69 protein-coding genes (1 of these 69 only partly in view) are annotated in these 53,925 nt (G+C 65.3%); 5 read left to right on the top strand and 64 right to left on the bottom strand.

All coding sequences use genetic code 11. The features are described 5' to 3' along the window. The 18 genes from CFB18_RS15090 to CFB18_RS11840 all read right to left on the bottom strand — a co-directional run. Positions 1–1,315, bottom strand: the 5' portion of a protein-coding gene (locus tag CFB18_RS15090; protein WP_143597601.1) for a hypothetical protein. Its footprint begins 860 nt before the window's first position; only the first 1,315 of its 2,175 coding nucleotides appear in the window; its start codon is at positions 1,313–1,315; its stop codon lies beyond the left edge, outside the window. Next, a complete protein-coding gene (locus CFB18_RS15085; protein ID WP_143597600.1) occupies positions 1,312–1,656 on the bottom strand; it encodes a class I SAM-dependent methyltransferase in 345 nt (114 codons plus the stop codon). The genes CFB18_RS15090 and CFB18_RS15085 overlap by 4 nt, the downstream gene beginning before the upstream one ends. Beyond that, the gene (locus tag CFB18_RS11905; RefSeq protein WP_088572026.1) at positions 1,653–2,039 is read right to left on the bottom strand and encodes a DUF4214 domain-containing protein; all 387 of its coding nucleotides are present in this window, start codon (positions 2,037–2,039) and stop codon (positions 1,653–1,655) included. Before CFB18_RS11905 ends, CFB18_RS15085 begins: the two co-directional genes overlap by 4 nt. 2 nt (positions 2,040–2,041) lie before the next feature. Continuing rightward, complete coding sequence (locus tag CFB18_RS11900) at positions 2,042–3,115, bottom strand: glycosyltransferase (RefSeq protein ID WP_088572025.1); 1,074 nt, start codon at positions 3,113–3,115, stop codon at positions 2,042–2,044. Next, positions 3,112–4,272: a glycosyltransferase family 4 protein gene (locus CFB18_RS11895; RefSeq protein WP_088572024.1), complete on the bottom strand. Its 1,161-nt coding sequence runs from the start codon at positions 4,270–4,272 to the stop codon at positions 3,112–3,114. Before CFB18_RS11895 ends, CFB18_RS11900 begins: the two co-directional genes overlap by 4 nt. Further along, positions 4,272–4,751, bottom strand: a complete 480-nt coding sequence (locus CFB18_RS11890) for a hypothetical protein (RefSeq protein WP_088572023.1) — start codon at positions 4,749–4,751, stop codon at positions 4,272–4,274. Before CFB18_RS11890 ends, CFB18_RS11895 begins: the two co-directional genes overlap by 1 nt. Positions 4,752–4,912: 161 nt before the next feature. Further along, on the bottom strand, positions 4,913–6,178 hold the full coding sequence (locus tag CFB18_RS11885) for a glycosyltransferase family 2 protein (RefSeq protein WP_088572022.1): 1,266 nt from the start codon (positions 6,176–6,178) through the stop codon (positions 4,913–4,915). 10 nt (positions 6,179–6,188) lie between these two features. Beyond that, entirely contained in the window at positions 6,189–7,283 is a 1,095-nt protein-coding gene (locus tag CFB18_RS11880; RefSeq protein WP_159461731.1) for a glycosyltransferase, read from the bottom strand. A gap of 242 nt (positions 7,284–7,525) precedes the next feature. Then, entirely contained in the window at positions 7,526–9,934 is a 2,409-nt protein-coding gene (gene lon / locus CFB18_RS11875; RefSeq protein WP_088572020.1) for an endopeptidase La, read from the bottom strand. 416 nt (positions 9,935–10,350) lie between these two features. Next, on the bottom strand, positions 10,351–11,706 hold the full coding sequence (locus CFB18_RS11870; protein ID WP_159461730.1) for a bifunctional folylpolyglutamate synthase/dihydrofolate synthase: 1,356 nt from the start codon (positions 11,704–11,706) through the stop codon (positions 10,351–10,353). A 133-nt stretch (positions 11,707–11,839) separates the two neighbouring features. Further along, the gene (locus CFB18_RS11865; protein WP_088572018.1) at positions 11,840–12,133 is read right to left on the bottom strand and encodes a nucleotidyltransferase domain-containing protein; all 294 of its coding nucleotides are present in this window, start codon (positions 12,131–12,133) and stop codon (positions 11,840–11,842) included. A gap of 125 nt (positions 12,134–12,258) precedes the next feature. Next, on the bottom strand, positions 12,259–12,492 hold the full coding sequence (locus tag CFB18_RS15665) for a Uma2 family endonuclease (protein ID WP_200808200.1): 234 nt from the start codon (positions 12,490–12,492) through the stop codon (positions 12,259–12,261). 7 nt (positions 12,493–12,499) lie between these two features. Continuing rightward, positions 12,500–12,670, bottom strand: a complete 171-nt coding sequence (locus CFB18_RS15660; protein WP_200808199.1) for a hypothetical protein — start codon at positions 12,668–12,670, stop codon at positions 12,500–12,502. 159 nt (positions 12,671–12,829) lie between these two features. Then, positions 12,830–13,351: an NUDIX hydrolase gene (locus CFB18_RS11855; RefSeq protein ID WP_088572017.1), complete on the bottom strand. Its 522-nt coding sequence runs from the start codon at positions 13,349–13,351 to the stop codon at positions 12,830–12,832. A 33-nt stretch (positions 13,352–13,384) separates the two neighbouring features. Continuing rightward, positions 13,385–14,212: a dihydroorotate dehydrogenase electron transfer subunit gene (locus tag CFB18_RS11850; RefSeq protein ID WP_088572016.1), complete on the bottom strand. Its 828-nt coding sequence runs from the start codon at positions 14,210–14,212 to the stop codon at positions 13,385–13,387. A gap of 267 nt (positions 14,213–14,479) precedes the next feature. Beyond that, complete coding sequence (locus CFB18_RS11845) at positions 14,480–15,850, bottom strand: CpXC domain-containing protein (protein ID WP_088572015.1); 1,371 nt, start codon at positions 15,848–15,850, stop codon at positions 14,480–14,482. Positions 15,851–16,090: 240 nt separating this feature from the next. Next, positions 16,091–16,240 (bottom strand): Flp family type IVb pilin, encoded by a 150-nt coding sequence (locus CFB18_RS15655; protein WP_143597599.1) that lies wholly within the window; start codon positions 16,238–16,240, stop codon positions 16,091–16,093. 127 nt (positions 16,241–16,367) lie between these two features. Beyond that, positions 16,368–17,210 (bottom strand): eIF2B alpha/beta/delta subunit family protein, encoded by an 843-nt coding sequence (locus CFB18_RS11840; protein WP_234977051.1) that lies wholly within the window; start codon positions 17,208–17,210, stop codon positions 16,368–16,370. 259 nt (positions 17,211–17,469) lie between these two features. Between CFB18_RS11840 and CFB18_RS11835 the strand changes: the two genes are divergently transcribed. After that, positions 17,470–18,051 (top strand): class I SAM-dependent methyltransferase, encoded by a 582-nt coding sequence (locus tag CFB18_RS11835; protein ID WP_088572013.1) that lies wholly within the window; start codon positions 17,470–17,472, stop codon positions 18,049–18,051. A gap of 9 nt (positions 18,052–18,060) precedes the next feature. Here the strand turns inward: CFB18_RS11835 and folD are convergent, their stop codons facing one another. Then, a complete protein-coding gene (folD, locus tag CFB18_RS11830; protein ID WP_088572012.1) occupies positions 18,061–18,999 on the bottom strand; it encodes a bifunctional methylenetetrahydrofolate dehydrogenase/methenyltetrahydrofolate cyclohydrolase FolD in 939 nt (312 codons plus the stop codon). A gap of 14 nt (positions 19,000–19,013) precedes the next feature. Beyond that, positions 19,014–19,961 (bottom strand): SPFH domain-containing protein, encoded by a 948-nt coding sequence (locus CFB18_RS11825; RefSeq protein ID WP_088572011.1) that lies wholly within the window; start codon positions 19,959–19,961, stop codon positions 19,014–19,016. A gap of 104 nt (positions 19,962–20,065) precedes the next feature. On the opposite strand from CFB18_RS11825, the gene CFB18_RS11820 reads away from it, so the two are divergent. Together CFB18_RS11820 and CFB18_RS11815 are read left to right on the top strand one after the other, a co-directional pair. Beyond that, positions 20,066–20,758: a uracil-DNA glycosylase gene (locus CFB18_RS11820; RefSeq protein WP_088572010.1), complete on the top strand. Its 693-nt coding sequence runs from the start codon at positions 20,066–20,068 to the stop codon at positions 20,756–20,758. A 58-nt stretch (positions 20,759–20,816) separates the two neighbouring features. Continuing rightward, complete coding sequence (locus tag CFB18_RS11815) at positions 20,817–23,597, top strand: transglycosylase domain-containing protein (protein WP_088572009.1); 2,781 nt, start codon at positions 20,817–20,819, stop codon at positions 23,595–23,597. 93 nt (positions 23,598–23,690) lie between these two features. Here the strand turns inward: CFB18_RS11815 and CFB18_RS11810 are convergent, their stop codons facing one another. Next, entirely contained in the window at positions 23,691–24,548 is an 858-nt protein-coding gene (locus tag CFB18_RS11810; RefSeq protein WP_088572008.1) for a DMT family transporter, read from the bottom strand. A gap of 375 nt (positions 24,549–24,923) precedes the next feature. Between CFB18_RS11810 and CFB18_RS11805 the strand changes: the two genes are divergently transcribed. Continuing rightward, a complete protein-coding gene (locus CFB18_RS11805) occupies positions 24,924–26,207 on the top strand; it encodes a DNRLRE domain-containing protein (RefSeq protein WP_200808198.1) in 1,284 nt (427 codons plus the stop codon). Positions 26,208–26,261: 54 nt separating this feature from the next. Here CFB18_RS11805 and paaD read toward each other — a convergent pair whose 3' ends face one another. From paaD to CFB18_RS11760, 9 genes are all read right to left on the bottom strand, one after another. Then, a complete protein-coding gene (paaD, locus tag CFB18_RS11800; RefSeq protein WP_088572006.1) occupies positions 26,262–26,771 on the bottom strand; it encodes a 1,2-phenylacetyl-CoA epoxidase subunit PaaD in 510 nt (169 codons plus the stop codon). Beyond that, positions 26,765–27,559, bottom strand: a complete 795-nt coding sequence (gene paaC / locus CFB18_RS11795; protein ID WP_088572005.1) for a 1,2-phenylacetyl-CoA epoxidase subunit PaaC — start codon at positions 27,557–27,559, stop codon at positions 26,765–26,767. Before paaC ends, paaD begins: the two co-directional genes overlap by 7 nt. Next, entirely contained in the window at positions 27,531–27,854 is a 324-nt protein-coding gene (gene paaB / locus CFB18_RS11790) for a 1,2-phenylacetyl-CoA epoxidase subunit PaaB (RefSeq protein WP_088572040.1), read from the bottom strand. Before paaB ends, paaC begins: the two co-directional genes overlap by 29 nt. After that, entirely contained in the window at positions 27,826–28,857 is a 1,032-nt protein-coding gene (gene paaA / locus CFB18_RS11785; RefSeq protein WP_088572004.1) for a 1,2-phenylacetyl-CoA epoxidase subunit PaaA, read from the bottom strand. Before paaA ends, paaB begins: the two co-directional genes overlap by 29 nt. Positions 28,858–28,872: 15 nt before the next feature. Further along, a complete protein-coding gene (locus tag CFB18_RS11780; RefSeq protein WP_200808197.1) occupies positions 28,873–29,436 on the bottom strand; it encodes a TetR/AcrR family transcriptional regulator in 564 nt (187 codons plus the stop codon). Positions 29,437–29,915: 479 nt separating this feature from the next. Next, a complete protein-coding gene (locus tag CFB18_RS11775; RefSeq protein ID WP_088572002.1) occupies positions 29,916–31,898 on the bottom strand; it encodes a molybdopterin biosynthesis protein in 1,983 nt (660 codons plus the stop codon). A 333-nt stretch (positions 31,899–32,231) separates the two neighbouring features. Continuing rightward, the gene (locus CFB18_RS11770; RefSeq protein ID WP_088572039.1) at positions 32,232–32,438 is read right to left on the bottom strand and encodes a cold-shock protein; all 207 of its coding nucleotides are present in this window, start codon (positions 32,436–32,438) and stop codon (positions 32,232–32,234) included. 291 nt (positions 32,439–32,729) lie between these two features. Next, positions 32,730–33,545 carry an inositol monophosphatase family protein gene (locus tag CFB18_RS11765; RefSeq protein WP_088572001.1) on the bottom strand — a complete coding sequence of 272 codons (816 nt, stop codon included), beginning with the start codon at positions 33,543–33,545 and terminating at the stop codon, positions 32,730–32,732. 13 nt (positions 33,546–33,558) lie between these two features. Beyond that, a complete protein-coding gene (locus tag CFB18_RS11760) occupies positions 33,559–34,734 on the bottom strand; it encodes an extracellular solute-binding protein (protein ID WP_088572000.1) in 1,176 nt (391 codons plus the stop codon). Between the two features lie 85 nt (positions 34,735–34,819). On the opposite strand from CFB18_RS11760, the gene CFB18_RS11755 reads away from it, so the two are divergent. Beyond that, on the top strand, positions 34,820–35,695 hold the full coding sequence (locus tag CFB18_RS11755) for a nitrilase-related carbon-nitrogen hydrolase (protein WP_088571999.1): 876 nt from the start codon (positions 34,820–34,822) through the stop codon (positions 35,693–35,695). A gap of 86 nt (positions 35,696–35,781) precedes the next feature. Here the strand turns inward: CFB18_RS11755 and rpsI are convergent, their stop codons facing one another. From rpsI to rpsJ, 34 genes are all read right to left on the bottom strand, one after another. Next, positions 35,782–36,216 carry a 30S ribosomal protein S9 gene (gene rpsI, locus CFB18_RS11750; RefSeq protein WP_366972091.1) on the bottom strand — a complete coding sequence of 145 codons (435 nt, stop codon included), beginning with the start codon at positions 36,214–36,216 and terminating at the stop codon, positions 35,782–35,784. Between the two features lie 65 nt (positions 36,217–36,281). Next, positions 36,282–36,710, bottom strand: a complete 429-nt coding sequence (rplM, locus tag CFB18_RS11745; protein ID WP_088571998.1) for a 50S ribosomal protein L13 — start codon at positions 36,708–36,710, stop codon at positions 36,282–36,284. A gap of 23 nt (positions 36,711–36,733) precedes the next feature. Next, on the bottom strand, positions 36,734–37,561 hold the full coding sequence (truA, locus tag CFB18_RS11740) for a tRNA pseudouridine(38-40) synthase TruA (protein ID WP_088571997.1): 828 nt from the start codon (positions 37,559–37,561) through the stop codon (positions 36,734–36,736). A 36-nt stretch (positions 37,562–37,597) separates the two neighbouring features. Beyond that, complete coding sequence (gene rplQ, locus CFB18_RS11735; RefSeq protein ID WP_088571996.1) at positions 37,598–37,972, bottom strand: 50S ribosomal protein L17; 375 nt, start codon at positions 37,970–37,972, stop codon at positions 37,598–37,600. A 2-nt stretch (positions 37,973–37,974) separates the two neighbouring features. Further along, positions 37,975–38,955 carry a DNA-directed RNA polymerase subunit alpha gene (locus CFB18_RS11730; RefSeq protein ID WP_088571995.1) on the bottom strand — a complete coding sequence of 327 codons (981 nt, stop codon included), beginning with the start codon at positions 38,953–38,955 and terminating at the stop codon, positions 37,975–37,977. A gap of 104 nt (positions 38,956–39,059) precedes the next feature. Continuing rightward, positions 39,060–39,698, bottom strand: coding sequence for a 30S ribosomal protein S4 (gene rpsD / locus CFB18_RS11725; RefSeq protein WP_088571994.1), 639 nt, complete (start codon positions 39,696–39,698; stop codon positions 39,060–39,062). Positions 39,699–39,772: 74 nt separating this feature from the next. Then, entirely contained in the window at positions 39,773–40,159 is a 387-nt protein-coding gene (rpsK, locus tag CFB18_RS11720) for a 30S ribosomal protein S11 (protein ID WP_200808196.1), read from the bottom strand. A 128-nt stretch (positions 40,160–40,287) separates the two neighbouring features. Further along, the gene (rpsM, locus tag CFB18_RS11715; protein WP_088571992.1) at positions 40,288–40,677 is read right to left on the bottom strand and encodes a 30S ribosomal protein S13; all 390 of its coding nucleotides are present in this window, start codon (positions 40,675–40,677) and stop codon (positions 40,288–40,290) included. A 75-nt stretch (positions 40,678–40,752) separates the two neighbouring features. Further along, positions 40,753–40,866, bottom strand: coding sequence for a 50S ribosomal protein L36 (gene rpmJ / locus CFB18_RS11710; RefSeq protein WP_088571991.1), 114 nt, complete (start codon positions 40,864–40,866; stop codon positions 40,753–40,755). Positions 40,867–40,987: 121 nt separating this feature from the next. Then, a complete protein-coding gene (gene map, locus CFB18_RS11705; RefSeq protein WP_088571990.1) occupies positions 40,988–41,824 on the bottom strand; it encodes a type I methionyl aminopeptidase in 837 nt (278 codons plus the stop codon). After that, on the bottom strand, positions 41,821–42,489 hold the full coding sequence (locus CFB18_RS11700; RefSeq protein WP_088571989.1) for an adenylate kinase: 669 nt from the start codon (positions 42,487–42,489) through the stop codon (positions 41,821–41,823). Before CFB18_RS11700 ends, map begins: the two co-directional genes overlap by 4 nt. A 15-nt stretch (positions 42,490–42,504) precedes the next feature. Further along, positions 42,505–43,809 carry a preprotein translocase subunit SecY gene (secY, locus tag CFB18_RS11695; RefSeq protein WP_088571988.1) on the bottom strand — a complete coding sequence of 435 codons (1,305 nt, stop codon included), beginning with the start codon at positions 43,807–43,809 and terminating at the stop codon, positions 42,505–42,507. A gap of 19 nt (positions 43,810–43,828) precedes the next feature. After that, positions 43,829–44,287: a 50S ribosomal protein L15 gene (gene rplO / locus CFB18_RS11690; RefSeq protein ID WP_088571987.1), complete on the bottom strand. Its 459-nt coding sequence runs from the start codon at positions 44,285–44,287 to the stop codon at positions 43,829–43,831. Further along, complete coding sequence (gene rpmD / locus CFB18_RS11685; protein ID WP_088571986.1) at positions 44,274–44,483, bottom strand: 50S ribosomal protein L30; 210 nt, start codon at positions 44,481–44,483, stop codon at positions 44,274–44,276. The genes rplO and rpmD overlap by 14 nt, the downstream gene beginning before the upstream one ends. Further along, positions 44,473–45,003, bottom strand: a complete 531-nt coding sequence (gene rpsE, locus CFB18_RS11680; RefSeq protein ID WP_088571985.1) for a 30S ribosomal protein S5 — start codon at positions 45,001–45,003, stop codon at positions 44,473–44,475. Before rpsE ends, rpmD begins: the two co-directional genes overlap by 11 nt. 40 nt (positions 45,004–45,043) lie before the next feature. Beyond that, positions 45,044–45,412, bottom strand: a complete 369-nt coding sequence (rplR, locus tag CFB18_RS11675; RefSeq protein WP_088572037.1) for a 50S ribosomal protein L18 — start codon at positions 45,410–45,412, stop codon at positions 45,044–45,046. 48 nt (positions 45,413–45,460) lie between these two features. Continuing rightward, positions 45,461–46,030 carry a 50S ribosomal protein L6 gene (rplF, locus tag CFB18_RS11670; RefSeq protein ID WP_088571984.1) on the bottom strand — a complete coding sequence of 190 codons (570 nt, stop codon included), beginning with the start codon at positions 46,028–46,030 and terminating at the stop codon, positions 45,461–45,463. A gap of 11 nt (positions 46,031–46,041) precedes the next feature. Next, complete coding sequence (gene rpsH / locus CFB18_RS11665; protein WP_088571983.1) at positions 46,042–46,452, bottom strand: 30S ribosomal protein S8; 411 nt, start codon at positions 46,450–46,452, stop codon at positions 46,042–46,044. A gap of 77 nt (positions 46,453–46,529) precedes the next feature. Next, on the bottom strand, positions 46,530–46,697 hold the full coding sequence (locus CFB18_RS11660; RefSeq protein WP_407084015.1) for a type Z 30S ribosomal protein S14: 168 nt from the start codon (positions 46,695–46,697) through the stop codon (positions 46,530–46,532). Between the two features lie 59 nt (positions 46,698–46,756). Beyond that, entirely contained in the window at positions 46,757–47,323 is a 567-nt protein-coding gene (gene rplE / locus CFB18_RS11655) for a 50S ribosomal protein L5 (protein ID WP_088571981.1), read from the bottom strand. A 19-nt stretch (positions 47,324–47,342) separates the two neighbouring features. Next, the gene (gene rplX, locus CFB18_RS11650; protein ID WP_088571980.1) at positions 47,343–47,663 is read right to left on the bottom strand and encodes a 50S ribosomal protein L24; all 321 of its coding nucleotides are present in this window, start codon (positions 47,661–47,663) and stop codon (positions 47,343–47,345) included. Positions 47,664–47,701: 38 nt separating this feature from the next. Further along, positions 47,702–48,019 carry a nucleotidyltransferase domain-containing protein gene (locus CFB18_RS11645; protein ID WP_143597598.1) on the bottom strand — a complete coding sequence of 106 codons (318 nt, stop codon included), beginning with the start codon at positions 48,017–48,019 and terminating at the stop codon, positions 47,702–47,704. After that, positions 48,016–48,384 carry a 50S ribosomal protein L14 gene (rplN, locus tag CFB18_RS11640; RefSeq protein ID WP_088571978.1) on the bottom strand — a complete coding sequence of 123 codons (369 nt, stop codon included), beginning with the start codon at positions 48,382–48,384 and terminating at the stop codon, positions 48,016–48,018. Before rplN ends, CFB18_RS11645 begins: the two co-directional genes overlap by 4 nt. 13 nt (positions 48,385–48,397) lie before the next feature. Further along, positions 48,398–48,703, bottom strand: coding sequence for a 30S ribosomal protein S17 (rpsQ, locus tag CFB18_RS11635; RefSeq protein ID WP_088571977.1), 306 nt, complete (start codon positions 48,701–48,703; stop codon positions 48,398–48,400). Continuing rightward, positions 48,700–48,912, bottom strand: a complete 213-nt coding sequence (rpmC, locus tag CFB18_RS11630) for a 50S ribosomal protein L29 (protein ID WP_234977048.1) — start codon at positions 48,910–48,912, stop codon at positions 48,700–48,702. The genes rpsQ and rpmC overlap by 4 nt, the downstream gene beginning before the upstream one ends. A 38-nt stretch (positions 48,913–48,950) precedes the next feature. Beyond that, complete coding sequence (gene rplP, locus CFB18_RS11625) at positions 48,951–49,367, bottom strand: 50S ribosomal protein L16 (RefSeq protein ID WP_088571975.1); 417 nt, start codon at positions 49,365–49,367, stop codon at positions 48,951–48,953. 3 nt (positions 49,368–49,370) lie between these two features. Then, the gene (gene rpsC / locus CFB18_RS11620) at positions 49,371–50,063 is read right to left on the bottom strand and encodes a 30S ribosomal protein S3 (RefSeq protein WP_088571974.1); all 693 of its coding nucleotides are present in this window, start codon (positions 50,061–50,063) and stop codon (positions 49,371–49,373) included. Between the two features lie 44 nt (positions 50,064–50,107). Continuing rightward, a complete protein-coding gene (gene rplV, locus CFB18_RS11615) occupies positions 50,108–50,455 on the bottom strand; it encodes a 50S ribosomal protein L22 (protein ID WP_088571973.1) in 348 nt (115 codons plus the stop codon). Positions 50,456–50,488: 33 nt separating this feature from the next. Beyond that, a complete protein-coding gene (gene rpsS / locus CFB18_RS11610) occupies positions 50,489–50,770 on the bottom strand; it encodes a 30S ribosomal protein S19 (RefSeq protein WP_088571972.1) in 282 nt (93 codons plus the stop codon). A 16-nt stretch (positions 50,771–50,786) separates the two neighbouring features. Continuing rightward, positions 50,787–51,623, bottom strand: a complete 837-nt coding sequence (gene rplB, locus CFB18_RS11605; protein ID WP_088571971.1) for a 50S ribosomal protein L2 — start codon at positions 51,621–51,623, stop codon at positions 50,787–50,789. Positions 51,624–51,664: 41 nt separating this feature from the next. Beyond that, complete coding sequence (rplW, locus tag CFB18_RS11600; RefSeq protein WP_088571970.1) at positions 51,665–51,973, bottom strand: 50S ribosomal protein L23; 309 nt, start codon at positions 51,971–51,973, stop codon at positions 51,665–51,667. 28 nt (positions 51,974–52,001) lie between these two features. After that, a complete protein-coding gene (gene rplD / locus CFB18_RS11595) occupies positions 52,002–52,679 on the bottom strand; it encodes a 50S ribosomal protein L4 (RefSeq protein WP_088571969.1) in 678 nt (225 codons plus the stop codon). 152 nt (positions 52,680–52,831) lie between these two features. Further along, positions 52,832–53,473, bottom strand: coding sequence for a 50S ribosomal protein L3 (gene rplC / locus CFB18_RS11590; protein ID WP_088571968.1), 642 nt, complete (start codon positions 53,471–53,473; stop codon positions 52,832–52,834). 55 nt (positions 53,474–53,528) lie between these two features. Continuing rightward, the gene (gene rpsJ / locus CFB18_RS11585) at positions 53,529–53,837 is read right to left on the bottom strand and encodes a 30S ribosomal protein S10 (protein WP_088571967.1); all 309 of its coding nucleotides are present in this window, start codon (positions 53,835–53,837) and stop codon (positions 53,529–53,531) included. Between the last annotated feature and the right edge of the window lie 88 nt (positions 53,838–53,925).

Below are 53,925 nucleotides of genomic sequence, written 5' to 3'. Positions count from 1 at the left end.
ATGCTGCCAGATACCGCAGTAATTTTGGGAACTTTTCTAAAGCCATCGCCGCTAACCCAACAGCCCCCACCATACCCACGAGAGCAAAACGTGACACTGTCCTTGCTGACTCCCAGAAAGGAAGCAAGGTCGTTAACACGAGACCAGGCAGAGGGATTCCACACTCAAAAACCGGATTGGGTTGTGTTGTGGCAAATAAGCCCGGTTTGAGGATATGCCCTAATGTCCATATCAGGGCTGTCAATGGACAGAAAGCCGGATGGCGGACAACCTCGCCGTTCCACCTCAGCAACAACCCCAGTCCCAGAATGATACCAGTCAGGGTTAACCATACCAAACCCATTTGGCGCGACTTGGTCTTGATCGCCACAATGAATCCGATAAAAGCCAGGAAGCCAGTCAGCAGGCCTAAATTGATTGCCCCGGACTCGTTATATGGACCAGAGTATAGGTTCCGAGCAAACCGCTGAATAACGGTCAAAGGATGATAAACGGAGGGAATAAACAGACTATTCAGACTTGCCCCCCACCAGAGATTGTGTTCAACTCCATGAACATGAAGAGCATCTTGACGAATACTTATAACATATGGCACAATTGAAATGAGGCTCAAAGTCATAGCGATAACAGCGGCGGATATTACCTGTAAAAGCCGCTTCAACGATAAAAGACGGCTTCCCCACAGGACAAAAAAGATGGCCCCCATAAAGATGCCATATAGCGAGAAGTTGATCGCCAATCCCCATATCAAGCCTGCAGCGATGACCAGCCGTTTTTCGCATTGCGGGGCACTGGACTGCCCAAGCCTTTCAACAGCCAGCGCCATCCAGGGAAACAACCCCAAAAGCCAGGCTGTGTGCAGATGACCTCCCAGCCGAAACCAGTGGGGGTCCACAAATGTATAAACCAGAGCGGCCACAGTCGCTGTGGACGAGGAAGCAAACGATCGCACCAATCGGAAGCAACCAGCAAATGAAATAACCATTGACAATACAGACAAAAAATTATATGCAAAAGCAAGACCGCCAACCAGGAAAAGAGGGAGCGTAAGCAGAAAGAGGAAAGGCGTATGCGCTAATGTTGCAGTATGCCATCCGAGAGGATGGAATACTAATGCGGTGAAAAATGGTGACGCGTGTCTGATAAATATGGAATCATAGTACCAAAGAATACCCCACAAAACCTCCAAGGCATCACCATAGCCGGGAATATGGGTGAAGATGTTTTGTACTCGCCACCCCCAGGCAAAGAGAGCCCAGAAGAGAACCCAGGGAATGAGTCGGGACAGAACGGGATGACCATGGATTTTCTTCATCCTACTTCCTCTGAAAAAATGTGGGGCTTGATTGCCTTGATAAAGAACAGATAACCTTCTTCAGGATTTTCGCTTAAGCCGATGTTGCGAACCAATTCTTTCGGATCAAACATCTTTCGCCTTAGACTTTCCGGCATCGGGCAAATTCCGAGGGCTTGCACAATCACAAAACCATGTTGTTCCAACATCTCACGTATTTCTTTGACCATATATTCTTTCTTATGTTCGGGACGAATCAGAAGATTGGGAGATTGCAAACGCGTCAGGGTGGCATTAGGCGTATCCAGGCAAAAATAACCGCCTGGCCTCAGAATCCGAAATACTTCTGCACAGACAATCAAGGATAACCCATCGCGAGGAGAGCCCCCTCTGGATGGTCTTCTGCTGTTCCGCCCAGGTCTACAATCACCCTGGCCATGGGTAAATGCGTCCGGATCAGCATCATTCTTGCCTGATGTAGCGCGTTCAGCGGATGAACAGGTAGGCCATAGATTTGCTTAAATTCGTTGGATTCCAGCACCGAGCGCAGGACATCCAACTTGCTCATGCTTCCCCGGTGAAGCGCCGTCAGATAGAAGGCTTCACCATCCCTATCCGGCTCGCGCCTCAGGCATGCCCTGTAAACTGTCCTCACAAAAAGACGGTCATCCGGCCACTGATGTGCTTGCAAAACCAATTTGCCCCATTCAAACAAGAGGCGCATAATTACCCGGACGTGGGCCATTTTTATCTCTCCATAGCGAAATTAAGATATTGCTCCCACTTCCGACGCACCGCAGGCTCAAGGAACTCTTTGACCCGCTCCCGCTCCCGCGCGACAATCCGGTTTCTGAGCGTCTCATCTTTCACGATTATGTCCACCAGTTCAGCCAGCGCCTCGTAATCTTTTTTCCGAAACAGCACACCCGCTCCTCCCATCGTTTCCGGAACCCCCGCCGCCGCATAAGCGAGCACGGGGATGCCAAAATACATGCTCTCTATCAATGGCTTGCCAAATCCCTCGTGCTCGCTCATGGAAACATAGATGTCCGCCAGATGGTAAAAGGTGACCAGGTCCCGCTGAGAGACGTGCCCAGCAAAGGTTACAGACTCCGCAAGGTCAAGCATCTCCACCAATTCCCGCAACCATTCCGTGTAGGAGGGTATCCAGGGCGAGCCCACCAGGAACAGACGGGCTTCTGGATCAATGCGCCGGTAATACCAGAGCAGCTTGATCAGATCCTCCTGCCGCTTATTGGGCGCAAGACGCCCTACGAATAAAAGTTTTACCCCGTTTCCTTGATATCGGGTCAGCAGATTTGGATTCGGCTCTAGGTCGTATTGAGCGGGATCCAGAACAATGGGCAATACACCAGTATGGACATAACCAGCCTGACGCAACTCCGACTCGTTGAAAGAAGAATCTCCTAAGGCCAATACAGTGCGCAGGCGCAGGTGATGGAGTTGCTCTCTTCCCCTTTGGACCTGGCTGGCCAGCCAAGGATCAAAAGGTTGAAAAAAGTCTGGAGGAGTTAGGTTGTGATAAATGATCAGAAACCGCACCTCCTGGCTGAGCAGGTATTCAACCAGGTCTGAGCCAATGCTGTGATGCAGGATTACCAGTTCGCCGGGCTGAGACGGGAGATAATCCCGATAGGGCTTTACTTTCCCGAAGAGGGAAGGATGAATACTTTCAGCGTAGATTTGTGATAGAAAACCGGCCTCCTGAAGCCAGCGCCGGATCACAAAAGCTTGATCTGTGATCGCATCTCCAGGTGTCGCTCCGACGATAAACTGATGGAGCCCCCGTTTACCCTTCATGATACCTTCCAATCCCCAATGATGGTTTCAAAGCGATCCAGGATTACCGACCAGGTATAATTGCTTAACACATAGCGCCTCCCGTTCTCACCCATCCGTGCCGCCAGTTCTGGATGAGCCCGAAGCCAATCCAGCGCGCCAGCAAATTCCTCATAAGTCCGAAACCACAACCCTCCTTTGCTGCGCTGGACATGTCCTTTCGTCACCGGACAGTCTTCATGCACCAGCACCGGTCGACCCGCCAGCCAGGATTCCATAATCGTTATGGAGAAACTCTCTTGCAACGAGGGGTGGCAAAGGGCAAGGGCACCTCTATAAAGGGAAACTTTTCTTTCTTCAGACACAAACCCCAAGTATATAAAAGCTGGGTGCCTCGGCGGCTTTATTGGCCCCTCGCCAATCACTACCAGACGAATCCCTCCTCTCTCTTCAGAATAGCCCCGCACATATTCGTAGAGCAAGGGGACGTTTTTCCCTTCCTCTAACCTGCCGGCATAGAGGATGTAATCGGCAAATTGTTCGCCCTGTGAATCCGTTTTCCCTCCAACAATCAGGCTGATCCCTCCGCCAAGAATCGCATATTTTGGAGGGCGAACCCGGAGACGATGAAGAGCCAACTCGGCTTCTTCGGGGGAGAGGAACATCACTCCCCACACGCTCTCCAGGAGCAACCGAACGGGCTCCAAATACGCATAGGGCTCATCATGAAGACACGGCCAAAGGATAACATGATTGTCAGCAGACCAAGCTGCATAGTGAACCAAAGGCGCCGGATAAGGCAGCGCTATGATCGCATCATAATTTGTGCTATTGCGCTTAATATAAGCGTATAATGCAGGACTATGAGGACCACTATCCAACCAATCATAGGCTTCTGCAGGAGATAAATTTCCTTTCTGTGCCAGCCGGATTTCCAGTTCCACCCAACGCTCTCGGTTCCATGCCTCCACGGGAAACCGGCGGATGATGACCCCGTTTTCCCGTTCCACTCCGGCCGGGTAAACGTTCTCCCAGGTATAATGGCTGCGCGCGCAGGTCGTCCAGACCTCCACTTCCCATCCCCGCTGGAATGCCGCCTCGGCGAAACCCCGGGCCATGGATTCGGCGCCGCCCAGGATCTGATCGCCATACCGGGGAACGACGAGTGCGATCCGCATCAACCGCCCTCCCGAAGCCTGCTCAATTCTTCCTCAAGCGCTTTGATGCGACGCTGCTGCTCCTGAATCTGGACGGCCATCCGATTCAGCGTACTGACCAGGTGCCGGTTGACTGTGACCTGTCGCTGGGCCAGTTTGTTCACGTAGAAAAGAACAAGGTTGTGAGCCTCGCGTCGGATACGGTCCCAGATAGGGCCCAGAATCGGGATAGAGGAACGGGGAGAAGGCACAATCAGCGGCGCCACGTCAATTTGGTGATAATTCTCGTTGGCGCGACGCAGGTGAAAATAGAGATCAATGTCGTAATCTTCCCCCTCTGGTTCTCCTGGATAAGCCGCAGCCCCGAACGCAGGGAAAACCCGCCGGGGGTATCCCAATTCTTCCCGACGGCGCCGAATTCGCTGCCGGATTTCTTCCATAATACGGACAGGATCAATCTCGGGGTCGTTGATCTCTATTAATCCGCCCAAATCTTCCATCTCACCAGCTCCTTGTTTAGAATAAAGCTGATCATAGAGATTTGAGGTGCTGATAGTCCCTGCCGATGGCGATTGCCGGCCTCCGCCGCCAACACCGCCATCCATTCGGTAAAGCGAAAGGCTTTCAGGCCATTGGTTAAACCTCCTTTTCTATGACTTGCTCAATGATCATGCAGATCACTATCGGAGGGAGAGATTACTGAAATTTGCTGATATAAAAGCTTAATAGATTCTATCAAAAACCTGTTGATGGCTTCTTGTTGTCTGTTGATGGCTTCTTGCTGCTGTATGAGATATCGGATTGCCCATTCTGAAGAAATACTAAAAAACAAACGGCGTAAGTATGAAATAAATGGACCTATAATCGGAAATGAGGATCGGAATTGAAATTCTTGCAAAGGCGGAAAGCCCGGAAAGCTGGAGCCCAAACTCCGAATTTCATCGCGTGACAACTCAGTCTGACCTATCATTTCTAATAGTTTTCTTTGACTCTCCATCATGGAATGCTCAAACAGATCTTGTAAACTGAATAGAACGGCTTTTATGATCTGGACATGCGCGCGCCACCTTGTCACAGCAATAATTGGAGCGTTGCGCATTGCCTCCAAGTAGGCGATCTGTAAAGGGCCATTCTCTCGGCCACGAAGGGCACTCATTTGATAAGATTTCTCGGCATCTACAAACTCACCCAAGAACTGATAGGGGGACATATGTTTTAGAACAAAACGCAGGCGACCCTTTTGATAGGCACATGATAGTTTAAATGGATCGCTGATAGAGGTGGTTTCTTTGTGCAAAACAACCGCTTCATGAATATACAATATCTTATATCCTATTTCTCTGGCCCGGAAGCAAAAATCAGCATCCTCAAAATACCCTGGCCAGAAGCCTTCGTCCATCCCTCCGATTTGATCGATCAGGTGACGCCGAAAGGCCATTGCCGCACCCGTGACATACTCTACCTCCCTATGTTGATCCCATTGCCCCTGGTCCAGCTCACCTTTCCCATAATGATGGGCCAGCCCTAATGGCCACTCAATCCATCCCCCTGCGTGCTGGATTGTTTTACCATCCGGATATAGGATTTTGCATCCCACAATGCCCACTTCAGGCTTTTGGAGCGCTTCCACAAGGGCCAGGAGCCAACCTGGCAGCACAACTGTATCCTGGTTCAGCAGGACCAAAACGTCGCCCTGAGCGGCTTTGAGGCCGACATTGCATCCGCCCGCAAAGCCCAAATTGCAGATATTACGGATCAATCGCACCTGGGGATATTTCTCAGCTATGAGTTCTGCTGATCCATCTACTGACGCATTGTCCACCGCAATGATCTCAAAGTTTGGATAATCCTGGGCCAGCAGCGCATCCAGGCATCCTGGCAGATGCTCCCGACCATTCCAGACAGGAATAATTACAGAAACCTTCATGCGGTTCACCTCAAAGATGTTTACTGAGGCGATGTAACAGCCGCATCATGCGGATAAACAGCCCCTGTTCATATCCAGCTATCAGTGCATGTAAGCGGGTGAGTTCATGAATATAGTATGGATTGCCCAGGCGGTCCCCCAGCGCTACCTTATCTGGTGCCCTGCGGGGGTGGCAACAGAATTCTACCAAGGGTTGGGCCACGCGCTCCCAGGTTAGATCTCTACGTGCCTTTTCAAACTGCACATGCCACGCTTCTTTCGGGGTTTCCAGGAGCTGAAGAATAGCATTGGCTACTCCGGCATCATCCGCATAATCCACTACGATCCCCAGCCGATACTGATCTACTAGGTCACTGGTTGCGTCTCCCCGCGTGGCAATAATCGGAAGCCCTGCCCAAATGTAATCCAGCACCCGACTACGAAAGGCCAAACGGGCTTCCAGCGTGTCTAGGTGGAGCGTCAGGGCCAGATCGCTCTCCAGTAGCACGTTCGGCCAGTCCTTATAAGGGACCCATTCTCCAAAGAAAACGGCCTTACCCAGCAATCCTAACTCTCCAGCCAATACCTGGGCTGCCTCATTATGCGTTGGGATACCGGACATCCAGGGATTGGGATGACGAGTTCCCGGAAAGATCAGCCGCACATCTTGTCTCTGCTGCCAGACTCGGGCCATGGCGCGAATAGCGGTTAACGGATCCAGCCAGGGCCAGAGCCCTCCTCCCCAGAGAATCACCTTATCTTCAGGACCAATGCCAGGCCATACGCCCTTTATTATCGGCCTTGTTGCCTGCGGTGGCTCCTCCAGCAATCCAAAGGGAACAACGTCCACCAATTTCCGCAGCGATGGATCTTCACCAAAAGTATACGGATTGATCCGCCCGTGGGCCTCTAATAATCCCAACCACCAATCTCGCTGGCGCTCACTGGCGCAAATAAAGAAATCGCCTAAGAGATAAGTTTTGGTTAGATTAATCTGCAAAGACAAAATATCTACGCCCAAGAACAAACTTTCGGCAATAAACGGATCATAGCCATCCACCACGATGAAAGCCTCAGACTGCCAGAGCGCTGGAATCTGCGCAGCATACACAGCTGGGACGATCACAACCCGCGCCCTCCCTATTAGCCTGCCCAGTAGCTCATCGGTCCCAGAATGGTAAACGAGTGTGAAGAAGTCGCCGGAAATCGTGGACCCTTCAGGGACAGCTAAGGTTACTTGAAACCTATGAGCCAGAACCCGTGCTAGATGAAAATAACGAATGCCCGGGCCTGCCATCCGATCACTAACGATATCATGGCTAATTATCACAACAGGTTCTCTGTGTCCCACAACCATAATCCGCTACCCTATTTCATCCCATTATCATTACAGCGGGCGCGGAGCCCGGGGAGCGGACGAGCCAGGGCGGCCCGCAGGACCTCCTCCATGGTCTCCACGAAGATCAAGGTCATCCCCCGGATCTCCCGTCGGGGCAGCTCCACCAGGTCCCGTTGGTTCTTCTTCGGCAGGATCACGCGCTGGATCCCCGCCCGATGGGCGGCCAGGATCTTCTCCTTTAACCCCCCGATGGGCAGCACCCGCCCCCGCAGGGTGATCTCCCCCGTCATCGCCGTGTCCCGCCGCACCGGGATCCCGGTGAAGGCTGAGACCAGGGCGGTGGCGATGGTGATCCCCGCCGAAGGCCCGTCCTTCGGGATCGCCCCCTCGGGCACGTGAACGTGCACATCGGTCTTCTCAAAGCGCTTCGGCCGGATCCCGAAATCGCGCGCCCGGGAGCGCACGTAGCTCAACGCCGCCTGGGCCGACTCCTGCATCACCTCCCCCAGCTGGCCCGTGAGCAACAAAACCCCCTTCCCCTCCATCAACGTCACCTCCACCGGCATCACCTCGCCCCCCGCCTCCGTCCAGGCCAGCGCCATAGCCACCCCCACCTGATCCACTTCCTCCGCACGGCCGTAGTCGTAACGAGGAGGCCCCAGATAGCGCTCCAGGGACGCCGGGGTGATCACCCGCCGATACGGCTTCCCCTCCGCCACCAGCCGCGCCGTCTTGCGACAGATGGCCGCGATCTCCCGCTCCAGGTTCCGCACCCCCGCCTCCGAGGTGTATTCCCGGATGATCCGCCGCAGGGCCCCATCGGTGATCTTCAAGGGAACCCCCTGGAGCCCGTTCTCCTCGATCTGGCGGGGGATCAGGAACCGCCGGGCGATCTGCACCTTCTCCCCTTCGGTGTAACCGGGGAACTCGATGACCTCCAGCCGGTCCCGCAGGGCCGGCGGCACCGTGTCCAGGATGTTGGCCGTGGTGATGAAGAGGACCTTGGAAAGATTATACGGGATCTCCAGGTAATGGTCCGAGAAGGCGTGGTTCTGCTCCGGGTCCAGCACCTCCAGGAGGGCCGCTGCCGGATCCCCCCGGAAGTCGGCCCCGATCTTGTCGATCTCATCCAGCATGAAGACCGGGTTGATGGTCCCCGCCCGAGCCATGCCCTGCAGGATCCGCCCCGGCAGGGCGCCGATGTAGGTCCGGCGATGGCCCCGGATCTCCGCCTCGTCGTGGATCCCCCCCAGGGAAACCCGCACGAACCGCCGGCCCAGGGCCTCGGCGATGGCTTTCCCCAGGGAGGTCTTGCCGGTGCCCGGGGGGCCCACGAAGCACAGGATGGGGCTGCGGCTGCGGTCTCCCGCCAGCTTGCGCACCGCCAGGAACTCCAGGATGCGCTCCTTGGCCTTCTTCAGGCCGTAGTGATGCCGCTCCAGCACCTCCGCCGCGTGGGCAATGTCCAAGTTGTCCTCGGTCTCCTCGGCCCAGGGCAGCTCCAGGATCCAGTCGATGTAGGTGCGTATGATGCTGACCTCCGGGGAGAGAGGCGGCATCTGGGCGAGGCGGTTGAGCTCCTTCTCCGCCCGGGCCCGCACCTCCTCGGGGAGGTTCTTGGCCTCGATCCGCTCCCGCAGCTCCTGGATCTCCTGGGTGTAGACGTCGACCTCCCCCAGCTCGTGCTGGATGGCCTTCATCTGCTCCCGCAGGTAGAACTCCCGCTGGGTCCGGTCCACCTCCTGCTGCACCTGGGCCTGGATCTTGTTCTCCAGCTCCAAAACGTCCAGGAGCCGCGCCAGCAGGATCGAGAGGCGCAGCAGCCGCGCCGAGGGCTCGAAGATCTCCAGTAGCTCCTGCCGCTCCGCCGTCTTCAGGTTCAGGGTGCTGGCGATGAGATCCGCCAGCCAGCCCGGCTCCTCGATGTTCATGGCGAAGACATACGCATCCTCCGGCACCGACCGGTCCAGCTGCACCACCCGCTCGAACTGGGAGAGGACGGCCCGCATCAGGGCCTCGGTGGCCGGCGGCCGATCCGTCCGCTCGAAGATCAGGCGGACGCGGGCCCGCAGGTAGGGCTCCTGCTGCAGGAACTCCACCACCTGGGCTCGCTGCTGGCCCTGGACCAGGACGCTGGTGGTGCCGTCGGGCATGCGCAGCACCCGCGCCACCGTGACCAGCGTCCCCACGGTGTAGAGGTCCTCCGGGGTAGGGTCCTCGACCTCCTCCGCCCGTTGGGTGAGGACCATCAAGGGCTCCTCCCGCTGGACGGCCGCCTCCACCGCCCGCAGGGATTTGTCGCGGCCCACCCGCAACGGGGTCACCATGCGGGGGAAAACCACTACATCCCGCAGGGGGAGGACCGCTGCTTCCACTTGCTCCTCCCCCTCCGCCCGCTGGTCCAGCGTTTCCTCTCCCAGAACCGGCTCCAGCGCCATCCCGCTCTCCCCCGCCCGGGACGTTTCACCTCCTGTCCGCTGTTTCCGGGCATCGAGATTCTATCACAGGGGCCGGGAGAAGGGTGAGTCCGGAGCGCTATCCCTGTGCCGATTGAAATCGGCCTCCCCAGGCGCTCCACACCCGGCGTCGGCCTCCGCCGACGCAAAGGATGCTTTCCGGTCGGCGCAGGCCGACCGTCGGCCGAAGGCCTTCGAAGGTCAAATTCATTCGACGCATAAGCCAACCACCGGCCAAAGGCCTCTCCCGTCCGAATTCATTCGGCACGCAGGCCGACCGTCAGCCGAAAGCCTTGCCAGGCCGGATTCAGAGGAAGGCCCTTCGATGCTTCCACCGCTTCGAAGGGGGATCCCGGTCGCGCGCCCCGGCACGCCGGAGGAGCGCTCCGAAGCCGCCTTCACCGCCCTCCGACCCGGAGGGGGAGAGGGTCGACCTCCGGCATGGGCATCCCGCCCCGCGCCGCCCACGTCTCCCGAGCCTCGGCGACCACGAAGAGGGAACCGGCCACCAGCACCGGCCCGCCGGAGGCCAGGGCCTCCTCGAAGGCCTCTGCCACCGTCGCCCGCACCCGTGCCCGAAGGCCGAGGGCCACCGCAGCGGCCACGAGCGCCGCGGGATCGGCCGCCCGGGGATGACGGGATCGGGTCAGCCAGATCTCCCCGACCAGAGGACGCAGCGGCCGCAGGATGGCCGTCGCGTCCTTGTCCGCCGAGACCCCGAAAACCAGCCCCCAGCGGCGCCCCGGGAAGACCTCCATCAGGGTCTCCGCCAGGCGAGTGGCGGAGGCATCGTTGTGGGCCCCGTCCAGCACCACCGGGGGCTCCTCCCGCAACACCTCGAAGCGGCCGGGCCAGCGCACCCGCGCCAGCCCCTCCGAAATCGCCGCATCGGGGAGCGACCAGCCCTGCGCCCGCAGCTGGAGGGCGGCCAAGACCGCCAGGGCGGCGTTCTCCCACTGGTGGCGGCCCAGGAGGGGGAGGCGCACCGACCAGCCCGATCCCTCCGGCGGGCGGATCTCCCCCCACTGCCCCGCCGGCGAGATCTCCCAGGGACCGTACCGCCATCCATCCAGGGTCAGGAGGGGGGCGCCGCGCTCCGCCGCCACCCGCCGCAACACCGCCATCGCCTCCTCGGCTTGCGGGGCGGTCCCCACCGGGATCCCCGGCTTGATGATGCCGGCCTTCTCGAAGGCGATGTGGGTGAGCGTAGGGCCCAGGATCTCCACGTGATCCATGCTGAGGGCGGTGATCAGGCAGACCGCCGGGGAGACCACGTTGGTGGAGTCCAGCCGTCCTCCCAGGCCCACTTCCACCACGGCGATCTCGACCCCGGCCTCCGCAAACGCGAGGAAACCCATAGCGGTCAGGATGTCGAAGACCGTGAGGGCCGGATCCGCGGCGATCTCCGGCCGGAGGCGCTCCAAGAGATGAACGACGGTCGCCGGGGGGATGAGCTCCCCGTCGATGCGGATGCGCTCCCGCATGGTGTGGAGGTGGGGGGAGGTGTAGAGGCCGGTGCGGTAGCCGGCGGCCCGCAGGATGGCCTCCACCATCGCAGCTGTGGAGCCCTTGCCCTTGGTGCCCGCGATGTGGACCACGGCGTAGCGTCGATGGGGGTCGCCCAGCCGCTCCAGCAGGCACCGGATCGGCTCCAGGCGGAAAGCCTCCGGGAGCCGGGGCCGGCGGACCTCGAAATCCGCTCGGCTGAAGAGCTCGGCCAGGACCTCCGCGTAGGCTGTCTCGATGTCGCGCACGACCTGTCCCTCCTTCTCCGGGATGGAGCGCTCCAGAAGAGCGAACCCGGGGGTGATGGGGAAACCGCGAAGCGCTCAGCGACTCCGGCGGAGGATCTGTCGTTTCAATCCCGAGGCATGAAGGATGTATGTTTCAGGACCTGATCGACGTTCTCCTCCTCCAGCTCCGGGTGGGCTTCGAGGATCTCGGGGTCGGGATGCGCAGCCGGAGGCTCCAGAGCGACCGGGACACCCGCCGCACCCGCTCCCGCCTCGCCTCGTCGCTTTGGGGCAGAAAATCATCTTTGGTGACGATGTAGGGATCGATGTCGCTGTCCTCCGTCGGGTGTCCCCAGGTGTAGCGGCCGAAGACGATCACCCGCTCGGGATCCAGCGGCCGGAGTCGCTCCAGGATCTCTCGCTTCAGGACCTCGATCTCCACCTTCATCCCGCCCCTCTCCTGAATCGGTGGAGGCCTTCCCCCTCAGAAGCTTCAGATGTGCCGTCAACGGCGAAACCACCTCCACCCTTACCTTTGCCGGATGCCGCATCCCCTATAAGCCATATCTTCAATCACAGATCCCGGAAGAGCTCGGCGACGTCCACCTCCAGCCCGGGGATCAGGCGGCTGCGCACCCGCCCCATCCCGCGCACTCCCTCCAAAAGCACCAGCCGCTCCCCCTCCAAGCTATACACCTCCACCATCTGCGTCTCTGGATCCACGATCCGGTATTCCCGCACCCCCGCTTGCCCGTAGTCATCGCGCTTCTCCAGGAGATCCAGATACGCCGTCGACGGCGAAACCACCCACCACCTAATCCGGCGCTCCCTTGATGTGCGTCTCCCGCAGCCGGTCCGCATGCTTGCGCAACACCACCAGCAGATCCGGCTGATACAATGTGTCCTCTCCCCGCTTCACATCCAGGGGCGCGGCATACAGCCCGGGCCGGAGAACCGCTTCCACGAGATGCTGGAGCAGACCCAACGAGCTCTTTGGATGTTCGCGCGAAGGGGATGGGCTCGGCCTGGGCACCCCCCACACGAGGATCCAGCGCCCACTTCCGGAAGGCCTCATAGCGCTCAAACCGAACGCCCTCCACTGCTACCGCCCGTGCCCTCTTCCCACCTCCCCTCTTCCTAACGCTTAGAACCTCCTCCCCTCGAACCCTTTTTCCCGGCGCCAGCGCCAGAGAGCCCGGCGGGTGCTGGCGAAGACCAGGGGGGAGGGCAACCCGTCCGGCGGGAAGAAGCCCGCCTCCAGGGCGTCATCCCCCGGCCGCAGATCCCCCCCAACCGGTATCCCTCGATACACGATGAACACGGCAGGACCCCGGGGATCCGTCGGGACGGCGAAGACGTCCAGCAGGCCGCAGATGCGGATGAGCAGCCCGGTCTCCTCCCGGCATTCCCGGATGGCCGCCGCCACCGGCCCCTCGTCGATCTCCACGAACCCGGCCGGGAGGGCCCAGCCCCCCTTGCCCGGATCGTAACGCCGGCGCACCAGCAATACCTTCCCTTCGTGCTCCACCAGCGCCCCCACCGCCACCTTGGGATCGTAGAACACGATGTAGCCGCAGGCCGGGCAGACCGGTCGCTCCCGACCGAAGAGGAACTGCTGGGTCAGGCGGGCGCCGCAACGGGGGCAGAAGACAAAAGGACCGATCATCGGGAAGATCCCACAATTCGGCCGACGCCGGGCTTACGCAAAGCCCGTGCCCTCCTCCGGGGGGCCCCCATCGGGGGCGAAGCGGAGCACCGGGCCTTCGAGGCACAGCACCCGACCCTCCCGCTCGCAGGAGCCGCACAGGCCAATGCCGCACCGCATGTAAGCCTCGTAGCTGAGCTGGGCAGGGAGGCCTCGCTCGGCCGCCAGGGTCCGCAAGGCCTCCAGCATCCCCTCCGGGCCGCACCCGTAGAGGGCATCGTAGGCCTCCCGCTCCAGGAGGCGGCGGGCGACCTCCGGGGCGCGCCCCCGCTCCCCGGCGGAGCCGTCCTCGGTGGCGACGACCACCCGGGCGCCCAGGGCGCGAAAACGCTCCGCATACAGCACGTCCGTCGCGGTGCGGGCGGCGGTGAGGGCGGTGACCTCCATGCCCCGGGCGAGGGCCTCCCGGGCCAGGAAGGCCAGGGGGGCCACCCCATATCCCCCGCCGACCAGCAGGATCCGCCGTCCCTCCAGGGTGAACCCGTGCCCCAGGGGCCCCCGGATCCACACCGGATCCCCCGGCTCCAGACGGTGGAGGGCCGTGGAGAAAGGGCCCACTCGAGCCACCGTCAGCCCCACCGGGTCCGCCTCGGCCAGGCTGAAGGGCTTCTCCTCGTAGTCGGGCAGCCAGACCATGACGAACTGGCCAGGCTGAGCCGGGAGCCGCAGGTCGAGGATCAGGGTCTTCACCCGCTCGCTTTCCGGGATCACCCGGACCACGCGGGCGGCCCGGGGCAGCCCCCCGGCACCACCCATGGGGAACCGAATGGGGTTCCCCTCCCATGCCCGCTCCGAGGTCGATTCGCCTACGGGAAGGCTCATCTCCCTACGCCTCTTCGCGACGCAAGCAAGGTTCGCAGTGAAAGCCGCTCCCGCAACCAATGATTCTCTGTAGGAGGGGCTTCAGCCCCGAACCTCTATCATCGATCCCATAGGGTGGCGGCGAAAGCTGCTCCGACAAGGAGGGGGACTATCCAAGAATCCGATCCACGAACGCTCCCTTCGGAGCCTCCGCTTCTCCTCCGCGTGCTCCATTCGTAGAGGGCCTTTCTCCCTCGCCATAGCGAAAAAGGTCGCGGCGGAAGCCGCTTAGGAAGGGCGGAGGATGGCCGGGGTGGCGGCGACCTGTTCGGCCAGGGCGCGGATGGCGGCGATCTGCTCGGCGACCTCCGCCCGCCCCTCCTCCCGCATGCGCGCCTCCATCTGCTGCAGCCACTGGAGCCACTCCGGGGTCAGGAGGCGGCGGTTGCGCTCCAGGAGCCGACGGCGCCCCTCCTCGGAGGGGGTGTTGAGCAGGGCGTTGAGCAGCCGCAGCTCGGGCGGCAAGGTCTGCTGCAGGACGGCCATGGCGATCCGCCCCAGGAGGTCCAGGGCCTGGGCCAGCCGGGTGTCGCCCTCCTGCAAGGCCGCCTGGATGTTCATCTGGAGGACGTCGAAGAAGATGTCATCCAGCTGGGCAAGGTGCTGGACCAGCCGCTCCTGCAGCTCGCGCTCGGAGGGAGCGCTCAGGAGCTCCCGGATCAGACGGGCCCGCTCCTCATATACCCGCTGGATCTCCTGATCCACCGCTTCGCGGGCCTCGAGGATCTCCCGACGCAGAGCGATCAGGCGTTCGGCCTCCTCGGCGCGCCCGGCCTGCTCCGCCTCTTCGATCCGACGCGTCAGGTTCTGGAAGAAGCGGTAGTCCAGGAAGGGGCGGCCCAGGGCCACCAGGGTCTGGCGGGTCGCCGCGTCCGGAGCCTCCAGCAGCGCCTCCAGCAGGGTCTCCGCGCTGGGCGCCCGGGTGAATTTCTCCACCACCTGCGTCCGAGCCCGGACCGTCTGCCCATAAGGGGTGAGCTCCAGCAGGCGATCCCGGATGGCCATCAGACGCGCGAACTCCTCCGCCGAACCCTCCTCCTGGACCGCCGCCAGGGCTTCCTGGAAGAGCCGGAAGAACTCGCCGTTCATCTTCTCGGCGTTCTCCCGGATGATCTCCTCCGCGTCTTCGATGCGTCGAGCGTTCAGGAGGCGATGCAGCAGGAGCGTCCGCTCCTCCATGGCCTTGAGGTCCTCATCCGTGTAGCCATCGGCCCGGAGGATGGCCTCCAGCATGCTCGGGATGGTGAAGAACTCCTTGGGCTGGAGCAGATAGGCCTTGCGCTTCTCCCGGGGCAGCTGGCGCAACACCGCCTCCACGAGCTGCCCCACGATGCGCTGGCGGTCGGTCTCCTTCAGGTTCGCTTGGATCGGGATGAAGACGAAGGCCAGCTCCTTCTCCGGGTCGTGATACAGGAAGGGCGCGGCGAAGCTCACCCGGTTGCCGCATCGGGGACAGACGAAGGCGTTGAGACGCCCGGCCAGAAGCAGCCGCTTGAGCGAAGGCTCCTCCGAAACGTCGATGATCTGGCGGACTTGAACCTGCACCGGCTGACCGCAGAACGGACAGCGGATGGTCATCGGTGTGGGGGAAAAGGGCATGCCGTTCCTCCTCGCACGATCTCGGGTCCTCCCCAATCCACATCGGATGCGCCGCGCGGCATCCGTGGGTTAGATTGTAAACCCGAAGGGCCGATCCGTGAAATGAAAGGAGAGGCCCTCCCTTGATCAGAAAGCCAGAAGGGATCCGGCGGGAGGAGGCATAACACCTGTGGGCCCTATGAGGAGAATGCGCGGCGAGCACTGCGGGAGGCACTCCCAGGCCCCCCCGGCGTGAGGCCCTCAGGGCCAGCTGGAGACCACCTGGGAATACAGAGAGGAGACCGATTGCCCGAACACGGTCAGGGCTACCAGGACGACCAGGGCGATCAACAGGAGGATCAAGCCGTATTCCACCAACCCCTGCCCCCGCTCCCGAATCCGATTTCGCATCAGAGCTTCACCCCTTGAGATCATCGGGTCCTTCCCCGGCCCTGGACTGTTCCACCCTTGAGGGAGGGAAACCTCCATACTTTATATAGTGTAATTCGGAAGGCTGGGCCGGTCGGTAGGACCTTGGTCATGGGGGTGGCCCGCCCGGGTGCGGCCCGTCCTCCCGGATCAGGCCGGTTAGCTCAGCATAGGGGATGAACTCGAACCATCGGGCTTCCTCCGCAGACCGGGGGAGCGGGGCCGGGCGGCGGGCGGGATGGAGGCCGGCCTCCGGCGGCCAGCGCTTCTCAGAGACCGTCACCGCCCAACAGGGCCGTCCGAACGCCCGGGCCAGCCGGGCAATGGCCCGCGTCCCTACCTTGTTGACGATCCCCTCCGCATCCCAGGCGTCGGCCCCCACCAGGACCAGATCCACCTCCGGCAGCCATTGCAGGGCCACCAGATCCGGAAGGAGGAGGGCGGAATGACCCTGGGCGGCCACGTCCTCCGCCATCCGTCGGCCTTCCCCACCGGGTTCCGAGAAGGGGCAGATCACTTCCAGAGAATGGCCCTCGCGGGCGAGGAAGGCCAGGGTGCGGAGGACAGTGCCGCTGCGGGAGTGGGTCATGATCACGCGGGCCCTACGCAGGAGGGCCGCCGCGTGCCGGGCCGCCGCCTCCTCATGGGCCTCCAGCCGCTCCCGGAAAGCCCGGGCGGCCGCGGAGAGCGCCGCCCGCGCGGCTGGGGGATCCGGGGCCTCCGCCAGCGCCCACCGGGCGGCGGCGGCCAGATGCAGCGGCGGGGCCATATCCGGGTGCGCAGCGTGCAGGGCCGCCAGCAACGCTTCCAGCCCGGCCCGGAGATCCTCTATCCGTTCCGCCGGGGCGGCCTGCGCCCACGCCTCCAGGATCCGCGCGGCCTGATACCCCAGGGCCATGGCCCCCGAGACCCGGTCCGCCTGATACACCCGCAACCGCTCCTGCCAGTCCACGCCCAAGCCCTCTCCGGCGCCAGATCCTCCCCGCCTCTTAGGCGGAATCGCGTCAGCCCCATTCTGTGGCAAAATCGAACACCGAGGGAGCGGCTTCCGCTGCGACCCGTTGCTTCTGCCGGCCGAAATCCATTTCGGCCACAAACTACAGGAAGCCTTGACCTCGCGCCATCGATGACAGAGGTTCTGGGCCGAAGCCCCTCCTAACAGAAAATCATGAGCAGCTTTCGCCGCAATCCCCTGAAAGACGGAGCGCGGGATGGGATCCAACTGGCTGTTCGAATGGGTGGCGCCCTTCTACGACGCGGCGATCCGTTTCCTGGATCCGGAGCCTCTGGCCCACTATCTCGTCCTCCCGGCGGAAGGACGGCTGCTGGACCTCGGCGGGGGGACCGGTCGGGTGGCCTGGGCGCTGCGCGGTCAGGTCAGCGCTGCGGTGGTGGCGGACGCCGCCCAGGGGATGCTCCGGGTGGCGCGACGCCGCCCCGGGCTCCTCCCCGTGCAGGCCCTGGCGGAGCGGCTGCCCTTCCCCAACGCCTCCTTCGACCGGGTGGTCATCGTCGACGCCCTGCACCACTTCATCGACGCCGAGGCCGCCATCCGGGAGGCCGCCCGGGTGCTCCGGCCGGGCGGACGTCTGGTGATCGAGGAGCCGGACATCGGCCGGTGGCCGGTGAAAGGGATCGCCCTCCTGGAGCGGTTGCTCGGGCTGCGAAGCCGCTTCCTCCCCGGGGAGGCTATCGAAGCCCTGGCCCGCTCCTCCGATCTGCAGACCCGAATCGAGCGCGACGCCCGCTCCTTCCGCCTCTGGGTGATCGGATGGAAGCCGCCGGAAGCGTGACGCCTTCCGCTATTGGACCCCGCCTGGCTGCTCCGGCACCGGGCTCACGGGGAGCCAGGGGGAGGCGGCACCCTCCACCTGACGCTGGGCGGCCTTGAGGGTGTTGACCAGCAACATGGCGACCGTCATGGGGCCCACCCCGCCGGGGACCGGCGTGATGGCGCCCGCAATGGGCGCCACCTCCTCGAAAGCCACGTCCCCCACCAGCCGATAGCCCCGCGGATCCTGGGGGTCCGGCACCCGGTTGATCCCCACATCGATCACCACCGCCCCCGGGCGCACCATCTCCCCCCGCACCAGGCCCGGGCGCCCCACGGCGGCGATCAGCAGATCCGCCTGCCGCGTCAGCGACGCCAAATCGGGGGTCCGGGAGTGACAGAGGGTCACGGTGGCGTCCAGCCGCAACAGCAACAGCGCCATGGGGAGCCCGACAATGCGGCTGCGCCCCAGGACCACCGCGTGGCGTCCGGCGATGGGGATCCCGGCCTCCCGCAGCATGGCCAGGATCCCCAGAGGGGTGCAGGGGATGAAACAGGGATCCTTCCCCTTCAAGCCCAGCCGTCCCAGGTTCGCCGGATGGAAGCCGTCCACATCCTTCTCCGGCGGGATGGCCCCCAGGATCTCCTCCTCATCGAGGTGCGATGGGAGAGGCAGCTGGATCAGGATGCCGTGGATCTCGGGGCGGGCAGCGAGGGCCTGCACGCGCTCCCGCACCGTCTCCGGATCCACGTCGGCGGGGAGATGCTCGCCGAAGGCGCGGATCCCCACCTCCGCGCACGCTTTCTGCTTGGCCTGGACATAGGTCCGGGAGGCCGGGTGATCGCCGATGAGGATGGTGGCCAGGCCGGGGACCTGCCCGGTGCGGTTGCGGAGGGTCTCCACCTGGGCTTTGACCCACGCCCGCCAGCGGGCCGCCATCGCCCGCCCGTCCAGGATGCGCGCCGCCATCCCCCGGGTCCCTCCTACCCGGAAGCTCCGCCCGGCGCGGCGCCCTCCCCGGAGGCCCGGGCACCCGCGTCCCCCACCAGGTTCGAGAGGGGAGCCACCAGCCGGGTGAACTCCATCGGGAAGACGAACTTGGTGGCGGGGCTGGCCCCCAGGGCCTTGAGGGCCTCCAGATACTGGAGGGTCATCGTGTTGGCGTCAAGGGTGCGGGCCACGCTGAAGATCCGCTCCAGGGCCAGGGCGAACCCCTCCGCCCGCAGGATCTGCGCCTCCCGCTCCCCCTGGGCCCGCAGGATGGCGGCTTCCTTCTCTCCCTCCGCTTTGAGAATGGCCGCCTGCTTCTCGCCCTCGGCCACCTTCACCGCCGCCTCCCGCTTGCCGTCGGCCTCGGTCACCAGGGCCCGGCGGTTGCGCTCCGCCGACATCTGCCGGGTCATCGCCTCCAGCACATCCCGGGGCGGCTGGATCTCCCGGATCTCCACGGCGGTGACCTTCACCCCCCAGCGCTCCGTCACCTCGTCCAGCTTCACCCGCAGGGCCTGGTTGATGTATTCCCGCTTGGCCAGCACGTCGTCCAGCAGGATGTCCCCGATCACCGCCCGCAGCGTGGTGGTGGCGATCCCCACCGCCGCTGAGACGAAGTCCCGCACCTGCACCACGCTCTGGACCGGATCCACCACCCGCCAGTAGATCAGGAAGTCGATGCCGATGGGGGCGTTGTCCTTGGTGATGGAGGTCTGCTGGGGGATCTCGCGGAACTGTTCCCGGAGATCCACGGTGATGGCGCGGTCCACGATGGGGATGAGGATCACCAGGCCCGGCCCCTTGGCGCCGATGACCTTCCCCAGGCGGAAGACCACCAGGCGCTGGTATTCGGGGACGATGCGGATCATGGAGCCGAGGAGAGCGAGGAGGATCAGGCCGACGCAGAGCACCAGGACCAGCATGCTGATCAACGTTTCCATCGGGACCTCCGAACGCGAGGTTCTGCCGTCCGACCGCTTTATCGTATTTTACCCGGAGGGGGGGCGGTCCGGGATTAGAATTACAGATAGCCTGAGCCGGAGGGATGGGATCGGTGGGAGAATCCCTGGAAGAGATCGCGCGGGAGGTGATCGCCTGCCGGCGATGCCCGCGGCTGGTGGCCTATCGGGAGGCCGTGGCCCGGCGCAAGCGGCGACAATTTCGGGACTGGGAATACTGGGGCCGGCCGGTCCCCGGTTTCGGCGACCCCCAGGCCCGGGTGCTGGTGGTGGGCCTGGCGCCGGCTGCCCACGGGGCGAACCGGACCGGGCGCATGTTCACCGGGGACGGCTCGGGGGATTTCCTGATCGCCGCCCTGTATCGCGCCGGCTTCGCCAACCAGCCGGCCTCCACCCATCGGGAGGACGGGCTGGTCCTGTGGGACGTCTATCTCACCGCGGTGGTGCGCTGCGCACCGCCCGACAACCAGCCGTCCCCCGAGGAACAGGCGCGGTGCCGGCCGTATCTGGTGCGGGAGCTCCGGGCGCTCCCCCGCCTGCAGGTCGTGGTCACCCTGGGGCAGATCGCCACGGAGGGGTTCATCCGGGCATTGCGGGAGCTGGGTTACGAGGGGCCACGCCCGGCCTTCCGCCACGGGGCAGTGCATCCCCTGGGACCCGGGTGGCCGGTTCTGGTCACCTCCTATCATCCCAGTCGCCAGAACACGCAGACCGGTCGCCTGACGCCGGAGATGTTCGACGCCGTCTGGGAGACGGTGAGACGCTTGCTGAAGGATTAAGGATTGAGGAGAGAAGGCCACGCCGCTTTCGGAGCATCCCGCGCTGGGGGAGCCGTCCATGAGCGAGCATTGGCCGCATCCGACCGGGGATGTGAGCGAGACGGCCGGCTGGTGGGTGCCGGGCCGGGATCGCACGCAGCGGATCCCGCCGCGGCCGACGGCGGGAGGGCCGTCGGGAGGGCCGCCGCGTTCACCCCGCGCCACCCCGGGGGCCTCCCACCGTCCCTGGGGCCGCCGGATCCTCGCTGGGCTGCTGATCCTGATCCTGCTGGGCGCCGCGGGGAGCGTGGTCGCCTTGGCCGGCTACGTCTATGTGGCCATGCAGCTGCCGCCGCCGGAGACGCTCCAAGAGCGGGCCCTGAACCTCTCCACCTCGCTGGTGCTCACGGACCGCAACGGAGAGCTGATCGGGGAGATCGCCGACCCCCAGAGCGGGCGCCGCCAGCTGGTCCGCCTCTCGGAGGTCTCCCCCTGGCTGATCCGGGCCACTGTGGCCACCGAGGATCCCCGGTTCTGGCAACATCCGGGGTTCGACCCCATCGCCATCGTCCGGGCGATCTACCAGGCGATCCGGGAGGGGGAGGTGGTCAGCGGCGCCAGCACCATCCCCCAGCAGCTGGTGCGCAACCTGATCATCTCCCCGGAGCGGACGCTGCGGCGCAAGATCAAGGAGGCGGTGCTGGCCGCGGAGATCCCCCGCCGTTACCCCCGGGAGCAGATCCTGGAGATCTACCTCAACACCATCTACTACGGGAACCTGGCTTACGGGGTGGAGGCCGCCGCCCGCACCTACTTCGGGAAGCCGGCCAAAGACCTCACCCTAACGGAGGCCTCCTTCCTGGCCGGGCTCCCCCAGGCCCCGGCCTTGTATGATCCCTTCACCCCGGAGGGTCGGGAGCGGGCCCTGCGGCGTCAGCGGGACGTGCTCCGGCTGATGGTGGAGGCCGGCTTCATCACCCCGGAGCAGGCAGAGGCCGCCGCCCGGGAGATGCAGGCGTATCCCTTCCAGAAGCCCCCGGCCGCCTCCCCCGCTCCCGAGGCGCCCCATTTCGCCCTCTATGTGCTGCAGTGGCTGGAACAGACCTTCGGCCTGGATTCCCAGACCCTCCACCGGGGCGGGCTGCGGGTGGAGACCACCCTGGACCTCCGCCTCCAGCGGATGGCGACCCGCGTCCTGCGGGAGCACCTGGCCCAGCTGGCCGACAAGAACGTCCATAACGGGGCGGTGGTGATCCTGGATCCCCGCACCGGTGAGATCCTGGCCATGGTGGGGAGCCCCGATTACAACGACGCCGCCCACGGCGGCCAGATCAACATGGCTATCGTCCCCCGCCAGCCGGGCTCCTCCATCAAACCGTTGACCTACCTCGTGGCCTTCGAAAAGGGGTGGACCCCCGCCACCCTGATCTGGGACGTGCCGACCCGCTTCCCGGACGGGCCGGGGCGATTCTACGAGCCGGTCAACTATGATCGCCGCTTCCACGGGCCGGTCACCGTGCGCTATGCGCTGGGGAACTCTTACAATGTCCCGGCGGTGAAGGCCCTGGCCTTCGTGGGGCTGCCAGCCTTCCTCCAGCGGGCCCGGGATCTGGGCATCACCACCCTCACCCGGCCGGATTACGGGCTTTCCCTCACCCTGGGCGGCGGCGAGGTGCCCCTGCTGGAGATGGCCGGGCTGTATGCGGCCTTCGCCAACGAAGGCCGGCGCGTGCCCCCGGTTCCGGTCCGTCGGATCACCGACGCCTTCGGCCGCGTGCTCTACGAATACACGCCGCCGCCGGGGCAGCCGGTGATGCGCCCGGAGCACGCCTATCTCATCACCCACATCCTCTCCGACAACGAGGCCCGCAAGGCCGCCTTCGGGCCTAACAGCCCGCTCAAGCTCTCACGGCCGGCGGCCGCCAAGACAGGGACCACCAACGACTTCCGGGACAATTGGACGCTGGGCTACAGCCCGGATCTGGTGGTCGGGGTCTGGGTGGGCAACGCCGACAACTCAGAGATGAAGGGGGTCACCGGCATCACCGGCGCGGCGCCGGTCTGGCATGACGTGATGGAGGAGGCCCATCGGATCCTGAACCTGCCGCCCCGGGAGTTCCGCCGGCCGCCCGGGATCATCGAGCTGGAGATCTGTCTGGATTCGGGGACGCGGCCCTCGCCCTACTGCCCCCCTGACCGGCGGCGGGTGGAGGTCTTCGCCGCCGATCAGCCCCCGCCCGGCCCGGAGCATGACCTCTGGCAGCTCGTGGTCCTGGACGGGGCCACCGGGCTGCGTTACGCCGAGGGTTGCCCGGGCCCGCCCATCGAGCGGGTGTTCTACATCGTGCCCGAGGAAGGGCGCTGGTGGGCCGAGCAGCGTCAGATCCCTCAGCCGCCCAGCGAGGTCTGCACCGCGGCCATCCCCCAGGTCATCATCCGATGGCCCAACGAAAGCACCGTGGTCCGAGGCATCGTCCCTGTGCAGGGGACGGTATGGATCCCGGACTTCGCTTATTACAACGTGGAGTGGGGCATTGTGGGGGCGGACGGCGTCGCCTGGCAGTGGCTGAGCGGCCCGCATCTGGCGCCGGTCCGCGACGGGCAGATCACCGTCTGGGATGCCTCCGGGCTGCCCACCGGGTGGTATGCCCTGCGGGTGACCGCCTTCAACCGCGCCGGGCAAGCCTTCATCGGGGAAGTGCGGACCTATGTGGACAACGGGATCGTCCCCACACCCACGCCGATCCCGACCGTCACGCCCACGCCGCTTCCCACCCCGACCCCCGAGGCCACGCCCACGCCAACACCGACGCTGGTCCCCTTGCCGACGCTCCCGCTGACGCCGCTGCCCACCCCATGACCGGAGTCCGGATCGATGCAGGCCGATCCCTTGCGGTCTCGGATCGCTCCGGCGCGAGGGGCGCCCGGACCCATCGGTTGTCGGTCTGGGCGCTCACCGCCCGGCCAGAAACACCCCGGCCAGGATCAGTGCCAAGCCTGCGAGAAGCCACCCTGAGAGGGGCTCGCCAAGCCATAGCGCCCCCCAGAGCACCGCGAAGATCGGATTGAGATACACCACCAGGGAAACCCCGATCACCCCGGTCCGCTCGAGCAGCGCATAATACATCACGTAAGCGATCGCCGTGCCCAGGACCGCCAGAAGGATCAGGGCGGCGAGGGACTCCGGGGCCGGGGAGAGCGCCCACGGCCGATCCAGGAGCAGGCTCAAGGGGAGCGCCATCAATCCACCGCATCCCAGCTGCCCGATGGCCGCGTCCACCGGCGGGACCCCCCGCAACGCCCGCCGGGCATAGACGGTGGCCGCGGCATACGAGATGGCAGCGGCTACCACAGCCCCCTCGCTGAGCAGATGCGCATGGGCCGCCCGCCGCAGGTCCGGGAACAACAGGACCAGGATCCCCAGGAAGCCCAGGAGCAGCCCGGCCAGCTGACGCCGCGAGGGCCGCTCCTCCCGCAACCCGATGACCGTGAACCCGGCGGCCCAGAGGGGCATGGTGGCGATCAGCACCCCCGCCAGCCCGCTGGCGATGGTCCGCTCGCTCCAGGCGACCAGCGTGTGGGGAAGCGCGGCGTTGAAGACCCCCATCATCAGATAGGTCCCCCAGGGCGGATCCGCCCGGGGGCCCGGACGGAGCCGTCGGAACAGCCCGAGGAGGGCGGCGGCGATCAGCAGCCGCCCCGTCACGAACGTGAACGGCGGGATCGTCCGCACCCCTAAGGCGAAAAAGAGATACGAGGCCCCCCAGATGGCCCCCAGCGCCAGCAGGATCGCCATATCCCCCGTGCGCATCTCTCCTCCCAGGATCGTCCTCCGATGAGCGCACGGCCCCGACGCCCATCACCCGGCTTGCTCCCCATCGGAGCTCCCGATGCTTGCCGGATCCCACACGCCCCTTGACGCCGCGCTGAAGCGTCGGTATGGTAACCCATGTGCGCATTCGCCGGCTCAAGGAGGAGCTTCATGTCCTTTGAAACGGGAAGAGGTCGATCGCTCCCGGTCAGATGGCTCATCACGCTGGGCATCCTCACGCTGATGGGGATGGGCCTGCTGCTCCTCTCGCGACGGCCCCCCTCTCCTTCTCCCACCTTGACCGAAGGAACGCTCCCGTCCTCATCTCCGACCCTTTCCGCCCCCCCTGCGCTCCGGGATCTCTGCGCGCTCGAGATGTTGCCTCGGATTCATGCCCCCTACTTCGAAGGCCTGATCCCCTTCGAGCAGAGCGCCATCGCCTGGTTCGGGCAAGTCTCCCCCACGCGGAACTATACCGACATCCGCGTAGGCTACAACGCCCGCGAGCTCTTCATCTACCTGGCTATCTTTGACCGTCACCTCTGGTATGATGAGAACCCCACGCCGCAGACGCTGACGCAATGGGACGCCGCAACAATCCTGCTGGATACCTCCGGCGGCGATCGGCTTTCTCTTTCGTCATGGCGCTTCGTCGCCCAGCTCTACAGCGAGCCCAGCCCGTCTCGACGGAACGTCGAGCGGGGAAGCGCCGAAGGCTGGAAGCCGATCCACGTTCCGTTTAACGCGGTCCCGGGCTGGCGGGGAAATGCCCTGAACGACGACCGCGAGAGCGACCGGGGCTGGGCCATAGGCTTCACCATCCCCTTTTCCAGCCTGGGCCTGACCTCCGCGCCCCCCGAGGGGACCATCTGGCGGCTGGCCGTTCGGGTTCATGACCGGGACTCCATAGAAGATCCATCCCTCGAGGAGACTTCCTGGCCGCCCTCCGCCTCGCCGGACGACCCAAGCTGCTGGGGCTTTCTGCACTTCGGCCTCCCCGCTTATCACGCCACCGCCGTCCCGACCGGTTACATCCGGATCCGCCGCCCTGTGCGGAGCAGCCCCCTCGTCCCGGACGCCAACGTGGGCGGCACTACATCCAACCAGTGTCCCGGCGACGAATACTACATCTGGAACGAATGGGGGAACCGCAACGACGGCCACGCGCCCGACTTCAACATCCAGAATCAATCCGATGTCGCTGACTGGCCGTGCTTCGCTAAATATTACGTGACCTTCCCTCTGGACGCGATTCCGCGGGGGAAGACGATCATCTCGGCTACGCTCACCCTCCATCAGTTCGGCAACGCCGGAGATCCCGGACAGGCCCGGCCTTCATGGATCCAGGTGCTGATCGCCTCGGCGGATTGGGATGAGGAGGCCATCACCTGGAACAACGCGCCGCTGGCATATGAGAACGTCGGCGGCGCCTGGGTGGATCCCCTTCTCGAGTGGCCGGGGTGGCCTGGCGTTCCCCGCACCTGGGATGTCTCCTATGCAGTCGCGCAGGCCTATGCGCGGGGCGAGCCGCTGCGGCTGATCCTCTACAGCGCCGATTCGGCTTATCACAGCGGCAAATATTTCGTGTCCTCCGACACCGAAGACTGGAACACGGAGGGACGGCCGCTTCTGGAGGTATGGTGGGGGGAGTCCCATTGAGGCGGACGATCCGAAAACAAAGGCACGAGCCTACATCCCCACCCGCGCGGGACCCTACAGCGGCTTGAAAGCCTCAAAAGGCTGCCGGCATGTCTCACAATAAAACAGCGCGCGGCACGAGGTGGGCCCGAAGAGGTTCTCCATCCGCGTGTTCGTGGAGCCGCAGAAGGGGCACGGAACCCCCTTAAGCAACTCCGGGGTGATCTCCCCCGCAGACGGCTGGGGCGGCGCGATCCCCAGCTCCCGAAGCGCCTGTCGCGCCCGCTCGCTCATCCGGTCCGGTGTCCACGGCGGCCGATATACCCGCCGCACCTGAACCCGCCGCGCCCCCAGGGCCTGGATGCGCTCAACGATCTCCCGCTCCATCACGTGCAGGGCCGGACACCCCACAAAGGTGGGCGCGAAGTCTACCTCCACCATGTCATCGCCCACCCGGACGTCGTAGATCAACCCCAGGTCCACCACCGAGATCGTGGGGATCTCCGGATCCTTCACCGCCTCCAGCGCGGCGAGGATCGCCTCCCGGGTCAGCCCCGGCCCGTCCGCCCGTCCGTCGTTCACCATGTCTCCCCCATCCCGGAGCGCGCGACCATCTGGAAATCCGTTAGCAGGGCCGTCAGGTGCTCCGTGTGCCGGCCGATCCGCCCGCCGTAAACGGGCTCCGCCTCCGGGATCTTCAGGGAGGCCGCCTCCAGGATGGGACGCACCTCCGCCTCCCAGCGGGCCCGCAGCTCGGCCTCCGGCGGCTGGATCCCCGCCGCCACCCGCAGGTCCTCTCCGGGCGCCGGCTCGAACAGCCCCAGGGCGTGCGGCCATGCCTGCTCCAGAGCCGCCTGCATCCGACGGTGGCTCTCCTCTGTGGCATCCCCCAACCGCAGCACCCAGGCCCGGCTGTGCATCAGATGATAGGTCTCCTCCCGGCGGACCTTCGTCGCCGCCGCCGCCAGCGGTGGATAGGCGCTGTTCATCAAGGCCTCCAGGCGGACCTTCTCCGCGTAATCGAAAAGGAACTGGCGGACCACCGTGAAGGCCCAATCCCCTCGAGGCAGCTCCACCAGGGTGGCGTTGCGGAACTCCGGGGGATCCCGGAAGTAGGCCATGCGGTCGGGGTCCGGCCACCCCAGCTCCTGCAGCAGCGAATACCAGAGGACCGCATGCCCGATCTCGTCCTGGGCGATGCTGGCCATGGCGATGTCCGCCTCCAGGATGGGGGCATAGCCCACCCACTCCGCGTCCCGATGGCCCAGCAGGACCTCATCGTCGGCCATCGCCAGAAGAAGATGCCCCACTGCCTCCCGGAGGGGATCCGGGAGCGGAACCGCTTCATTCGGCTTCAGGGAGGGACTGGCCATGGCGCTCCATCCACCTCCGCACCCGCTCCGTCACCCGGAAGCCCCGGGGCTCCCGATACTCTTTCTCCAGGGCGGAGGCGAACAGCTCCTCCGCCTCCTCCGCCCGGGAAGCGTAGATCGCTTCCGCGGGGACCACCCACAGGCTGGCGCAACGGCCCCGACGGGCGAACTGCTCTTTGGCCAGGATCAGGGCCATCTCCGGGTCGGGGGCGTGGACCGCTCCCACGTGGACGTGGGGGTCGCCCCGCTTCTCCTGGAGGAAGACCTCATAGACCGGCCACTGCGTATCGGCCATTGCTCCCTCCGTTCGTCCGCTGCGCCGCCTTCGCCGCCAGGGCCTCCCGCACCCAGCGCCCCTCCTCGTGGGCCCGGCGCCGGGCCGCCATCCGCTCCGCGTTGCACGGGCCGTCGCCCTTGATCACCCGCCAGAACTCCTCCCAGTCCGGCTCGCTGAAGCGCCAATGCCCGGTCTCGGGGTCGTAGCGCAGGTTCGGATCCGGGATGGTGAGGCCCAGGCGCAGCACCATCGGCGCGTATTGATCCACGAACTCCTGCCGCAACTGGTCGTTGGTCTTCGTCTTGATGCGCCAGCGCAACAGCGTCGGGGTGTGCACCGAGTCGCGGTCCGGCGGGCCGAAGAGCATCAGCGCCGGATACCACCAGCGGTTCACCGCCTCTTGCATCATCCGCCGCTGGGCGGGGGTGCCGGTGGCCAGGGCGACGAAGGCGTCGTAGCCTTGCTTGATGTGGAAGGACTCCTCATAGCAGATGCGCTTCATCGCCCGAGCGTAGGGGCCGTAGGAGCCCTGGGCCAGCATCAGCTGGTTGACCACCGCCGCGCCGTCGATCAGCAGCCCGATGGCCGCCACATCGGCCCAGGTGGGCGTGGGGTAGTTGAACACCACCGAATACTTGGCCTTCCCGGCCAGGAAAGCCTCGATCATCTCCTCCCGGCTGATCCCCAGGGTCTCCGCCGCCCGATACAGCAGCTGGCCGTGGCCCCCCTCGTCCTGCACCTTGGCGATGAGGATCAGCTTGCGCCGGAGGGTGGGGGCGTGCGGGATCCACTTCCCTTCGGGGAGCATCCCCACGATCTCGCTGTGGGCGTGCTGGGAGATCATCCGGATCAGCTGACGCCGGTATTCCTCCGGCATCCAGTCGGTGGGTTCGATCTTCTCCCCCCGGGCGATGCGCGCCTCGAACTCCGCCAGACGGGCCTCGTATTCCGGGCCCTCCTGGGGAGGCGGCGCCTGCTCCGGAACCGGAACCGGATGACCCTGGATGCGGTAGGTGATCATGGGCCCCTCCTTCCTTCACGGATCCGCAGACGGGGATTCCGAGCGAACCAGCCCTCGCACCGCCCACTCGCTGAAAGCCTCCGCGATCTGGTCCGGCGAGAGCGGGCCTTTGGGTTGATACCAGACGGCCACCCCGTTCAAGGCGGTCAGGATGAAGCGGGTGATCAGCGGGACATCCAGGTCTGCCCGGAAGACGCCGGCCGCGATCCCCTCCCGCAGGATCTCCCGGAAGAGCGCCTCATAGGCGTCCCGGCGGGCGAGGATCTCGCTCCGGCGTTTCGGGCTCAGCGCCCGCCATTCGTGGTTGAAGACCACCGCCGCATCCTGACGCTCCGTCACCACCCGGATGTGGGCGGCCACCGCCATGCGCAGCTTCTCCAGAGGAGGCCGCTCCGAGCGGACGATGGGCTCCAGGCTGGAGAGGAAGGCCTGCGCCGCCTCGTCCACGATCTCCCAGAGCAGCTCCTCCTTGGAGGCGATGTGCGCATAGAGGCTCCCTCCCTGCAGGCGGATCGCCGCCGCGATGTCCCGGATGGACGTCCCGTAGTAGCCGCGCTGGCTGAAGAGCCGCCCGGCCACCCGTAAGATCGCCCTGCGTCGATCGCCCCCGCTTCCTCGCGCCATTTTTGCTAACGAACGTTTGCTTAAATTATAGGGGGGAGAACGGATCCTGTCAAGACCCTCGTCGCAGGATGCGCCCCAAGGCCGAGGGCGGGTTCGACCTCAGGGGCGCTCCGCACCCGCTTCCTCAGTAGAAAACCGGGCATCGAGGCGAAAGCCCTCCTGCCGTTAGGAACAGCTTTCCGCCGCGACCCATCACGCCATCGAAGACGGAGGTTCGGGGCTAAAGCCCCTCCTGCGTAAGCCGAAATTCATTTCGGCATCCACATGGTAGGCGCGGCTTTCGCCGCGACCCTGCTTTCGCCGTGACCCTTTCCGTCATCCGAAGACCCGAGGTTCGGGGCGAATGCCCCTCCTCCGCTATGACGCGGCCGGCAAAGACCCGCCATCGGCCGGAGGGCCCATTCCGGCCGATGGCGCCCGGCGGTCCCACCCGTTCACGGACCGAGGCGGGCCACCTCAACCCCCATCGCCCGGACATCGTAACCCGGCAATGCCGCCACCGCGGCCCGGAACCGGGAGTCATGCAGGAGCTCCCGGAGCGGGCGGAACCATGGGTCCTCATACAGATCCTGGGGGATCACCAGATCATAGCGCTCCAGGGCCAGGGGGAGGAAATCCAGCCCCATCGCGGCCGCCGCCGCCCGAATCCCAAGCCCGACGTCAGCCCGGCCGCTGGCCACCGCTGCCGCCACCGCCAGATGCGTCAGCTCCTCCCGATCGTAACCCGGGATGGAGGCCGGATCGATCCCCAGGCGCTGCAGAGAGTAATCCAGCAGCACCCGCGTCCCGGCGCCCCGCTGGCGGTTAACGAACCGCACGTCCGGCCGCGCCAGATCCCGGAGATCCCGGATCCCCTTCGGGTTCCCCGGGGCCACGATCAGGCCCTGCTCCCGGTGGGCCAGGGTGACCACCACCACGGGCACGCCGGCCAAGTAGCGACGAACGTAAGGAAGATTGTATTCGCCGCTCTCGGGATCCAGGAGATGGGTGCCCGCGAGATGACACTCCCCCCGCCGCAGGGCGATCAGCCCGCCCAGGCTGCCGGCGTTCGCGCTGCGCAGCCGCCGCCCTGGCCAGCGCTCCGCCAGGAACTGGGCCATCAGATCCAGCGCCATGTCATGGCTGCCGATGGCCAAAATCGTCCCCTCGATCGCCTCTGGATCCGTATACAGCTCCACCGCCACCGTCTCCCCCTGGTCATAGCCCTCCACGAAGCGGGGGATCCGCAGGATCCCATCCGCCCGCACCAGGGAGGAGAGCACCCCCGCCCCTCGGGAAAGCGGGGCGGCCACATAACGTCCCCCGACCCGCCCTACCGTCACCCGCACCCACTCCTCATCGCCGAGCGGGGAAAGGAGCTTGCGGGTGAGCACAGCGTCCAGGCGCGGCCGCCGGCGCGGCGGAAGGCCCAGCCAGCGCGCCAGCAACGGCTCCACGAAGATCTCCCCGGTGAGGGCCGCGGAGACCGGGAAACCGGGGACGCCGATGACCGGGACCGAACGCCCATCCACCCGGAGGATCCCCAAGATCACGGGATGGCCGGGGCGCACCGCCACCCCATGGACCAGCAGCGTCCCGAGGGTGGAGACCACCCGCGCGGTGAAATCCTCGCTGCCCGCCGAGGAGCCGGCGTTGATGAGGACCAGGTCGTGGGTCCGCGCGGCCTCCCGTGTGGCCTCCAGCAGGCGCTCGAAATCATCGGGGACGATGGGGAAACGCGTGGGGAGCCCGCCCCACTCCCGGACCTGGGCCGCCAGCACCAGCGAGTTGAACTCGATGAGCTCCCCGGGGCGCACCCCGCGGGCCGCCGCTTCCTCCGGAGGGATGAGCTCCGTTCCGGTCGGGAGGATGGCCACCCGCGGCTGCCGGCGCACCGGCACGGTCGCATAGCCGCACGCCGCGATCACCCCGAGGTCCACCGGCCGCAGGCGGTGATTGGCCGGCAGCACCAGCTCAGCCGCCGCGATGTCCTCCGCCACCGGGCGGACGTTCGCCCAGGGGGGGACCGGCTGATAGAGGGTGATCCGGGTGGCCCGCTCCGGGGCTTCCCCATCGAACTGCACCTGCTCCACCGGGACCACGGCGTCCGCCCATGGGGGGAGGGGATCGCCGGTGTCCACATAGCAGGCGCCGATGCCGTCCGGACCGGGCGGGACGGGAAGCACGCGGGGCTGGGTCTCGGTGGCCCCCGCGGTATCCCGAGCCCGCACGGCGAAGCCGTCCATCGCCGCCGCCGCATAGGGCGGGACGGAGAGGCGCGCCCAGATGGGCTCCGCGGTCACCCGCCCCAGGGCCTGCTCCAGCGGCACCCACTCTCCGGGAAAGGGAGCGTCGAGGCCCGCTTCCGTGAGGGCCCGCGTGAAACGGGTCCACGCTTCCTCCAGGGGCACATCTTCCAGATAGATCCGGCGTCCCATCGGTGAAGCTCCCAGGTGGCAGATCCGAAGGCCTCGCTTCCACCGGCCTTCCGATCCCATCCCTGATCACCCCTGTGTCATTCTAACAGGTTTCCTCCCCTGGATGGACTTTTAAAAAATTAATCCGGACGCCTGCGGACGGGGGCTCTCCGCACCGGCCGGGACAGCGACCGAAATGAATTTCGATTTACAAGCCGACAGCTCAGAAGCCCGGCTCTTCCCCCTGTGCGCCCTCTGGATTCGCGAGGGGCCACGTGGCGCGGCGTTCGTTCTAAAAAACGACGGCCCCACCTTTCGGCAGGGCCGTCGCGACCGGATGCCCGGTTCAAGAGATCAGGCGGAGAGGCGGGTCACGTCGTAGGCCTGGGGGCCCTTGGCGGTCTGCCGGACGCTGAACTCCACCCGGTCCCCCTCCTCGAGGTTCCGGAAGCCATCCCCGGCGATCCCGGAGTAGTGGACGAAGATGTCCTTCTCTCCCTGATCGGGGCGGATGAAGCCATACCCCTTGATCCGGTTGAACCAGCGGACGGTTCCCTTCATGCGTGCTTCAGACATCGGAAGAACTCCTTACGTAAAGTTAGGACGAAGCCGGAGCCCAGGCTTCCGTTGTTCTGGAAGGGCTCGAGGACGGACCGTGGGGATGGGCCAGGGGCCGATCTCCGGGTCAACAAAAAACCGCCGGGCGTCTCGGGCGACCCGGCGGTCTGGCCTTCGACTTCCCTTCCGCGTGTGCTCCTCACGCGCCTTCATTCTACCAGATTTCCCCCTCTTGTCAAATCCGGGTTTAGCGGGAAATCGCGGATGCGGAGCCTCGAGCGCGGCGCACCGATCTCAGCGGCCGGAGGATTCCCCGAGCAGGGCCCACACCACTCGATCCAGCCGACCGTTGCTCACCACCGCCTCCGCATCCCGGAACGTCCAGGGAGAGCCATCCGGGCGATTCATCTGTCCTCCCGCCTCGCGGACCAGCACGGCGGCGGCGGCCACGTCCCATGGCTGCAGCGCCAAGTGGAAATACAGATCCAGCCAGCCCGCGGCCACATAGGCCATCCCCATGGCGGCGGATCCGATGGCCCGCACGGTCTGGCAACGCACCGCCAGGGAGCTCAGCCAAGCCAGGACCTGCTCCCGCGTCTCGTTGCGATGCCCCCAGTCCAGCCCGATCAACGCCTGCTCCAGGCGCTCCGTCTCGCTGACCCGGATGGGCCTGCCGTTCAGGAAAGCGCCCCGGCCCCGGGCGGCTGTGAACAACATATCCTGGAGAGGCGCGTAGATCACCCCGACCACCGGCTCCCCTTCCACCAGCAGGCCGACGGAGACGGCGAAATACGGCAGGCGCCGGGCGAAGTTCGTTGTCCCATCCAGAGGATCCACCACCCAGACGATGCCCTGAGCCATCGCCTCCCGCGCTTCCTCCTGGGACGTGCCCTCTTCCCCCAGCACACGATGGGCGGGATCATGGCGCCGGATCACCGCCACGACGGCCTCCTGAGCGGCCAGGTCTGCTGCGGTCACCCAATCCCGGAACCCTTTCTCGTGCACCTGGCGCGGCATCGGCCAGTGGGCGCGGAGGACCGCCCCTCCGGCCAGGGCGGCCTCGATCGCCGTCAGCAGCCAGACCTCCAGATGGGCGCCCGATGGGCTCATGGTCTCCTCCCGCTTATGGGCTCCGCAATCGATCCAGGAGGATCGAGACGGCCGTCCCGCTCTCGAGAAGGCGGAGCGATTCCTCCAGACGAGGGGCCGCAGGACGCTGATCCGCGGGCTCCTCCTGGTAACCTTCCAGCACCCAGCTCATCAGCCGACCCAGTAGGCTGTCCGGGCCGGCGAGCTGCTGGAGGCGAACGGCTGCCGTCCGGCGAACCGGAAGGGCCTGCGCCTCCTGCGCCCAGCGGACCTGCACCTCCGGATCCAGGGTCCAGCGGATGAAGGACCACGCGGCGGCCTGCTGGCCCGGATCCGTCGCGGCGATCGCCAGATCCCAACCCCATCCCGGCAGGATCGGACGGCCGCGCATCCCGGGATCCGACAGCGGGGCGAGGGCCGGGCGGAAGCGCAGGTGCCCGGCCTCGCTCTCCCGTTCCAGCGTGAAGAGCCAGCGGCTGGAGCCGAAGAGGAGGACCGTTTCGCCCTCCAGGAAGGCCCGCAGCGCCTGCGGGGGATCTGCCAGGCGGGCGCAGCCCCCTCGGAGCATCCCCTGCACCGCCTCCAGCAGCGCCTGGGCCTCGGCCTGGGAGCGCCCGGCCAGCCACCCCTGAAGCGTCCAGGCTGCTCGTGGCGCCATCCAGCCTGCGGTGTCCGGGATCCCATCGCCGTTCAGATCCAGCGCGCCCCGCAGGCAGACCTGGCGGATCGCCTCCCAGTCCCCCGGGGGTTGCTCCAGGCCGGACTCCAGCAAGCGATCGATGTCCGCGTAGAGCACCAGCCCTTCCCGAAGGAAAGGGAGGGAGCCCGCCGTCGTGGGGGGCAACAGATCCTGGCGCTCCGCCGCAGAAAGGCCGCGGACCGGATCCTCCATCCAGGGCCTCAAGGGGGTCAGCCGGCCGGCCTGCACGAGGGCGGGGACCGCCTCGGAGGGGATCAGCACGAGATCAGGCCCGCGCTCCGAGGGCTGATGGAGACGACGGAGCAGCTCGGAGGAGCCGGGGAAGGTTTCGATGTAAATCGCCACGTCCGGATGCCGGGCCATAAAGGCCTCGGTCAGCCGAGCCAGAGCAGCCCCCCGTTCGGGATCCAGGGCGTGCCAGAGGACGAGCAGACGGGCCGGCCTCCCCAGCGGGGCGCAGGCCGCCGCGGCCATCAGGGCGAGAAGCCCCACTCCCTGTGTCCAGCGCATCCTCCCTCGCTCCTCACGAGCCTAAAATAGGGATGACCATTCGGATTTTACTTCACGCCGCTATCCCATCCCGGGAGCCAGACAGATGAGCACCCTGAAGGTGGGACTGGCCCAGATCTATCCTCGCCTGGGGGATCTGGAGGCGAACCTGGAGAAGCATCTGGAGTTCATCGAGGAGGCGGCGGCGCGGGGCGCCGACCTCGTCGTGTTCCCCGAGCTCTCCCTCACGGGCTACGTGCTGCAGGATCTGACCTACGAGGTGGCCATCCGGCCGGAGCCGGATCATCCGATCCTCCGCCCGCTGCTGGACGCCAGCCGGCGGGTGGATCTGGTGGTGGGGTTTGTGGAGATCGACGAACGGGGACGTTATTACACAGCGGGGGCCTATCTCTCCGGGGGGCAGATGGTCCATCGTCATCGCAAGGTGTATCTGCCCACCTACGGGATGTTCGACGAAGGCCGGGACATGGCCCCCGGCGATCGAGTCCGCGCCTTCCGCACCCGGTTCGGCCGCTTCGGCCTGCTGATCTGCGAGGATTTCTGGCATGTCAGCCCTCCCTACCTGCTGTGGCTGGACGGGGCGGAGGTGTTGATCTTCACCTCCGCCAGCCCCGGGCGCGGCCTGGGGATCCCCGGGAAGCTGGGAAGCGCGCGCTGGGTGGAGCTGGTCAGTCAGGCCTACGCCAGCCTCTTCACCGTGTTCGTCATCCATGTCAACCGCGCCGGCTTCGAGGATGGTCAGAACTTCTGGGGCGGGTCGACCATCTTCGACCCCAACGGGGATCTGGTCGTCCAGGGTCCTTATTTCGACGAGGCGCTGATCCTGGCCTCCATCGATCTGGATCAGATCCGGCGGACGCGGATCCGCCTGCCGCTGGTGCGCGACGAACGCCCGGATCTGGTCCTCCGAGAGCTGCGGCGGATCCTTGGAGCGTCCGCCCCGGAGGCGCGGGATCCCTGATCGCGCAAATAGAGAAGGGGCGGGCAGGAGGACATGGCGCTCCTGCCCGCCCCCGGAGCTTCACCATTCGGATCCGCCATCGCGCTTCAGCGCTTGGGCGACTGCGGGGCCTTGCGCGCCCGCTTGAGGCCCGGCTTCTTGCGCTCTTTCTCCCGCGGATCGCGGGTCAGCATGCCATGTTGCTTGAGCAACGGCCGCAGGCTCGGATCGATGGCGAGCAGCGCGCGGGCCAATCCCAAACGGACCGCCCCGGCCTGCCCGGTGAGGCCACCTCCCTCCACCTTCACCGTCACGTCCAGCTTCCCCTCCAACCCGACCAGACGCAACGGCTCGAACAGATGGTGGAGATCCTGAGGGCGCACAAAGTAGTCCTGGACCGGCTTGTTGTTGACGATGAAGACGCCGGTCCCGCCCGTATACAGCCGGACTCGGGCCACGGCCCGCTTGCGCCGGCCCACGCCTTCGACATACGGTCGGCCTTTGAAGGCCTCAAAGGTGATCCCTTCCATCGCCACAGCCATCCCGGCTCCTTTCCTCCATGGAGTTCAGGGGAAAGGGGGCTACGCGCCCCCCTGTCCGGATCGGCTCACAGCGGAAGCGGCTTGGGCTGCTGGGCCTGGTGCGGATGCTCCGGCCCGGCATAAACCTTTAACTTCTTGAGCATGCGCCGTCCCAGCCGGTTCTTGGGCAGCATCCCCCAGACGGCCTTCTGGATTACCCGCTCTGGATGCGTCTGCAGCATCCGGCGCAGCGGGATCTCCTTCAAGCCGCCGGGATACCCGCTGTGGCGGTAGTAGATCTTCTGATCGAGGTGCCGCGGGTGAACGGCCACCTTCTCCGCGTTGATGACGATCACATAATCCCCGCAATCCTGGGAGGGGTCGAAATACGGCTTGTGCTTGCCACGCAGGATCTGAGCGATCCGGCTGGCCAGCCGCCCCAGGTTCTGGCCGGTGGCGTCGACGACCCACCACTCGGCTCGGATGTCCGCGGGTTTGGTCACATAGGTTTTCACGGTCCTCCCTCCACCGTATCGGGTCAGGTTTCCGGATCTTCATGTCCGCCCGATCGGGGCCTCCCACCCTCCATCCAGTGGGGCAGGAAGTCCGGCGCCGGCGGGATAGCGATCCGATCGTAGCGTGCCCCGACGAAATACAAGCCGTGGGCAGGGGCGGGGGCGTCCGCCGGGTAGGCCTCCGGGTGCTCCAGGTAGAACCATGCCGCCTCCGGAGGGCGATCGCCTCGCCCCACCGCCACCAGCACAGCAGCCATGATCCGAACCATATGATAGAGGAAAGCGTCTGCCTCGATCTCGAAGAACACCCAGTTCCCGTTGGCCTCCACCTGCGCTCGGCGGACCTCCCGCACCGTGTTCTGGCCACGAGGGGGGCGGCCGAAGGCGCCGAAATCGTGGCGGCCCACCCAGGCGGCGGCCGCCTGCTGCATCGCCTCCAGGCGGAGCGGGCGCGGCACATGCCACGCCAGGTATCGCCCGAAGGGATCCCGCCAGGGCCCGGTGTAGATCACATAACGGTAGGCCCGCGACCGCGCCTCCCGGCGGGGATGGAAGTCCGGCGGCGCCTCCCCCAGAGCCCAGACCACGATGTCCGCCGGCAGGACGGCGTTCAGAGCTCGCTGGAGATCCACCAGGGAATGGCGCCAGGTCACGTCGAAGGCGACCACCTGGCCCAGAGCATGTACGCCGGCGTCGGTGCGGCCTGCCCCCCGCACCCGGACCGGGACTCCGGTCAAGCGGGCGAGGGCGGCCTCCAGAGTCCCCTGGACGGTCGGCTCATGAGAAGGGGCCAGCCGCTGGAACCCTCGATAGGCCGTGCCGACGTATGCGATGGCCGCCCAGACCCGCATCCGCTCCTGCCCGCCCGGCCTGCACGGGCCGCCGGCTTAATCCTGGACCAGCTCCAGGCGCGCCATCGGCGCGGCGTCCCCCCGGCGGAATCCCAGTTTGTAAATCCGGGTGTAGCCCCCGTTCCGATCCCGGTAACGGGGCGCGATCTCATCGAAGAGCTTCTTCACCACTTCCCGGCCGTAAAGCCGGGCCGCTGCCAGCCGACGCGCAGCCACCTGCCGGGAGGGATCCTCCAGGGCTTTCTTGGCCAGCGTGATCAGCTTCTCCGCGTAGGCCTGCACGAACTCCGCCTTGGCCTCCGTGGTCTCGATCGCCCCGTGCAGGAAGAGCTGCGTGGCTAGGTTACGGGCCAAGGCTTCGCGATGATCCTTGTCCCGGCTTAACGTCTTCCCGGCAACTCGATGGCGCATGCTCAGGCCTCCTCGATCTCCTCCTCAGGCTGGGCCAGGTCCTCGGGCTTCAGGAACCCCCGCTCGATCAGCCGTTCGCGCAGCTCCTCCAGGGATTTGGCGCCGAAGTTGCGGACCGAGAGCAGGGCTTCCTCCCCGCGATACAGGAGCTCCAAGACCTGGCCGACGTTGGTGATGCCGGCCCGCCGCAACGGGTTGATCACCCGGGCGCTCAGCTCCAGGCTTTCCAGCGAGGTCTCATAAGCCTGGGGCGGGATCATCGCCCGCACCGGAGCGGGCACGACTTCCTGCTCCTCCGGGGCCACGAACTCGGAGATCAGGGAGAAATGCTGCATCAGCAGGCGAGCGGCCTCGATCAACGCCTCCTTTGGCCCCATCGTCCCATCCGTCCAGATCTCCATCACCAAGCGATCGTAGTTCGTCCGCTGTCCCACCCGGGCCCGGTCGATCTCGAAGGTGCACCGGCGGACGGGGCTGAAGATGGCGTCCACGGGGATCTCCCCGATGGGCAGGCGGCCGCGCTCCTCGGCCGGTGAATATCCCCGCCCCCGCTCCACCGTCATCTCGATCTCCAGACGGGTCCGCTCGTCGTCCACCGTGAACAGGTAGAGATCGGGGTTGACGATCTCCACCTCGGGCGGGCACTGGATGTCGGCCGCCGTGACCACGCCCTCGCCGGCCACCTCCAGCCGCAGGCGGGCCGGCCCGTCGCCGTAGAGCTTCATCCGGAGCTGCTTGATGTTCAGGATGATCTGGATGACATCCTCCCGGACGCCCGGGATGGTCGAGAACTCATGGGGCACATCGGTGATCCGGATGCTGGTCACCGCAGCGCCCGGCAACGAGCTCAACAGCACCCGCCGGAGGGCGTTCCCGATGGTCACCCCATAGCCCTGCTCCAGCGGGCTGATCACAAAGCGCCCGTATGCCTGCGTCAGGATCTCTGCCTCCACTTTAGGCAGAACCAGCGTGACACCCGCCACAAAGGCCTCCTTTTCCGAATCGGGAACGGAACGGGGGGCGCCTGTGAGCCCTTCCCTCTCTCATCATCCCCCAGCGAAGGGAAGGGCCAGGCAGCCGCCCCGGTTTAACGGGAGTAGAACTCCACGATGAGATGCTCCTGAACCCGCGTGTCGATCTCCTCCCGGACCGGCAGGCGCAGCACCTGTCCAGAGAGATCTTGCGGGTTGAGCTGCAACCAGGGAGGTGGCCGATGGCCTTCCAGCCGTTCCGCGAGGGCCTTGAAATACTCTTTCTCTCGGCTGCTCTCCCGGACCCGGATGATATCGCCGGGTTTGACCTGGTAGGAAGGGATGTCCACCTTGCGTCCGTTGACCTCGAAGTGGCCGTGGCGGACCAGCTGCCGGGCCTGGGCCCGGGAGCTGGCGAACCCCAGCCGGTAGACCACGTTATCGAGTCGGCGCTCCAGCAGGATCAGCAACAGGGCGCCGGTCATCCCCCGGGCCCGCTGGGCGATCTCAAAATATCGCCGGAACTGCCGCTCCAGCACCCCATAGATGCGCCGCAGCTTCTGCTTCTCCCGAAGCTGCAGCCCGTAATCCGAAGGGCGGCTGCGCCGGAACTGCAGCTCCCGGCCGTGCTGCCCGGGCGGATAGTTCCGTCGCTCAATGGCGCACTTGGGCGTGAAGCAGCGCTCTCCCTTCAGATAGAGCTTCTCGCCTTCCCGCCGGCACAATCGGCATACCGGTCCGATGTAACGTGCCATTCCCTCCTCCTCACAGGATCTGCGCAGACGATCGAAGGCGCGCGGTTCGGCCCATCGGCCTGAAGGGGAAGACCTCACACCCGCCGCTTGGAGGGCGGCTTGCACCCGTTGTGGGGGATCGGTGTGACGTCGGTGATGGAACGGATCTTCAACCCCATCGCGTGCAGGGCCCGCAGCGCCGCCTCCCGCCCGGGGCCCGGCCCGTTGATGAAGACGTCGATCTCCCGCACCCCCATGTCCATCGCCTTGCGGGCGGCCTGTTCCGCCGCCAGGCGGGCCGCATAGGGGGTGCTCTTCTTGGAGCCCTTGTAGCCGATGGTCCCCCCGCTGGCCCACGTTAAGGTATCCCCGTTGGGATCCGTTACCGTGACGATGGTGTTGTTGAACGTGGCGTGGATGTAAACGTGCGCCCGCGTCACGTTCCGGCGGGCCTTACGACCGCTCCGCGAACCTCGCGCCATCGATCCCTCCTCAGGCAATATGGATCACCCGGGGAGAGGCAAAGCGCCTCCCCGCCATCTTCACTCCAGCCATCCGGATGATCTCCCCCATCGCCCCGGGCTTGGGCGGCGACGGGGAAAGGGATGGCTCACTTCTTCTTGGCGCCGCGCTTGCGACCGCGGCCGGGCACCGTCTTCCGCGGACCCTTCCGGGTCCGGGCGTTCGTCCGGGTCCGCTGGCCGCGCACCGGCAGGTTCATTTTGTGCCGCAGCCCCCGGTAGCACCCGATGTCGATCAGGCGCTTGATGTTCATGGCGATCTCGCGCCGCAGATCGCCCTCCACCTTATAGTTCCGCTCGATGGTCTCGCGAAGGATGTTCACCTCGCTCTCCGTCAGATCCTTCACCCGCTTATCCGGGTTCACCCCGGTCTGCTGAAGGATCCGCTTGGCCAGCGAGCGGCCGATCCCGAAAATGTAGGTGAGGGCGATCTCCACCCGTTTATCCCGGGGCAACTCCACGCCTGCGATCCGTGCCATCGCGTATCTCCTCCCTGAACGCGGTCCCGGCGATCCCGATTCAGTCCTCCCCCAAAGCGGCCGGGCGATCCCGGCTCACCCTTGGCGCTGCTTGTGCTTAGGGTTTTCGCAGATCACCCGTACCACTCCTTTGCGCCGCACGATCTTGCACTTCGGGCATCGCCGGCGCACCGAAGGTGTGACCTTCATCGCGCCCTCCTGAAGGACCTGAATGTGTCGGTAGCAAGCAGCGATCTTTTATTTTACCGGAACATGCGGAACTTCTCCAGTTCCAGACGGATCTCGGAGCCCGACAGCGGCTGAACCGGCCTCAGGAGGCGAGCCGGGGGTCATCCTCCAGTGCGGTGAGGATGATGGGATCCCCCTCCGTGATCGCCACCGTGTGCTCGAAGTGAGCCGTCAGGCTTCCGTCCAGGGTGACCACAGTCCATCCGTCCTCCAGGATGCGGGTCCGCCAGTCCCCCATGATCACCATCGGTTCGATGGCCAGAGTCATCCCGGGTCGCAGGAGAAGGCCCCGCCCGGGGCGCCCCCGGTTTACGAAAGAGGGGGCCTCGTGAAGGGCCCGCCCGACCCCGTGGCTGACGAACTCCCGGGCCACCTGGAAACCCTGGGATTCCACGGTATGCTGGATGGCCCACTGGATGTCGCCCAGGCGACGACCCGCCCGGGCCTGGGCGATGGCCGCCCACAGGGCCGCCTGGGTGACCTCGATCAGGCGCCGGGCCTCCGGGGAGATCTCCCCGACGGGGAGGGTGATCGCGCCGTCGGCGAAGTATCCCCGGAAGTTCACCCCCACATCGATGCTGATGATATCGCCTTCCCGGAGGCGATAGGGCCCGGGGATCCCGTGCACCAGCACGTGGTTGACGGAAGTGCAGAGGGTGGCCGGATAGGGCGGTCCGCCTTCGTCCTTCATGCTGGGATACCCCTTGAAGGCCGGGATCCCGCCCCGCCGGCGGATATAATCCTCCGCCCACCGATCGAGCTCCGCGGTGGTCACGCCGGGCTGGACCAGGGTGCGCATGGCCTCCAGGACCTCGGCCACGATGCGGCCGGCCTCCCGCATCATCCGGATTTCCTGCCACGTCTTGAGCCGGATCCCTTCGGCCGGACGATGCGTTCGAGGGACCACCCACGGGCTCATGGATGCGCCGTCCTCCGGATCTCGATCGCCTGGAGGAGGGCCGCGGTTACCTCCGGGATCGGTTGCTCCCCATCGACCTCCACCAGGAGCCCCCGGTCCCGGTAGAACGAGACCAGCGGCGCCGTCTGCTCCTGATAGACCTGGATCCGCCGGCGCTGGACCTCCTCAGTATCGTCCTCGCGCTGGTAAAGGGTCCCTCCGTCCAGATCGCATCGACCAGGGACGCGAGGAGGATTGAACTCAATGTGATAGACCGCCCCACAGGTCCGGCATGTCCAGCGGCCGGCCAAGCGGCGGAGCAGCAGTTCCTCTCGCACCCGGATATAGAGCACGGCAACCAGGGAGCGCCCCATCTCGGAGAGCATCTCGTCCAGCGCCTGGGCCTGGGCAGGCGTGCGGGGGAACCCGTCCAGGATCACCCCATCCCGGCAGTCCGGCTGCTCCAGCCGCTCCCGGATCATGCCGATGGTTACATCATCCGGAACCAGCTCCCCTCGATCCATATACTGGCGGGCCAGCTGCCCGAGAGGGGTCTGACGATGCAAGTGATCCCGGAAGAGATCCCCGCTGGCCACATGGGGGATGCCCAGGCGCTGGCTGAGGATCTTGGCCTGCGTCCCCTTTCCCGCCCCCGGGGGTCCCATCAGGATCAGATCGAGCGGCATGGGATCCTTACCCCCTCAGCGAATGAAGCCCTCGTAATGACGCATCACCAGTTGCGCCTCCAGCTGGCGCATCGTGTCCAGGACCACGCCCACCACGATGAGGAGAGCGGCGCTGCTGAAGAGCAGCACATTGGTCTGGAGCACGGCCCGCACCGGCCAGGGCAGGATGGCCAAAATCCCCAGGAACAGCGCCCCCACCAGGGTGATCCGCCGGGAGATCCGGTTGATATACTGCTCGGTGGCCTTCCCCGGCCGGATCCCCGGGATGAATCCGCCCTGCTTCTGAAGGGTGTCAGCCAGGTTCATCTGCTGCAACATCACATCCGTGTAGAAATAGGTGAAGGCCACCACGGTGATGAAATACATCGGCCAGTAGATGTCGCTGAATCCGGAGAAGACGCTCACGATGGTGTTGGCGATGCTCGCCACGATGGCGTTGCTGGAATACTGGAAGAACTGGGCGATGATGGCTGGGAAAGCCAGGACGGACTGAGCGAGGATGAGGGGGATCATCCCCGCCATGTTCACCCGGAGGGGGATGTAGGTGCTGCCGCCCCCGTAGATCCGGTGGCCCCGCACCCGGCGTCCATACTGAACCGGGATCCGCCGCTGACCTTCCTGGATGAAGACGATGGCCGCGACGGTGATCACGGTCAGGGCCAGGAACACCAGGATGCCCAGGGTGCCGTTGCTGGTCCAGATCTGGGCCAAGTTATAGGGGGCTCGGGCCACGATCCCTCCGAAAATGATCAGGGAGAGCCCATTGCCGATCCCTTGTTCGGTGATCAGCTGGCCCAGCCAGATGGCGAACATGGTGCCGGCCGTCATCGTCAGGATCACCGTCAGGGTCGGCAGCAGTTGATGGGGTGCGAAGCCGAAATTGGGCAGCACCGCCCGTCCGGGGGCGCTGAGCAGGTTCGCCTGACCGATGGCGTAGAGAGCGGCCAGGGGGACGGTCAGGAAATACGTGTATTGCTCGAGCTTGCGCCGGCCTTCGGATCCGCCCTCTTTCACCAGCCGCTCCAGCTGGGGCACGACGGGCACCAGCAGCTGCAGGATGATGGAGGCGGTGACGTAGGGATACACGCCCATGGCCATAATGGAGAAGTTCGCGATGGCCCCGCCGGAGAGCAGATCCAGGATGATATAAAGCTGCCCGGCGGCGGTGGTGCCCTGAAGCAGCTGCTGCAGGGCGGCCCGATCCACGCCAGGCACCGGGATGTGGGCGGCCAGGCGGTAGATGGCCAGGATCAGCAGCGTATAGAGGATCTTCCGCCGCAGATCCGGCAGATGCCAGGCGTTGCGCAGGGCGTCCAGCATACGGCCTCCTCGGTCTCCCTTAGCGAGGGATCACCACTGCCTGGCCGCCGGCGGCCTCGATCTTTGCTCGCGCCGAGGCGGAGAAGCGGTGGGCCTTGACCACCAGCGGGCGATCCACCTCCCCATCCCCGAGGATCACCACCGGCTCCTCCGGATCCCGGAGCAGGCCAGCCTGGGCTAGAGTGAGGGGGGTGATCTCGCTATGGGGCGGGAAACGGTTCAGCTGGCCCACATTGACCGGCTGGTAGATCACCTTCTCCACCAGGGTGAAGCCCTCCCCCCGCGCTTTGGGCAGGCGGCGGACGAGGGGGGTGCGGCCGCCCTCAAAATAAGGCGGCATCTTGCGATCGCCGGAGCGGGACTTCTGGCCTTTGCGACCCCGCCCGGCGTAGGTGCCGTGACCCGAGCCCAGGCCGCGGCCCACCCGCTTGCGCTCCTTCTTCGATCCCGGCGCCGGCTTCAGTTCATGCAGCTTCACGCTCCACCTCCTCCACCTGAACCAGATGGCTCACCTTGGCCACCATCCCCCGCACCACCGGGGTGTCCGGCCACTCCACCACATCGTTCAGATGGCGCAACCCCAGGGTGCGCAGGGTGCGGCGCTGACGCTGGGAATACCCAATGGGGCTTTTCACCAGCGTGATGCGCAAACAGCGGGTCCCTTCAGCCTTCATGGCGCCTCCGGCTCCACGGTGGCATCACTTCCTCAACCGGCTTCCCTCGGATTTGGGCCACCTCCTCCGGGGAGCGAAGCATCTCCAGCCCTTTCATCGCAGCGTAGACCACATTGACCGGATTGGTGCTCCCCAGGATCTTGGTCAGCACGTCCCGGATCCCGGCGGCCTCCAGGACGGCGCGGACCCCGCCGGCGGCGATCACGCCGGTGCCCGGCGAGGCAGGTCGCAGGATCAGGCGGGTGGCCCCGAACTTGACCTCCACCGGATGGGGGATCGTGGTCCCCAGCAAGGCGATCTTCTTCATGTTGCGGCGGGCTCGCTCGGTGGCCTTGCGCATGGCCTCCGGGACAGCGCGGGCTTTGCCGATTCCTACCCCCACCCGTCCGTTGCGATCGCCGACCACAGCGACCACCCGGAAGGAGAAAGATCGACCGCCCTTGTGGACCTTCGCCACCCGAGCGATATCCACGATACGCTCTTCGTATTCAACTGTCGGGACTTCCTGGATCTCCGCCATCGTCACCTCGCGCTGGATCGTTTCGGCATGGTCTTGAGGCTCAGAACTCCAACCCTGCCTCACGGGCGGCGTCGGCTAGGGCCTTCACCCGGCCGTGGTATTTATAGCCGCCGCGGTCGAACACCACCTTGCGGATCCCCTTCGCCAGGGCCCGCTGGGCGATCAGGCGGCCCACCAGGCGGGCCTTCTCCGTCTTGGTCAACCCATCCAGCTGACCCCGCAGCTCGGGATCCAGCGTGGAGGCCGCAGCCAGGGTGATCCCCCGTGTGTCGTCGATGATCTGGGCGTAGATGTGTTTCAGGCTCCGGAAGACCGAAAGCCGCGGCCGCTCCGGCGTGCCGAAGACCTTTTTGCGGACCCGTAGATGCCGTCGACGGCGTCCTTCGTCTCGTGGATGCTCCCAGCTCATCCGCTGCTCCTCCATAGGGCCAGGATTCCATCCCTGAGCCCGAGGATATCACTTGGCCTTGCCGGCCTTCCCGGCCTTGCGCCGGATCGGCTCGTCCTCCCAGTGATCGCCCTTCCAGTATGTGTAGCGGATCCCCTTGCCCTTGTAGGGCTCGGGCGGACGCAGGGCCCGGATCTTGGCGGCCACCTGGCCCACCTGCTGCTTATCGATTCCGGAGACGGTGATGATGCGATCGCGGGTGTTCACCTCGAAGGTGATCCCCTCCGGCGGCTCCACAATGATGGGGTGGGAGTATCCCAGATAGAGCACGATGGCCTTGCCCATGGGCTCAGCCCGGTAACCCACCCCTTCGATGCGCAGGTGCTGCTGAAAACCCTGAGTGACGCCGGTGACCATGTTCGCCAGCAGGGCCCGGGTCAAGCCATGCAGGGCCTTGTGCTTGCGGTCGTCCGAAGGGCGTCGCACCACCAGATGGCCGTCCTCGATGGAGATCTGCATCGACGGATGGAAGGTCTGAGTGAGGGTCCCCTTCGGCCCGGTGACGGTCACCGTCGAGCCCTCGATCCGGACCTGGACCCCCGGCGGGATCGGGATCGGCTTCTTGCCTACGCGCGACACGGCTTCCTCCCTCACCAGACGTAGCAGAGGACCTCGCCGCCGACCCCCAGGCGGCGGGCCTGTTTATCGGTCATCACCCCTTTCGGGGTGGAGAGGATGGCGATGCCCATCCCGCTCATCACCAGCGGGATATCCTCCTTGCCCACATACACCCGACGGCCCGGCTTGCTCACCCGCTGCAACCCCGAGATGGCCGGCTTGCGGAAGCGCCGCTCGCCGATGTATTTCAGCTTGATGATCAGCTTCGGCTGAGGCCGATCGTTCGTCACCTGGAAGTCCTCGATGTAGCCCTCCTCCTTCAACACCCGGGCGATGGCCACCTTCAGCTTGGAGCTGGGGATGGCCACCCGGCTGTGCCCCACCATCGAGGCGTTCCGGATTCGGGTGAGCATGTCAGCAATCGGATCCGTCACCGCGCTCATCGGTTTCACTCCTATCCGAATGTTCCCTGTCAGACCTGGGAGGGCCTTCCCTGCGCCGGGTTGAGACATGGGCGCGCTCACCAGCTGGCCTTGCGGACGCCTGGGATCAGCCCCTGGAGGGCCAGCTCCCGGAAGCAGATCCGGCACAGGGCGAAGCGGCGGATGTAGGCCCGGGGCCGGCCGCACCGGCGGCACCGGTTCCGCACCCGCACCTTATATTTCCGACGCATCTCACGATAAATCATGCATTTCCGGGCCACAGATCCCCTCCGGCATCCGGTGTGGAAATCCTCCTTCTTACCGCCTATCCTTTGCGGAACGGCATGCCGAGCAGCTCCAGCAGCCGCCGCGCCTCGGCGTCGGTCTTCGCTGTGGTCACAATGGTGATCTCCATCCCCCGGACTTTATCCACCTGGCTGTAGTCGATCTCCGGCCAGACCAGCTGCTCGCGCAGCCCCAGGGTGTAATTCCCCCGGCCGTCGAAGGAATCCGGGGAGACCCCTCGGAAGTCCCGGATGCGAGGCAGGGCCACGTTGAACAGCCGATCCAGGAACGCCCACATGCGGTCCCCCCGCAGGGTGACCTTAACCCCGATGGGGCGCCCGGCCCGCAACTTGAAGGCGGCGATGGATTTGCGGGCCTTGGTCACCAGGGGCTTCTGGCCGGTGATGGTGGCGATGTTCTGCACCGCATAATCCAGGGCTTTGGGGTTGGTCACCGCCTCTCCCACCCCGACGTTGACCACCACCTTCCAGACCCGCGGGACCTCCATGATGTTGCGATAGCCGAACTCCCGCATCAGGGCCGGGCGGACCTCTTCCAGGTATCGCTGTTTCAGGCGTGGGATCACCTTGGTCGTCGCCTCCGCCATCCTGTTGCCTCCCCGGGTTTCACACGAAGGTAGCCTGACACTTCTTGCACTGGCGCAGCTTGCGCCCCCCCTCCACGACAAAGCCCACCCGGGTGGGGCGATTGCATTTAGGGCAGATCAGCATCACATTTGAAATATGAATGGGCGCCTCGAATTCGATGATGCCGCCGACCTGCCCGCGCCCGGTGGGGCGGGGGCGCTGATGTTTCTTGACGATGTTGACCCCGGCGACCACCACCCGGTTCTCCTTCCGGAGCACCCGCAGGACCTCCCCCTGAGCGCCCCGATCGTCCCCGGCGATCACCAGGACCCGATCCTTTCGCTTGATCTTGGCAGCCATAGGCCTTCTTCTCCCTCAGAATTCCGCTTCGTAGAGAATCACCCCTTCATCCCGCACCATCCACCCGAGGCCGGTTTCCTGCATGCGCTCGAACTCCTCGGGGGTGTAAGGATCTCGGCAGGCCGCTCGAACTCGACCAGATAGGGTACTATCTCCCGGAGCCGCTCCATGAAGGGCTGATCGGTGCGTTTGATGACGATGATGTCGTGATCGCTCCAGGGATCCGCCTCCCCCCGCGCCCGGGAGCCGAAGAGGATAATCCGCTCCGGCCCATCGCGCTTCAGGAGCGCGACCCGCTTCTCCAGATTGGGATCCGGCGGCATCCCCCGGCGCACCGCTTTCCCTCTCGCGCTCACAGCACCTCCGGGGCCAGGGAGATGATCTTGGTGAAGCCTTTGTCGCGCAGCTCCCGGGCCACCGGACCGAAGATCCGCGTCCCCTTCGGGTTGCCGAACTCGTCCAAGATCACCGCCGCGTTGTCGTCGAAACGGATGGTGGAGCCATCCGGCCGCCGGTATTCCTTAGCTGTCCGGACGATCACGGCGCGCACGATCTCGCCTTTCTTCACGGTGGCCGTCGGGATGGCGTCTTTCACCGTGGCCACCACCACATCCCCCACATACCCGTAGCGGCGATAGGATCCTCCCAGCACCCGGATGACCAGGATCTCCCGGGCGCCGGTGTTGTCTGCGACCTTGAGGCGGGTCTCCTGCTGGATCATGGATGACCTCCGGCTACTCCGACAGGATCTCTTCGCCGGGCAGCTGCTCCGGCACCGGCTCCACCGGCTTCTGGGCCCGCTCCAGGATCGCCTCCACCACCCAGCGTTTGCGTCGGCTCAGGGGACGGGACTCCACGATCTGGACCAGGTCGCCCATGCGGGCCAGGTTCCCTTCGTTGTGAGCCATGAACTTGCGGCGACGGCGGATGACCTTGCCATACAGCGGGTGGCGCACCAGCTCCTCCACCGTCACCACCACTGTCTTATCCATCTTGTCGCTGGTCACCCGTCCGATAAAGCGCTTGCGACGATCCTTCATCGTCGACCTCCCCGAGCCAGCTCCCGCTCCCGCAGGATGGTGAGCATGCGAGCGATGTCCTTGCGCAGAGCACGGATACGGTTCACATCCTTCAGCTGATTCATCGCCCACTGCAGGCGCAGATGGAAGAGCTCCCGGCGGGCCTGCTCCAGCCGGTTGCGGATCTCTTCATCTGACCAGTTGCGGATTTCCTCCGGACGAAGGGCCACGGCGTCCTCCCCGCGTGATCGCATCTGAAAACCGGTAATCAGACCTGCTCCTCGGCCGTGATGATCTGAGTTCGGATGGGCAACTTATAGGAGGCCTGCCGCAGGGCCTCATGGGCAACATCGGCGCTCACCCCGCCGATCTCGAAGAGGATGCGGCCCGGCCGCACCACGGCCACCCAGTGGTCCACGTTCCCCTTCCCTTTGCCCATGCGGGTCTCGGCCGGCTTGCGGGTCACCGGCTTATCCGGGAAGACCCGGATCCAGTATTTGCCCCGCTGGCGCAGGAAGCGGACGATGGTGCGGCGGGCGGCCTCGATCTGGCGGGCGGTCAGCCAGCATGGCTCCAGGGCCTGGAGCCCGTATTCGCCGAAGGCCAGCTCCACACCGCGGGTCTCCTTGCCCTTCATCCGCCCCCGCATCTGCTTGCGGTATTTGACGCGCTTGGGCATCAGCATCGCTTATCCTCCCCGTTGCGCCGAGGTGACCCGGGCGACCATCTCCGCGGTCTGCTGGACGTAAGCGCCCGGCTCGGTGTCGCCCCGGTAGATCCAGACCTTGATCCCGATCTTGCCCCATTTGGTGATCGCCTCGGCCAGGGCATAATCGATGTCCGCCCGCAGGGTGTGGCGGGGGACCCGGCCCTCCATCAGGGTCTCCGTGCGGGCCATCTCCGCTCCGCCCAGCCGGCCGGAAACCGTGATCCGGATCCCTTTGGCCCCGGCGCGCATGGCCTGCTGGATCGCTCGCTTCATGGCCCGGGCGTGGCTGACCCGCTTCTCGATCTGCTGGGCGATGCTCTCCGCCACGATGGCTGCCTCCAGCTCCGGCCGGGGGACCTCCACGATCTCCACCCGCGCCTTCTTGCCGGTCATCTCCTCAATGGCCTGGCGCAGCTGCTTGATCCCCAGGCCCTTGCGCCCGATGACGATGCCGGGCCGGGCGGCGTGGATGTAGAGGTTGATCTGCTTGGGGAAACGCTCGATCTCAATGCGCGCGATCCCCGCCTCCTTGAGCTGCTCCTTCACGAACTGACGGATCTTGAGATCCTCGTGGAGCAGCTCCACATACTCCCGGCCCTCGGCATACCAGCGGGCCAGCCAGTTCTTGGTGATCCCCAGACGGAAGCCGATGGGATGAACTTTTCGACCCAAGATGACCTCCTCTATATCTCAGCGGATCCCCTGCGGCAGCCAGTTCATTCGCTCACCCGCTCCTCCAGGACCACTGTGAGGTGCGTCGTCCGCTTGAGGATCGGGCGGACCCGACCGCGGGCGGCGAAGCGGACCCGCTTGTAGCGTGGTCCGTCGTCGGCCCGGATGTCGACCACATAAAGGTCCGCGGGCGACAGACCGTAGTTGTTCTCCGCGTTGGCCATGGCGGAGCGGATGAGCTTCGCCACGTAGCGCGCCGCCTTCTTGGGCGTGAAGCGGAGCACATCCAGGGCTTCCTCCGCCCGCATCCCCTTCACCAGGTTGCAGACCAGGCGCGCCTTGTAGGGCGAGATCCGAATGTAGCGGGCAACTGCCCGAACCCGATTGGCCATCGTCCATCCCCCTCCAGGTTCTCCCACGGGGCCTTACCGCACCCCCGTCTTCTTCTCCTTCACCGTATGCCCCCGGTAGGTCCGGGTGGGGGCGAACTCGCCCAGACGGTGGCCCACCATCTGTTCGGTGATGTAGATCGGCACGTGGCGCCGGCCGTCGTGAACGGCGATGGTGTGGCCGACCATCTGGGGGAAGATCACCGAGGCGCGCGACCAGGTGCGGATCACCCGCTTCTCGCCCCGGCGGTTGAGCTCCTCGATTTTCTTCAGAAGCTTCGGATCGCAATAGGGACCCTTCTTCAGCGAACGGCCCATCGCCGATCACCTCCCTTTATGCCTTCTTCTGCCGGCGCTGGATGATGTACTTGTCCGTGGCCTTGTTGCGCCGGGTCTTCTTGCCCAGGGCATGCTTGCCCCATGGGGTCTTCGGGTAGGGCAGGCCGATGGGCGCCCGCCCCTCGCCGCCCCCGTGGGGATGATCCCGCGGGGACATGGCGGAGCCACGGACGGTGGGGCGGATGCCCAGCCAACGCTTGCGGCCGGCCTTGCCCAGGCGGATGTTCGCGTGCTCCAGATTCCCCACCTGGCCGATGGTGGCGTAGCACTCCAGGCGGACCTTCCGGATCTCCCCCGAGGGCAGGCGCAAGATGGCGTAGCCTTCCTCTTTGCCCAGCAGCTGCGCCGCCGCCCCCGCGGCCCGGGCGAGCTGCCCGCCGTGACCCGGATACAGCTCCACGTTGTGCACCAGCGTTCCCACCGGGATGTTGGCCAGGGGCATGGCGTTGCCCACCCGGATCTCGGCCTGGGGTCCGCTCATCACCACATCCCCCACCTGCAGGCCCAGGGGAGCCAGGATGTAGCGCTTCTCCCCGTCCGCATATTGCAGGAGGGCGATCCGGGCGGTGCGGTTGGGATCATATTCGATGCTGATCACCTTCGCCGGGATCCCCTCCTTGTCCCGACGCTTGAAGTCGATGATCCGGTAGAGCCGCTTATGACCGCCCCCCCGATGGCGGACGGTGATCCGTCCCTGGAAGTTGCGCCCGGCGTGCTTCTTCAAGGGAACGACCAGGGACTTCTCCGGTTCGTCCTTGGTGATCTCCTCGAATGTGTATCCGGTCGCGTTCCGGCGACCGGGCGTCGTCGGTTTATACACCTTAATTCCCATCGGGCATCCCCTCCCACGCCCTCGAGGTCTCGTGCTCCGGATCAGACCTCGAAGATATCGATGGTCTGGCCGGGGGCCACCTGAACGATGGCCTTCTTCCAGCCCGGACGGCGCACCACTTGCTTGGGCTTGCTGCTCAGGATCCGCGCCCGCCAGTCCCGCCGCCGCTTGGCGGGGACGTTGATAATCCGCACCGCCAGCACCCGGACGTTGAACAGTTTCTCCACCGCCTGCTTCACCTGCTGGCGGTTCGCCCGAGGATCCACCTCGAAAACATACTGGCCCATCTCCTTCAGGCGAGTGGTCTTTTCGGTGATGACGGGCCGCTTGATCACCTCATACAGATCCATATCCTATCCCCCCACTCAGGGCTCAGGCTCAGGCCGCCGATGCGGCACCCGCCGCGGGCAGTGCGAACTTCTTCCGCACCACCGGACGCGTCAGCCAATCCTCGATCATCGCCAAAGCGTCCAGCGGGATGATCAGGGTCTCATATTTAAAGAGATCCCGGATGTTCAGGCACATGGCGTGCAGATAAGCGACGTTGGGCAGGTTGCGGACCGCGCGCCGGACGTTCTCGTTAGGCCCGGCCAGGAGGATGAGGGCGCTTTTGCCCACCGGAAGCCGCGCCAGGACCTCCTTCATCAGCCGGGTCCGTGGCTCAGGCAACTCCAGGCGGTCCAGGATGAGGATCTGGCCCTCCCTGGCCTTGACGGAGAGGGCCGAGCGCAGGGCCGCGCGACGCATCTTCTTCGGCATCCTCTGCTCGTAACTGCGCGGCCGCGGCCCGAAGACCACCCCTCCGTGATACCAGTGGGGGGCATCCCGGCTTCCCTGACGGGCCCGCCCGGTGTGTTTCTGCGGCCACATCTTCCGGCTGCTGTAATGCACCTCCCCCCGCGTCTTGGTCTTGTGGGTCCCCAGCCGGGCGTTGGCCAGCTGCCGGACCAGGGCCTGATGCATCAGGGGGATGTGGATGGGCGCCTCGAACACCTCCGGCCGCAGCTCGACCTCCCCCACCTGTTGCCCCTCGATGTTCCAGACTGGAACCCGCATCGTGCGATCTCCTCTTCAAACGGTTCACATCCCTACGAACAGGCAGGCGCTCCCTGCCCAATCCCGCGGTCGATCTTCTTAACTTTTGGAGAGACCGAGATGATCGTCGATACGCTCTCTTTAATTCGAAAACTGCGAGACAGGAGCTTCGGTTAATAGGGGCGCTTGGCCTGTCGGATGATCACCAGTCCGCCTCGGGGGCCGGGGACAGCGCCCTTGAGGGCGATGAGGTGGCGCTCCGGATCCACCCAGACCACCTGGAGGTTGCGGACGGTGACCCGCTCGTTCCCGTAGTGGCCGGCCATGCGCTTCCCCTTGATCACCCGCCCGGGATCCGTGTTGGTGCCGATGGACCCGGGCGCCCGGTGTCGGTCCGACTGGCCGTGGGTTTTCGCCTGGCGGGCGAACCCGTGTCGCTTGATGCCGCCGGCGAATCCCCGCCCCTTCGACCATCCGGTCACATCCACCCGCTCCCCCGGGGAAAAGATCGAGACCGTCAACACCTGCCCCTCCTGGTATTGAGAAAGAAGCGCCGGGTTGGGCAGGCGGATCTCCCGCAGCACCCGCAGGGGAGGCAGGTTCCGCTTCACCAGATGCCCCAGCTCCCCCTGGGTCAGGCGGCGAGGCTTGGTCTCCTCGAACCCCAACTGGATCGCCGCGTAGCCGTCCCGCTCCGGGGTGCGCAGCTGCGTCACGTAGCACGGCCCCGCCCGCAGGACGGTCACCGGGACCACCTCGCCCTGCTCGTTGAACATCTGCGTCATTCCGATCTTGCGCGCCAGCAAGCCCTTCATCGCCAAAGCCTCCATCAGGGGACTGGCGCCCGAGCTGGGCCCATCATCCCCGGGATCAGATCTTGATCTCAATATCCACGCCCGCCGGGAGGTTCAGGCGCATCAGCTGATCGATGGTCTTCGGATCCGGATCCAGGACGTCGATCAAGCGCTTATGGGTCCGGATCTCGAAATGTTCCTGGGAATCCTTGTCGATGAACGGCGAGCGGATCACCGTGAACCGTTCCCGCTTGGTGGGGAGCGGGATCGGCCCGATCACCCGCGCGCCGGTGCGCTCCGCCACCTCCACGATGCGGCGGGCGGATTCGTCCAGGATCCGGTGATCGTAAGCCTTCAGACGGATGCGCAACCGCTGCTTGGCCATCGCGCTCACCTCGTCCGAGTTCAGCGGGCCAGGGGTTAGTCGAGGATTTTGGTGACCACGCCGGCGCCGACGGTCAGCCCCCCTTCCC

It is taken from the genome of Thermoflexus hugenholtzii JAD2 (assembly GCF_900187885.1).
Lineage (GTDB): Bacteria > Chloroflexota > Anaerolineae > Thermoflexales > Thermoflexaceae > Thermoflexus > Thermoflexus hugenholtzii.
Note: the sequence above shows the minus strand (reverse complement) of the source record. Positions and strands in the feature narration are given on the sequence as shown.

Coding starts and splice junctions, on each gene's coding strand:
- CFB18_RS11805 (WP_200808198.1), top strand. CDS start 24,924: ATGTTGCCTCGGATTCATGCCCCCTACTTCGAAGGCCTGATCCCCTTC.
- CFB18_RS11820 (WP_088572010.1), top strand. CDS start 20,066: ATGGGATCGGTGGGAGAATCCCTGGAAGAGATCGCGCGGGAGGTGATC.
- rpsM (WP_088571992.1), bottom strand. CDS start 40,677: ATGGCACGGATCGCAGGCGTGGAGTTGCCCCGGGATAAACGGGTGGAG.
- CFB18_RS11765 (WP_088572001.1), bottom strand. CDS start 33,545: ATGAGCCCATCGGGCGCCCATCTGGAGGTCTGGCTGCTGACGGCGATC.
- paaB (WP_088572040.1), bottom strand. CDS start 27,854: ATGGCCGATACGCAGTGGCCGGTCTATGAGGTCTTCCTCCAGGAGAAG.
- rplX (WP_088571980.1), bottom strand. CDS start 47,663: ATGGCTGCCAAGATCAAGCGAAAGGATCGGGTCCTGGTGATCGCCGGG.
- CFB18_RS11850 (WP_088572016.1), bottom strand. CDS start 14,212: ATGAGCCTTCCCGTAGGCGAATCGACCTCGGAGCGGGCATGGGAGGGG.
- CFB18_RS11895 (WP_088572024.1), bottom strand. CDS start 4,272: ATGCGGATCGCACTCGTCGTTCCCCGGTATGGCGATCAGATCCTGGGC.
- CFB18_RS11700 (WP_088571989.1), bottom strand. CDS start 42,489: ATGCCGCTCGATCTGATCCTGATGGGACCCCCGGGGGCGGGAAAGGGG.
- CFB18_RS11845 (WP_088572015.1), bottom strand. CDS start 15,850: ATGCCCTTTTCCCCCACACCGATGACCATCCGCTGTCCGTTCTGCGGT.
- CFB18_RS11905 (WP_088572026.1), bottom strand. CDS start 2,039: ATGGCCCACGTCCGGGTAATTATGCGCCTCTTGTTTGAATGGGGCAAA.
- rpsD (WP_088571994.1), bottom strand. CDS start 39,698: ATGGCACGTTACATCGGACCGGTATGCCGATTGTGCCGGCGGGAAGGC.
- CFB18_RS11885 (WP_088572022.1), bottom strand. CDS start 6,178: ATGAAGGTTTCTGTAATTATTCCTGTCTGGAATGGTCGGGAGCATCTG.
- CFB18_RS11855 (WP_088572017.1), bottom strand. CDS start 13,351: ATGATCGGTCCTTTTGTCTTCTGCCCCCGTTGCGGCGCCCGCCTGACC.
- rpsI (WP_366972091.1), bottom strand. CDS start 36,216: ATGGCTGTGGCGATGGAAGGGATCACCTTTGAGGCCTTCAAAGGCCGA.
- CFB18_RS11835 (WP_088572013.1), top strand. CDS start 17,470: ATGGGATCCAACTGGCTGTTCGAATGGGTGGCGCCCTTCTACGACGCG.
- rpsJ (WP_088571967.1), bottom strand. CDS start 53,837: ATGGCCAAGCAGCGGTTGCGCATCCGTCTGAAGGCTTACGATCACCGG.
- rplN (WP_088571978.1), bottom strand. CDS start 48,384: ATGATCCAGCAGGAGACCCGCCTCAAGGTCGCAGACAACACCGGCGCC.
- rpmD (WP_088571986.1), bottom strand. CDS start 44,483: ATGAAGGCTGAAGGGACCCGCTGTTTGCGCATCACGCTGGTGAAAAGC.
- rpmJ (WP_088571991.1), bottom strand. CDS start 40,866: ATGAAGGTCACACCTTCGGTGCGCCGGCGATGCCCGAAGTGCAAGATC.
- CFB18_RS11755 (WP_088571999.1), top strand. CDS start 34,820: ATGAGCACCCTGAAGGTGGGACTGGCCCAGATCTATCCTCGCCTGGGG.
- CFB18_RS11775 (WP_088572002.1), bottom strand. CDS start 31,898: ATGGGACGCCGGATCTATCTGGAAGATGTGCCCCTGGAGGAAGCGTGG.
- secY (WP_088571988.1), bottom strand. CDS start 43,809: ATGCTGGACGCCCTGCGCAACGCCTGGCATCTGCCGGATCTGCGGCGG.
- rpsE (WP_088571985.1), bottom strand. CDS start 45,003: ATGGCGGAGATCCAGGAAGTCCCGACAGTTGAATACGAAGAGCGTATC.
- rpsS (WP_088571972.1), bottom strand. CDS start 50,770: ATGGGCCGTTCGCTGAAGAAGGGTCCCTATTGCGATCCGAAGCTTCTG.
- CFB18_RS11815 (WP_088572009.1), top strand. CDS start 20,817: ATGAGCGAGCATTGGCCGCATCCGACCGGGGATGTGAGCGAGACGGCC.
- CFB18_RS11770 (WP_088572039.1), bottom strand. CDS start 32,438: ATGAAGGGAACCGTCCGCTGGTTCAACCGGATCAAGGGGTATGGCTTC.
- CFB18_RS11660 (WP_407084015.1), bottom strand. CDS start 46,697: ATGATTTATCGTGAGATGCGTCGGAAATATAAGGTGCGGGTGCGGAAC.
- CFB18_RS11865 (WP_088572018.1), bottom strand. CDS start 12,133: ATGAAGGTGGAGATCGAGGTCCTGAAGCGAGAGATCCTGGAGCGACTC.
- rpsQ (WP_088571977.1), bottom strand. CDS start 48,703: ATGAAGGATCGTCGCAAGCGCTTTATCGGACGGGTGACCAGCGACAAG.
- CFB18_RS11810 (WP_088572008.1), bottom strand. CDS start 24,548: ATGCGCACGGGGGATATGGCGATCCTGCTGGCGCTGGGGGCCATCTGG.
- rplW (WP_088571970.1), bottom strand. CDS start 51,973: ATGGATCTGTATGAGGTGATCAAGCGGCCCGTCATCACCGAAAAGACC.
- CFB18_RS11825 (WP_088572011.1), bottom strand. CDS start 19,961: ATGGAAACGTTGATCAGCATGCTGGTCCTGGTGCTCTGCGTCGGCCTG.
- lon (WP_088572020.1), bottom strand. CDS start 9,934: ATGGCGCTGGAGCCGGTTCTGGGAGAGGAAACGCTGGACCAGCGGGCG.
- folD (WP_088572012.1), bottom strand. CDS start 18,999: ATGGCGGCGCGCATCCTGGACGGGCGGGCGATGGCGGCCCGCTGGCGG.
- rplD (WP_088571969.1), bottom strand. CDS start 52,679: ATGCGGGTTCCAGTCTGGAACATCGAGGGGCAACAGGTGGGGGAGGTC.
- rplQ (WP_088571996.1), bottom strand. CDS start 37,972: ATGCGCCATCGAGTTGCCGGGAAGACGTTAAGCCGGGACAAGGATCAT.
- rplR (WP_088572037.1), bottom strand. CDS start 45,412: ATGAGCTGGGAGCATCCACGAGACGAAGGACGCCGTCGACGGCATCTA.
- paaC (WP_088572005.1), bottom strand. CDS start 27,559: ATGGCCAGTCCCTCCCTGAAGCCGAATGAAGCGGTTCCGCTCCCGGAT.
- map (WP_088571990.1), bottom strand. CDS start 41,824: ATGAGCCCGTGGGTGGTCCCTCGAACGCATCGTCCGGCCGAAGGGATC.
- CFB18_RS11890 (WP_088572023.1), bottom strand. CDS start 4,751: ATGGAAGATTTGGGCGGATTAATAGAGATCAACGACCCCGAGATTGAT.
- rplB (WP_088571971.1), bottom strand. CDS start 51,623: ATGGGAATTAAGGTGTATAAACCGACGACGCCCGGTCGCCGGAACGCG.
- rplP (WP_088571975.1), bottom strand. CDS start 49,367: ATGCTGATGCCCAAGCGCGTCAAATACCGCAAGCAGATGCGGGGGCGG.
- rpsK (WP_200808196.1), bottom strand. CDS start 40,159: ATGGCGCGAGGTTCGCGGAGCGGTCGTAAGGCCCGCCGGAACGTGACG.
- truA (WP_088571997.1), bottom strand. CDS start 37,561: ATGCGGGTCTGGGCGGCCATCGCATACGTCGGCACGGCCTATCGAGGG.
- rplC (WP_088571968.1), bottom strand. CDS start 53,473: ATGAAGGGCTTGCTGGCGCGCAAGATCGGAATGACGCAGATGTTCAAC.
- paaD (WP_088572006.1), bottom strand. CDS start 26,771: ATGGTGAACGACGGACGGGCGGACGGGCCGGGGCTGACCCGGGAGGCG.
- CFB18_RS11760 (WP_088572000.1), bottom strand. CDS start 34,734: ATGCGCTGGACACAGGGAGTGGGGCTTCTCGCCCTGATGGCCGCGGCG.
- rplV (WP_088571973.1), bottom strand. CDS start 50,455: ATGGCCAATCGGGTTCGGGCAGTTGCCCGCTACATTCGGATCTCGCCC.
- CFB18_RS15655 (WP_143597599.1), bottom strand. CDS start 16,240: ATGCGAAATCGGATTCGGGAGCGGGGGCAGGGGTTGGTGGAATACGGC.
- CFB18_RS11900 (WP_088572025.1), bottom strand. CDS start 3,115: ATGAAGGGTAAACGGGGGCTCCATCAGTTTATCGTCGGAGCGACACCT.
- rpsH (WP_088571983.1), bottom strand. CDS start 46,452: ATGAGCGCGGTGACGGATCCGATTGCTGACATGCTCACCCGAATCCGG.
- rplE (WP_088571981.1), bottom strand. CDS start 47,323: ATGGCGGAGGCGACGACCAAGGTGATCCCACGCCTGAAACAGCGATAC.
- paaA (WP_088572004.1), bottom strand. CDS start 28,857: ATGATCACCTACCGCATCCAGGGTCATCCGGTTCCGGTTCCGGAGCAG.